We start from the raw sequence: 55,555 nt of genomic DNA on the forward strand, positions 1-55,555 counted from the left end.
CGGACTCGTCCAGCACATCGCTGTTGAGCGGTGCGGGATAACCAGCACCCGGCGCGCGCAGCTTGGCGGTCAGTGCATCCAGGCGCGCCTGGGCCTGCTCGAACGCACCCTCGACACGCGGGTCGGCATGCACGATCAGGTACAGCCGGCCCTTGAGGTTGTCGAACACCGCCAGCTCGTTGGAATCCAGCAGCAGGATGTCCGGCGTACCCAGCTCATCGCGGCCAGCCGGCGGGGCCAGGCGCGGCTCGATGTAGCCGATGCACTCGAAGCCGAACCAGCCAACCAGGCCACCGGTGAAGCCCGGCAGGCCTTCCAGCTTGGGCACCGAGTGGGCGCTGCGCAGCGCCTCGACTTCGGCGAACGGGTCGGCCACCTCGCGGGTGTCCACCACCTGGCCATCTTCGCGCACGGTCAGCGTGTGGCCATGGAAGGCATACACGCGGCGCGCCGGCAGGCCGATGATCGAGTAACGACCAAAGCGCTCGCCGCCTTCGACGGATTCAAACAAGTAGGTATTGGGGCCGTCGGCGAGCTTCAGATAGACCGAAAGCGGCGTGTCCAGGTCGGACAGCACTTCACGGACGACGGGAATATGGGTGTGGCCTTCAGCGGCCTGCTGCAGAAACTGAGCGTGCGAGTTCAAGACGACTTTCCTTCCGGGACACAGCGTTATGGGGGCGGACGACGGCAACGGGCCACCATCGCCACCAACGGCGTGCGGAAGAAAGGGTATGCGGGGTCGTCAGGCTGGACACCCCTTGACTGTATCGCAGCCGGGGCGGGAGGGGAACCCCGTCGCGGCGTCGCGGTTCATTCGGCCATTAGCCCATCCGCCGGGCGTTGTCCTGGGCCTCCAGCCCCTGTTGCTGTGCCAGTCCGGCTGCCGTCGCCTGTTCGCGACCGGTGTTCAGGGCGTCAACCTGCGCCGTGCTCACGGCCAGCGGCTGGGCCATGCCGGCCGCCACGTCCACATGCGCATGTCGGCGGTGGGCCGCCTGCAGATCCGGGGTGTCGATCGCGAATGCCCGCGTGCGGTCGTCACTGAGCAGCACATGGGAGATGGCCTGCAACCCTTCGCGCTTGGCCTGCGCAGCCAACGCCCCGGCCAGCTGATCGCTCTGCAGGTTCGGGATGCGGCCATGTGCCACATCGAGGCCGTGCACACCGGTCTGCGCGCCCTTGAACAGATGGAAATCGATGTGCCCCGGATCGTTCAGCGCGGGTATCTTCGCGCCCCCCTCTTGCAGCTGCGCATGCGGCCGTCCAAGCAGCTTGCGCGCGGCCGCCTCCTGGCTCGCGATTGCCGCGTCGAGACTGGGGTTCATCGTCTCGCTCATGCCATGCCGGTCCACCGACTCCCCCATGGTCGCACTGCCGCGCCCGATCACCCACGACGTCTTGGCCAGGTTGACCAGGTTCTGCGGCAGTGCCGGCGTGGGCAGGTGCGTGGCAATGCCCTTGTTGGCCATCGCGCCCAGCCCGACGGTGCCGGCCAGCACGGCCGGCGCCTGCGAGGTCAGCCCGGTGATCTGATGGCTGCTCCAGTTCATGCCCATGTGGAAAGTCGCGCCGTACACGGCATAGCCGTTGCGCAGCCCATTGGCCACGCCATGCACGCCCTGCTGCAGCTGGCCGCCCAGATGATGGCCGCCGGCACGGATGCGGCCGGCATCCGCCGCCGCTTCACGGGTGGCTTCACGGGCCTTGGTTTCGTGTTGATTGCGCGCCGCATCACCGTGCTCACGCATCTGTCTGGCCATGTCGTCGGCACCGAGCGCACCCAGCACGCTGGCCCCGATGTTCCAGCCGTAACTGCCCTTGGCCTGCACGCGGTGGCTGACCGATTCGACCAGACCCTGCAGCTCGCGCCCCTTGGCAATGACCGTCGCACCGCCTTCGATGCCCACCCGCATGCTCTTGCCACCGTAGTCGACCACGGTGCCGATCGCATTTCCCTGCAGGGTCGACGCACGCTCGACGGCCACGCCGGACAAGCTCATGCCCCGGCCCGCCAGCACGCCGACCTGCTCGACATGTTCACCGGCAACCCGTCCGGCACGCATGCCGCGCGCACCTGCGATCAGCACCTCGGCCAGCGGGCCACCGTATTCGGCAAGCTGGCTTGGCGCTTCTCGATGGCGGCGGTCCACCACCTTTCCGTTCACTTCGGTCTTGGCGTCCAGCAACAGTTCCATCCTGCCCGCGGCCACCGGAACATTGCGCAATGCCTCTGCCCCGGATTTCGACGCCAGCTGGTCAACCAGCTGGGCCGTGGCCGTCTGCGCACCCGCCGGCATCATCTCCTGCAGCTTGCGGGTAACCATCTGCTGCACGCCGGGCTGACGCAGCAGCTGGCTGGTCTCGCTGGCCAACAGGCCAAAGCCCTGCCGGTGATGCTCGTTGAGCCGCTTCAATCCATTCTGCACATCGTTGAGCACTTCACCCGACGTCTGGTAGGTGTGCACCGTGTCGCGCGTGTTGAACACCGGCAATCCGTTGGATTTCGCGTAGCGATCGGCGGTGGCCGGATGCAGCCCCGCCGAATTGAAGGTGGTCGCACGTACACCGGTAACCGCCGAAGCGGCAGAGGCCATGCCGCCACCAAGCGAATGACCGGCGAGTTCAAACTGGGTACCAGAGGTCTTCAAGCGACTCGCCAGTGCCATGGCCCGATCGTAGTAGTCGCTCTGCATGCCTACGCCCTGGCGTCCATTGTTGAGGAAATCCTCGCCTCCGGACTCACGCCGCCCGCCTTTCGCCCGGGGATCGATGATTTCGCCCGTTGATCCCTTGAACACCAGCACCGGCTTGGCGTCATCACCGAACACCCTTTTGTCCGGAATGTAGATCTCCGCGCGGAAACCCGAGTCGTTCGGCCGCATCAGCTTCTTCAGGTCGGCCGTACCCAGGCTGATGCCCGCCGCTTTGAGCGTGTCCGGGTCGGTCACAGCACTGGCTCGCGTCCACCCGACCGGCGGTTCACCTTTGCCCTTTGCCGAGGCATACACATCATCAGCAAGCGAACCCAGCTCGCGGGCGTGATAGGTCTCGCGCAAGCGCGCCGCCTCGGTGGCATGTCCACCTCCCTGCAGTTGCTCGACCAGGTGCTGCTGCGCCTGGACGCTCTTGGCGCGGGCCTGCAACAGGCGTTCCTGCTGCTCGGGATCGTGACCGCTCATGGCAGACTCCATTGCTCATCAGTGAAGACACGGTCATCCAGGACCTGCTGGAATGACCACGGCCAACGCTATCATCCCCCGAACGCGTCCATGTCAAGGGATCACATGCACCGTCACCCTCACAGTTCCTTTACGCCATTTTCCTGCCTGGCGCTGATGCTGCTGATGCTGCTGAGCGCCTGCGCGCGCACGTCTTCACATGGCGCGGAGCGCTATTTCGAGGGCAAGGCACTTGAACTGGCCATCGCCGCCGAACAGGGTGATGCAGCGACGATCACGCGTCTGATCAAGACCGAAGGCGTGAACCCCGACAAGGAGTTCTCGAAGCAGGATGGCATTCCGCTCATCGCGTGGCCGTTGCGCGCACGGAACCTGGAAGGCCTGCGCGCGATGCTCGACAACGGCGCCGACCCGAATGCACGGCGTATTGAAACGCTGGACGGCGAGACGTTCCGCCACAACAACGCCATGGTCTATGCCGCGAAGATGGACGATCCGCGCTACCTGGCCCTGCTGCTGGATCATGGCGGCGACCCGGACACGCGCACCTCCAATACCGAAACGCTGCTGTTCCAGGCTTTCATTTCCGGCAACCTGTGGAAGAACATCCAGCTGCTGGTGGAGCGAGGCGCGCACGTCAACGAATCCAACATCGGCCAGGCCGATACCGTTCTCAGCTGGTACACCGGCCGTGGCGGCTTCGAGCAGGCTTACTGGCTGCTTGAGCATGGTGCGGACCCCACGATTGCATCGCCGTCATCGGCGCAACCGGGCGCGCCCGATCGGATGGCCATGGTCGAAGCCATCTACTGGGAAATCACCACACCGGACCTGCTGCCCTGGCAGAAGAAGTGCCAGCAGTGGCTGATCGATCACGGCATTGCCCGGCCGCCGCTGCCGCAGTACATCCGCGAAAAGCGTGAAGCATTCGGGTTCCCGGCGAAGGAGCAGGACATCCCCCCGTTGTAGAACTTCCGGTCCGGCTCAGCGCGGCTCGGACAACAGGGCACAGCCCACGGGCAGGTGCATCCGCACCCTGCCCGGCACGCACGCGATGCGGAACTGGCGCGCCTGTACCGGTTCGCCGTCCAGGTTGAGCGTCAACGGACGCTCGGATTCCACCTGCAGCCACGGCAGGCGCGCGCGCGTTGCCAGCTGTTCCAGTGCGGCCTGGGTGCCCGACTTCAGCATCTGGCCGAGCGTGGCGGTGACTTCACCTTCCAGCTCCGGAAGCACCGTCACGTCCAGCTGCCCATCATCGATCAGCGCCTGCGGGCACAATTGCTGGCCACCACCGGCCTGGCGGCCATTGCCGATGCCGAGCGCGATGAAGTCGCCTTCCCACGCGAAATCCGGGCCCGACAGGCGCGCATGGATCGGCTCGATCCGCCCCAGCTTGGCAATGCCGGTGATCACGTAGGCCAGCCCGCCCAGCATCTTCTTCAGGCCGGCATCGGTCTCCACCGTCACCTGCGTGCCGAAGCCACCGCTGGCGAGGTTGGCGCACCACCATTGCGTGCCATCGGCGTCCACGCGCAGCAGATCGATGGCATGCGGCGTGGCCTGCCCGATCAAGGCCAAGGCCGCCTTCGGCTCGGTCGGGATGCCGGCCGCAGTCGCGAAGTCGTTGGCGGTCCCCATCGGGATCAGCGCCAGCGAGGGCAACGCATCTGCCGGCTCCTCACGATGCGCCAGTGTCTCGGCCACCGCGCTGAGCGTGCCGTCGCCACCGGCGGCCACGATCACGTCCACGCCATGATCGATCGCCTCGGCCACGTAGCGTTCGGCGTCACCGTCTTCCCAGGTCACCCGCACTTCCAGCTGCACGCCCTGCCCACGCCAATGACCGACCGCGTCGCGCAGCTCGTCATTGCCTGCGGATTTTCCGTTGAGGATCAGGCGCCAGCGCGGGGTGGTCATGCGGTGCTTCCAGGACGGGGGTGGCACAGGCTAGCAATGCGCCGTTTGTCCGCAGTGAATGTCACGCAGGTGTCATTCAGCTGCTGGAGAATGGAAGGCCATAGCAGGGACGACGGATGGAGGCAGGATCAGCCTCCCACGCATGCAGCGAGGCCACGCCAGTGATTGGCGTGGCTTTTTTTTGGAGTTCGCAGGGAGTGCGAACCAAGGTTCGCACCCACCGGGTTGCGGTTCGCACCCACCAGGCTGCGGTTCGCACCCACAGTGTTGCGGTTTGCACCCACCCGGTTGGTAGATCCACGCCATGCGTGGATGCACTTCGCTTCAACCGTTGGCGAAATCGTGCAATGCCTGGCCCTGCAGCCGGTACACGGTCCACTCGTCCTGCGGCGTGGCGCCAGCGGCGGTGTAGAACTCGATGGCCGGGGTGTTCCAGTCCAGCACCGACCATTCGAAACGACCGCAACCCTCGGCCACGGCCTGGCGTGCGATGTACTTCAGCAGCGCCTTGCCGGCGCCTGCGCCGCGCTTTTCCTGGCTGACATACAGGTCTTCCAGGTAGATGCCCTTGCGGCCCAGCCAAGTCGAGTAGTTGTAGAAATACACGGCGTAACCAATGGGCTCGCCGTCGGCTTCGCAGATCAACGCGCGCGCCGTGGCATCGGCACCGAACAGGCTTTCGGCGATGCCGATCTCGTCGGTCTGCACCGAATGCTCGGCCTTCTCGTAGATGGCCAGTTCGCGGATGAAATGCAGGATCAGGCCGGCATCGGCAACGGTGGCCGGACGGATGTTCAACAGAGCCATGGGCGGAAAAGGGAGACGGAGGGAATCAGGCGAGCTTAATCCCCTCCATCCCCTTTTTGTCAGCGCGCCGCAGCGACGTTCGCGCGCATCTGCGCGATCACGTCCTGGTAGCTGGTCTTGGCGTTGAAGATGGCCGAACCGGCAACGAAGGTGTCGGCGCCGGCGGCGGCGATCTCGCCGATGTTGTCGGCCTTCACGCCGCCGTCGATCTCCAGGCGGATGTCCTTGCCGCTGGCGTCGATCATCTTGCGCACCACGCGCAGTTTGTCCAGCGCCGAGGGAATGAAGGCCTGGCCGCCAAAGCCCGGGTTGACCGACATCAGCAGCACCAGATCCAGATCGTCCAGTACCCAGTCGAGGATGTCCACCGGGGTGGCCGGATTGAGCACGATGCCCGGCTTGCAGCCCAGCGAGCGGATCAGCTGGATGGTGCGGTGCACGTGGCGGCTCGCTTCCGGGTGGAAGCTGATGTAGGTGGCACCGGCTTCGGCGAAGTCCGGGATGATGCGGTCCACGGGCTCGACCATCAGGTGCACGTCGATCGGCGCGGTCACGCCGTGCTTGCGCAGCGCCTGGCAGACCATCGGGCCGATGGTCAGGTTCGGCACGTAGTGGTTGTCCATCACGTCGAAGTGGACCCAGTCCGCGCCGGCGGCGAGGACGTTGTCGACTTCCTCGCCGAGGCGGGCGAAGTTGGCGGACAGGATGGAGGGGGCGATGAGGCAGTTGGACATGGCCGGGCCTTGCAACGGTAGGAAAGAGGGTCAGCGCTTGCGCAGGGTCTTGATGCGGTCGTAGGCGGCATTGATCCGCCGCGACTTCTGCTCGGCCTGCTGCTGCAGCTCGGGGGCCGCGCCGCCGAGCTTGTCGGGGTGGTACTGCGAGATCAGCCTGCGGTAGGCGCGCTCGACCTCGGCATCGGTGGCCTCGGAGGTCAGCCCCAGCTCCCGGTACGGGTTCTCCTTGTTCAGGCGGAACCAGTCCGAATCGAAGGCATGGCCGATCAACAGGCCGACCACCGCGCCAAACAACGGATTGGGCCGGAACAGCAGGGCGCCGGCGATGAATCCGAGCAGTTTTCCGTACCAGCGCATGGCGCTCCGGGGTCGACCGACGAAATGGACGCTCATTTTACGTCACAGCGGGCCCGGACGGCTTTACACTAGGCCGCCCGCTGGTCAGCGGGCCCGCCGGGTCCGTTGGGCAGCAGCCGTATCGACAACGCCCCAGGAGTGCCCGTGCCAACCACGCTGTTGCAATCCGATCTCCCCGGCCTGCCCTTGCGCCATCGCGGCAAGGTGCGTGATGTGTTCGATATCCCGCGCGAGCGGCTGCCAGCAGGGACCCCGCCGGGCGACTACCTGCTGATGGTGGCCACCGATCGCCTGTCGGCGTTCGACGTGGTCCTGCCCGACCCGATTCCGGGCAAGGGCGAGATGCTCTGCCAGGTCTCCAACTTCTGGTTCGCCAGGACCGCGCACCTGATGCCCAACCACCTGACCGGCATCGACGTGGCCAGCGTGCTGCCCGAAGGCGTGGACCCGGCCCTGTACGCCAAGCGCGCGGTGGTCACCCGCAAGCTGAAGCCGGTGCCGGTGGAAGCGATCGCCCGCGGCTACCTGATCGGCAGCGGCTGGAAGGACTACCAGCGCACCGGCAAGGTCAGCGGCATCGACCTGCCCGACGGCCTGCGCCAGGCCGAGCAGCTGCCCGAGCCGATCTTCACCCCTTCGACCAAGGCCGCCGTGGGCGACCATGACGAGAACATCGATTTCGATGCGATGGTGAAGCAGGTCGGTGCCGAGATGGCCGAGCGCGTGCGCGATGCCACCCTGCGCATCTACAAGTTCGCCGCCGAGTACGCCCGCGAGCGCGGCATCATCCTGGCCGATACCAAGTTCGAGTTCGGTACCGACGCCGATGGTCGCCTGTACATCATGGACGAGATGCTGACGCCGGATTCCTCGCGTTACTGGCCGGCCGACGAGTACGAAGTGGGCACCAGCCCGCCGAGCTACGACAAGCAGTTCGTGCGCGATTACCTGGAGACGCTGGACTGGGGCAAGACCGCCCCGGGCCCGACCATCCCGGCCGAGATCATCGAGCGCACCCGCGCCAAGTACGCCGAGGCGCTGCAGCGCCTGGCCGGGATCAGCGTCGACTGATGACCTGCGCCCCCCGCCGGTCTGGCTGGGGGCGTTCTGAATGCGGTACTGCCGGCCGCTGGCCGGCAACCTCGCGAACCTGCAGCCAGGCATGGCCTGGCTCTACTGCCGGTTGCCTGGGGTACTGCCGGCCGCTGGCCGGCAACCTCGCGAACTCGGCTATGCTCTGGATTGCCGGCCAGCGGCCGGCACTACCGTTGTCCGAGGAAGCAACGCAGCATGCAGACATCCACCGAGCTTGCGCGGCCGATCGACCGCTATTTCGCCAGCTACTCCGACGACCACCGCAATCTGATCAACCAGCGCATCCACGTGGTGGCGGTGCCGGCGATCCTGTGGTCGGTGGTGGCCCTGCTGTGGTGCCTGCCGCCGCTGATCACCTGGTTCCAGTACGGCATCTGGTCGGCGTTCGCGATGTTCAGCGCCTGGTGCTTCTACAACAAGCTGTCGCGCCCGCTGGGCATCGGCATGCTCATCCAGTTCTTCGTATTCGGCTGCCTATGCCGCCTGCTGGAGGCCGAGATCGGCCTGCATAACCTGTTCTGGCTGGCGGTGGGTGTATTCGTTGTGGCCTGGATCGCGCAGTTCATCGGTCACAAGTTCGAGGGCCGCAAGCCCAGCTTCCTGACCGACCTGACCTACCTGCTGATCGGCCCGGCCTGGGTGATGGCCAAGTTCTACCGCAAGCTCGACTGGCGCTACTGACCTGCCCGTGGCCGACGGTGCCCCTCGTTTCCTGAACGGGCAGATTCCGTCACCCGCACTCCACGACGGCCCTGCCAGCCTGCACCGGTGATCCGTTCCCCACCTCCCGCCCGTCGACGGCAGCCCCTGTGCGACAGGGCCTGCGGTCTCCCTGCGTGGGCGTAGGGTGTCCCCCGAGGGCAACCGGGGAGGGACCGCAGCAACGCGATGCTGCGCTGCAGAAAAAATGAATCAGCGGACGTTACATGCAATTGATCGCTGTTCGATGGGTTTCGGCGACATTTCGCAGCCTGTTATCCTCCCTGACCTGCTCGTGAATCATGGATTCCCTGCATGCTCCCCAGCCTGCCCCTGCTGCTGGCCCTGCCGTTCCTGATGGCAGCGGCTGTTGCGGCCTTCCCCCGTAGTTCGCGCTCGACTGCTGCCTGGCTGGCGGCGCTGGCGCCGTTGGGCGGACTGGCCATCCTCGGCTGGCTGACCCCATCGGTGCTCGACGGCCAGGTCGTGCGGACGATGGTCCCTTGGCTGCCGCAGATCGGTCTGGACTTCACCCTGCGCCTGGACGGGCTGGCCTGGATGTTCGCCGGGCTGGTGCTCGGCATCGGCGCGCTGGTGGTGCTGTATGCGCGCTACTACCTGAGCCAGCAGGACAACGCCCACCGCTTCTACTGCTACCTGCTGCTGTTCATGGGCGCCATGCTGGGCATGGTGCTGTCGGGCAACCTGCTGTTGCTGATGATTTTCTGGGAAATGACCAGCATCAGCTCGTTCCTGCTGATCGGCTTCTGGTCGCACCGCCAGGACGCCCGCGAAGGCGCACGCATGGCGCTGGTGATCACCGGCGGCGGTGGCCTGGCCCTGCTCGGTGGCGTGCTGCTGATCGGCCGCATCGTCGGCAGCTTCGACCTGGACGTGGTGCTGGCCGCCGGCGAGCAGATCCGTGCCAGCGCGCTGTACCCGTACGCACTGTTCCTGGTGCTGGCCGGCATCTTCACCAAGAGCGCGCAGTTCCCGTTCCACTTCTGGCTGCCGCACGCGATGGCGGCGCCGACCCCGGTCTCGGCCTACCTGCACTCGGCCACCATGGTGAAGGCCGGTGTGTTCCTGCTGGCGCGGCTGCACCCGGCACTGGCCGGCAGCGACCTGTTCTTCTACACGGTCAGCGGCATCGGCGCGCTGACCCTGCTGATCGGCGCCTGGAATGCGATCTTCCAGCACGACCTGAAAGGCCTGCTGGCGTACTCGACCATTTCCCACCTGGGCCTGATCACCCTGCTGTTCGGCCTGTCCACGCCGATGGCGGTGGTGGCCGGCGTGTTCCACATCCTCAACCACGCCACCTTCAAGGCCTCGCTGTTCATGGCCGCCGGCATCATCGACCACGAAACCGGCACCCGTGACATGCGCAAGCTGGGTGGCCTGCGCAAACTGATGCCATTCACCAGCGCGCTGGCGATCATCGCCTCGCTGGCGATGGCCGGCATCCCGTTGCTCAACGGCTTCCTGTCCAAGGAAATGCTGTTCGCCGAAGCGCTGACCGCCGGTGGCGGCCCGGGCGCGATGCGCACGGCCGTATCGATCGCGGCGCTGCTGGCCGGTGTGTTCGGCGTGGCCTACAGCCTGCGCTTCGTGCACGACACCTTCTTCGGCCCCGGCCCGCACGACCTCGACCGCGTGCCGCATGAGCCGCCGCGCTGGATGAAGGTGCCGGTGGAACTGCTGGTGGTGATCTGCGTGGCGGTGGGCATCGCCCCGGCACTGACCGTGGCGCCAGTGCTGCATGCCGCTGCGGCCTCGATCCTCGGCAACGCCATGCCCGAGTACAGCCTGGCCGTATGGCACGGCTTCAACCTGCCGCTGGCGATGAGCGCGATCGCCGTGGTCGGTGGCGTGGCGCTGTACTTTGGCCTGCGCAAGCTGATCAACCTGCACGGGGTGGAAACCCGCACCACCGGCCGCAACGTGTTCCATGCGCAGCTGGATGCCCTTTCCGCGCTGGCCATGCGCCTGACCAACGGCATCGCCAATGGCAGCCTGCAGCGCATGCTGCTGGGCCTGGTGCTGGTGGCGATCGCGGTCGCCGCCGCGCCGTTCGTGGCCAACCCGGCCTCGCCGAACTGGACCGCGCCGCAGCCGATCCCGCTGCTGGGCTGGGTGCTGTGGCTGGTGATGATGGCCTGCGCCGTTGCCACCCTCCGTGTCTACAAGCAGCGCCTGCTGGCGGTGCTGCTGGTCGGCGGCGTCGGCCTGATGGTGGCGCTGACCTTTGTGTTCCTGTCCGCACCGGACCTGGCGCTGACCCAGCTGCTGGTGGAGATGGTGACCCTGGTGCTGATGCTGCTGGGCATGAACTACCTGCCCGCGCAGTCCGGGCCGGAGCGGCCGCGCTGGCGCAAGCGCCGCGATGCGGTGATCGCGATCATCGCCGGCGCCGGCCTGGGTGCGCTGGCCTATTCGGCGATGACGCTGCCGCCGAACACCATGGCCGGCGAGCTGCTCGCCCGTGCCCTGCCCGAGGCCTACGGCCAGAATGTGGTCAACGTGATCCTGGTCGACTTCCGCGGCTTCGATACCTTCGGCGAGATCACCGTGTTCGGCATCGCCGCACTGGTGGTGCATGCGCTGCTGCGTCGCACGCGGATGGCGCCGGAGCAGATCATGCCCGGCCCACCGATCAAGCTGCCGGTGCCGGCCGACCTGGCGCAGATCATGTTCCCGCTGACCCTGACCGTATCGATCTTCCTGTTCCTGCGCGGCCACAACGCGCCGGGCGGTGGCTTCATCGCCGGCCTGGTGCTGGCGGTGCCGCTGCTGATCCAGTACGTGATCCAGGGCACCGCGTCGGTGGAGTCGCGCTTCGGCTTCGACTACATCCGCTGCATCGGCATGGGCCTGTTGATCGCCCTGCTCAGCGGCAGCGCGTCGATGCTGTTCGGCGTGCCGTTCCTGACCAGCGGCCACCTCGACCTGCACCTGCCGCTGATCGGCGACGTGCCGCTGGCGAGTGCGATCGGCTTCGACATCGGCGTCTATCTGGTGGTGTTCGGTGGCGCCATGCTGATGCTGTCGATGATGGGCACGATCAAGCCGTCGCGTACCCGCACTGCCCGCAAGGGTGAGATCGACCTGCAACGCCGTTCGGCACGCACCGGGGAGATGCACTGATGGAACTGGCCCTGGCTACCGCGATCGGCGTACTGACCGCCATCGGCATCTACCTGCTGCTGCGTGCGCGCAGCTTCGATGTGATCCTCGGCATGACCTTCCTGTCCTACGCCACCAACCTGCTGATCTTCGCCGGTGGCCGCGTGGTGCTGGGCAAGGCACCGGTGCTGCAGGAAGGCGTGGACAGTCACCTGGGCAACTACACCGATCCGCTGCCACAGGCGCTGGTGCTGACCGCGATCGTGATCGCCTTCGCAATGACCGCGGTCAGCATCGTGCTGGCCATGCGCAGCCGCAGCGACAACCACAGCGATCATGTGGACGCCCACGAGCCGGATGACGACCTGCAGGATGAGCGCATGCTGCCGCGCCAGGGAGAGGACCGCGCATGAACCACCTGGTGATCCTGCCCATCCTGATTCCGCTGCTGGGTGCTGCACTGTCGCTGTTCGTCGAACACCGCCGGTATGGCCCCAAGGTGCAGCGCGCGGTGGCCTGGACTGCCCTGTCGGCGCTGGCGCTGGCGGTGGGCCTGCTGTTTGCCGCCACCGCCACTGGTGAGATCAACGTCTACCTGCTCGGCGACTGGCCGTCGCGTCTGGGCATCGCGCTGGTGGCCGACCGGCTGTCGGCGTGGATGCTGCTGACCACCCTGCTGCTGGCCATTCCCTGCCTGCTGCATGCCTGCTCGGGCTGGGACCGTCGCGCACCACACTTCCATGCACTGTTCCAGTTCCAGCTGGTCGGCCTGAATGGCGCATTCCTGACCGGCGACATCTTCAACCTGTTCGTGTTCTTCGAGGTGATGCTGATCGCCTCCTACGGCCTGCTGCTCAGTGGCGGCCGCGGCCTGCGCATGCGCATCGGCCTGCACTACGTGGTGTTCAACGTCACCGCCTCGACCCTGTTCCTGATCGCACTGGGCCTGCTGTACGCCTCGCTGGGCTCGCTGAACATGGCCGAGCTGTCGCAGCGCATTGCCGAGGTGCCGCCGGCGCAGCTGACCCTGGTAAAGGCCACGATGGGCCTGTTGCTGCTGGTGTTCTGCGCCAAGGCTGCACTGATGCCGCTGTACCTGTGGCTGCCGGAAGCCTATTCGCGCGCACCGGCCGCCGTGGCCGCCCTGTTCGCGATCATGACCAAGGTCGGCCTGTACTCGGTGCTGCGCATCCAGATGCTGTGGTTCGGCGACGATGCCGGTGCGATGGCCGGCTATGGCCGCGACTGGCTGCTGTGGGCCGGCGTGGCAACGCTGGTACTTGGCGGCCTCGGTGCGCTGGCCGCGACCCGCCTGCGCGTGCTGATCTCGTATCTGGTGATCGTCTCGGCGGCCACGCTGTTCATCGCCTTCTCGGTAGGCACGCCGCAGGTGCTGTCCGCCGGCCTGTACTACCTGCCGCACAGCAGCTTCGTCGCCGCCGCACTGTTCCTGATTGCCGACCTGATCCGCCGCCGCCGCGGTGGCGCCAGCGACCGCAAGGAAGTGGTCGCGCCGATGCCGGGCAAGGAAACGCCGGCGGTGCTGTTCCTGATCGGCGCGGTGTCCGTGGCCGGCCTGCCGCCGCTCTCCGGCTTCCTGGCCAAGGCCGCCCTGCTGGCCGGCATGCCGGCGCAGTACACCGCCCCGGTCTGGACCGCGGTGCTGGTCAGCAGCCTGCTGGTGATCATGGGCCTGACCCGTGGCGGCATCCGCCTGTTCTGGCGCGTGCCGCCGGTCGAGGCCGATGCACCGAAGCCGCGCAAGGCACGCCTGCGCCGGGTCGAGCTGTACGCGGCCTGCATCCTGCTGGCCTACGGCATCGGCATGACCCTGGCCGCTGCACCGCTGATGCGCTACACCGACGCCACCGCCGCACAGCTGCTGCACCCCAGCGAGTACGTGCAGCAGTTGCGCGCGACCACGCCGGAGATCCGCCAGCCATGACCGCCCAGCGCTCCCTGTTCCGTCGCGTCATTCCCTCGCCGATGCTCAGCATCATGGTGGTGGCGTTCTGGCTGCTGATGTCCGACAGCTTCACCCTCGGCCAGTTCGTGCTGGGGCTGGTGCTGGGCGTGGTGGTGCCGCTGTTCGCCGCGCGCCTGGACCGCGAGTTCGCCCGCATCGGTACCCTGCGCCCGCTGCCCAAGCTGCTGTGCGTGACCCTGTGGGACATCCTGATGTCCAACATCCGCGTTGCCGTGCAGGTGCTGGGCCCGGAGAAGAACATCCATCCGGGCTTCATCTGGCTGCCGCTGGACATCGCCAACATCCACGGCATCGCCGCGCTGACCAGCATGATCACGCTGACCCCGGGCACGGTCTCGGCCGCGCTCAGTGACGACCGCAAGTTCCTGCTGGTGCACGTGCTGCACCTGGAGGACCCACAGGACCTGATCGATACGATCAAGCGCCGTTACGAGGCGCCGTTGATGGAGATCTTCCCATGACCGGTTTTGAAGTCATCCAGACCACCCTGGTGGTGTGCATGCACGTGGTCGGCCTGGCCATGCTGCTGGCCACCTGGCGCCTGCTGCGCGGGCCGACCGTGCCCGACCGCATCCTCGCGCTGGACACGCTGTCGGTGACCGCGATTGCCGAGCTGATGCTGTTCGGCATGTACCTCAACTCGCCGATCTACTTCGAGGCGGCGCTGATCATCGCCATGCTCGGCTTCGGCAGCACCGTGGTGCTGAGCAAGTTCGTGCTGCGCCGGGACATCGTCGAATGATCACCGCGATCCAGATCGGCCTGTCGATCCTGCTGCTGTTCGGCTGCTTCTTCATCCTGGTCGGTGCATTGGGCCTGGTGAAGCTGTCCACGTTCTTCAAGCGGCTGCACGCACCGACCAAGGCCAGCACGCTGGGCGTGGGCTGCGTACTGGTGTGTTCGGTGTGCTACCACATCTTCCTCGGCCAGGACCCGCAGCCGCGCGAGCTGCTGATCACCGTGTTCCTGTTCATCACCGCACCGATCAGCGCGCACATGATGGCCAAGGCCGCGCTGTCGCTGCTGATGGAAACCCGCCCCAGCCTGCCCGGCAACGAACCGGCCGCCGAAGAGCAGCTGCCGCCGCCGGAACCGGTGCGGGAAGAAGAAACCACGCAGAACCGGTGAATCCGGTAGCGGCCGACCTTGGTCGGCGCTTTGTTTCCCTGAGTGCCAACCAAGGTTGGCAGCTACCGCATCATCGGTGGGTTGACCGGTGGGTGCCGACCTTGGTCGGCACGGAGCCAACCGCATCCACGCGTGGCGTGGATCTACCGACCACAATGCCGGGTAGAGGCCGACCTTGGTCGGCGCTCTGTTTCCCCGAGTGCCAACCGAGGTTGGCAGCTACCGCATCATCGGTGGGTGGACCGGTGGGTGCCGACCGTTGGTCGGCACGGAACCAACCGCATCCACGCATGGCGTGGATCTACCGACTGCAATGCCCGGTAGAGGCCGACCTTGGTCGGCGCTTTGTTTCCCTGAGTGCCAACCAAGGTTGGCAGCTACCGCATCATCGGTGGGTGGACCGGTGGGTGCCGACCGTTGGTCAGCACGGAGCCAACCGCATCCACGCATGGCCTGGATTTACAACGCCGGGGCACCCACCAGCAGCAGCTCCAGCACGAACCAGCCCGCGAACGCGACCAGCAGGATCGCGCCTTCGCCGCGGCTGATCTTCAGATCGCCGCGCAGCATGGGGTACAGCACCAGTGCGAAGGCCAGCAGCGCCGGCAGTTCCAGGCGCACGAACGAGGCCGGCAGCGCCAGCGGCTGCAGTACGGCCATCGCACCAATCACCAGCAACAGGTTGACCACGCTGGAACCCAGCACGTGGCCCAGCACCATGTCGCCATGACCACGGCGTGCGGCAGCAATCGCGGTTGCCACCTCCGGCAGCGCGGTACCGATCGCGACCGGCAGCAGACCGACCAGCAGCGGCGTCCAACCCAGTGCAGTACCGAAGTCCGCTGCGGCCCCCACCACCAGGCGTGCGCCCCAGTACAGGGCCAGCGCGGCGATCAGCACCCGCAGTACATTCAACGGCAGGCTGGTGCGGCTGAGTGCGGACTCGGCGATGGCTGCCTGCACCTCCGCACTCTCGCTGCGACCACGGCGCAGCAGCAGCACCTGCACCACGATGAAGCCGGCCAGCAGCACGCCGCCCTCCCAGCGCGCCAGGCCACCATCAAGACCGAACAGGATCAGCAGCACGCCGGCCGCCAGCAGCGACCACCACAGCACCGTCTGCAGGCGCGCGCGCAGCAGCAGTGGCACAGCCATGGCCGCCACGGCCAGGGTCAGGCCCAGGTTGACGATGCTGCTGCCCACCGCGTTGCCCAGCGCCAGCTCCGGCTGACCGACCGCCAGCGCGCGCGCGTTGACCGCCAGTTCCGGCAGCGAAGTGGTCACGCCGAGCAGCAACAGACCAGCCGTGAACGGACTGGCCCCGAAACGTTGCGCCAAGCCGGACACGGCCTTGACGATGGAGTCCCCGCCCAGCGCCAGCAACAGCAGGCCGAGCAGGAACCAGGCAATGGCAATGGCGATCATCGAGCACTCCCCCAGCGGTCGTGGCGCGATTCTACGCTGGCCCCGCGCGCATGGCTGGGCCGCGGATCAAGGATCAGCCACAGCCTTCCACATAATCGACCTGCGGGGTCTGCCCGACCCGCCACGCGCCGACCCGGCCGTCCGCACCGAGCGCGAAGTCGATCACCGCCCCACCCTCCTGCGCCGGACGCACGCGCAGGTGCTGGGCCTTCTCGTCGTACTTGTCGGGGCCGACGTCACCGCGCTCGGGATACAGCACCTGCAGCTCGCCCAGGGTCATGCCGACCTTGCCGCCGCCCGGTGCGATGATGGCGGCGCTGCGCACGTCGTAGCGCACCAGCTTGCGGCCCTCGATCATCAGGCGCGGGTCTTCGGCATTCTGCGGTCGCAGGAAATAGCAGCCATCGTTGCTGTCGTCGACCGGCAGCGGTTTGCCACTGGCATCGGTGCCCAGCCCCTGCAACGGCGCGCCGAAGCCACTGCGGACCTCAGCGATGCCGGCACCCAGCTTCGCGCCGGCGAAGCCCTCCAGGTGCGCGGGACTGTCCTCGCGGCGGTCATTGGCTGGACGGGCTGCCAGATCAGGATCCGTGGACTGCGCGGGCCCGGTAGCCGAGGCGGTTTCGGCCGGGGTATCGCTGCCGCTGCCGGCCGCCCCCTGTTTGTCCTGGCCGCCGCAGGCGGTGAGCGAAAGGAGCAACAGACCAGCAAGCGGAAGGTGCTTCATCGGTGCGGTTCCCTGGCACGAAGGTGGCTGCACGCTAGCCCATCCTGTGTGCAGGCGCTGCATTGTCATCGCGGTTTCATCGCCTTCGTTCAGGCTCGGCGAGCACCGATCTGGCCGTCCCTTCCATGCAACCGCGCAAGACCGATCTCGCCCGAACCGCGCTGCAGGCCCACCGCGCGCCGCTGGACATGCGCCAGCGACGGCTGCTGATCCTTTGCGACGGCCAGCGCACCATTGCCGACCTGACCGGCCTGCTCGGCCAGGACGCACCTGCGATGGTCATCCAGCTTGTACAGGCGGGGTACCTGAGCACCGGCACCCCAGCACCGTCGCCCGCAACCGCGGTAGCGCCGGTGCCCACGCCACCGGCAGGCGCACCTGCAGCGCTTGCTGCATCCGCGGTCGAACGCCGCCGCTCGCTGGTGGCCGCGCGCATCTATGTGCTGGGCATCCTGGAGATGCAGCGCCACCCGCAGGCGGCAGCACTGTTCCGCGACCTGCAGCAGGCGCGTGCGGAAGACGAGGTGCTGCAGCGGCTGCAGTCGGCGATGCAGATGCTGCCCGGGCTGACCTCGGACGGCTATTGCCAGCGCGTACGCCAGCGCCTGCTGGAAGCACTGCCGCTGGAGCATTGCGACGCGTTCGCGGAGGTGGCGTAAGCGCAGGTTCCGGCGGAGAACATCCACGCATGGCGTGGATGCGATCAGGATCCGTGCCGACCAAGGTCGGCACCCACCAAGCTAGCGGGACGACCGGAAGTTGTTGCGCAGGCCGTTCCAGCACTGCTGGTAATCGCCTTGGCGATGGCCGGCGGCCAGCGCCTGTGCGGTCGGGCGGATCACCGCGCGGGTCTCGAACATGAAAGCCATCGTGTCCTTGATCACATCGGCCTTGGACAGGTCCGCATTGGAGGCCTTGTCGAAGGTCGGCGCATCCGGACCGTGGCCGCTCATGCAGTTGTGCAGCGACGCGCCGCCGGGCACGAAGCCTTCGGCCTTGGCGTCGTAGGCGCCATGCACCAGGCCCATGAACTCGCTGGCGATGTTGCGGTGGAACCACGGCGGGCGGAACGTATTCTGCGCCACCAGCCAGCGTGGCGGGAAGATCGCGAAGTCCATGTTGCTGGTGCCGGGCGTGTCGCTGGGCGAATGCAGCACCAGGAAGATTGACGGATCCGGGTGGTCGTAGCTGATCGAACCGATGGTGTTGAAGCGGCGCAGGTCGTAGCGGTACGGCGCGTAATTGCCATGCCAGGCCACCACGTCCAGCGGCGAATGGTCGATCGGCGCACGCCACAGGCGGCCCTCGAACTTGGCGATCAGTTCGAAATCACCGTCGACATCCTCGAACGCCGCGTGCGGGGTTTCGAAGTCGCGCGGGTTGGCCAGGCCGTTGGACCCGATCGGACCGAGGTCCGGCAGTTTCAGCAGCGCGCCGTAGTTCTCGCAGATGTAGCCACGGCTCGGGCCATCGGGCAGTTCGACGCGGAAGCGCACGCCACGCGGAATCACCGCGATCTGCTGCGGCTCGATCTCGATCACGCCCAGCTCGGTCAGCAGGCGCAGCGCGCCCAGCTGCGGCACGATCAGCAGTTCACCATCGGCATCGTAGAAGTAGCGGCCGACCATGTCGCGGTTGGCGGCATAGAGGTGGATGCCCACGCCGGCATGCGCGTCGGGCGAGCCGTTGCCACCCATCGTGTACAGGCCTTCGACAAAGTCGGTCGGCAATTCCGGCAGCGGCAGCGGGCTCCAGCGCAGCTGGTTCGGCGAGGCCGGCTGTGCGCCGAAATCACACTGCAACCGCGACTGCGCGAACGGGGTGAACTCGCCATGGGTCACCGCCGGGCGGATCCGGTACAGCCAGCTGCGGCGGTTGCTGCCGCGCGGCGCGGTGAAGGCGGTGCCGGTCAGCTGTTCGGCGTACAGGCCGTGGGCCACCTTCTGTGGCGAGTTCTGCCCGACCGGCAGCGCGCCGGCGACGGCCTCGGTGGCGAATTCGTTGCCGAAACCGGACTGGTAGCCGCGGGCGGAGATGGCGGTGGACATGGAAACTCCAGAGATTGCCGGCCAGCGGCCGGCACTACCATTTGGACAGGCAATGTCGGCGGGAGGCCAACATTGCCTGCAGACCTTACAGCACGCCGCGGCGGATCTGGTCGCGCTCGATGCTTTCGAACAGTGCGGTGAAGTTGCCTTCGCCGAAGCCTTCGTTGCCCTTGCGCTGGATGATCTCGAAGAAGATCGGGCCGATGCAGTTCTGGGTGAAGATCTGCAGCAGCTTGCGCTGGTGGGTTTCCGGATCAGCGTCGATCAGGATCTTGTTCTTGGCCAGGCGCGCCACGTCTTCACCGTGGTTCGGCACGCGCTGGTCGATCACGTCGAAGTAGGTCTCCGGCGTGTCGAGGAAATCCACGCCCTGCGCGCGCATCGCTTCGACGGTCTCGTAGATGTTCTCGGTGAAGCAGGCGATGTGCTGGATGCCCTCGCCCTTGTACGCGTCCAGGTACTCGTTGATCTGGCTCTTCGGGTCGGACGATTCATTCAGCGGAATGCGCACGATGCCGTCCGGCGCGGTCATCGCCTTGGACACCAGGCCGGTCTTCAGGCCCTTGATGTCGAAGTAGCGGATCTCGCGGAAGTTGAACAGACGCTCGTAGTAATCCGACCACTGCTGCATGTTGCCGAAGTACAGGTTGTGGGTCAGGTGGTCGATGAAGGTCAGGCCGAAGCCCACCGGGTGCAGGTCGGCGCCGGCGATCGGCTCGTAGTCGCCGTCGAAGATGCTGCCGGCGCTGCCGTAGCGGTCGACCAGGTACAGCATGCAGTCGCCGATGCCCTTGATGACCGGCGCGCTGACCGCCTTGCTGTCCGGCTTGAAGGCGACGGCTTCGGCGCCGTTGCCCAGCGCGGTCTGGTAGACCTCCTGGCCCGGCTTCTTGAAGCGGATGGCGAAGCCGCAGGCGCACGGGCCGTGCTTTTCGGCGAAGTCCGAAGCGAACGAATCCGGGTCTTCATTGACCAGGAAGTTGACGTCGCCCTGGCGATAGACGGTAATCGGACGCTGCTTGTGCTTGAGCACCGCGCTGAAGCCCATCTTCCGGAAGTACTCGTGCAGCTCCTGGCCACGGCCGGCCGGGGCGGCGAATTCGACGAACTCGAAGCCGTCGATGCCCATCGGGTTCTCGAAGGTGGTGACCTGCATGCCGGGGTTGGGGTGCGAGGCGGTCGGGACTGCGGTATTCATGGCGTGGCTCCGAATCGGTACCGCATCGGTACAAACCAGGTGCGGGCAGGTAGGGACCCGGCGAGAATGCAGGGTCTGGACCTACCCCTTATAGTTACACTTGAAACCACCAGCAAGGTGCACCGCAACATGAGCCCCGCCGATCCCGTTTCGACCCGCCTGCGTTCCTCGCACGTCCTGCTCGACCTGGAACAGTTCCTGCCGTACCGGCTGAGCGTGCTGTCCAACCGGGTCAGCGGCAACATCGCCAAGCTATACGGCGATCGTTACGGTCTGGCGATTCCCGAGTGGCGGGTGATCACCATCCTGGCGCTGTACCCGGGCTCCTCGGCCAGCGAGGTCTCCGACCGCACGGCGATGGACAAGGTGGCGGTCAGCCGTGCCGTGGCCCGCCTGCTGGAGCGCGGCTTCATCAAGCGCGAGACCCACGGCGACGACCGCCGCCGCTCGGTGCTGGCGCTGTCGGCAGCCGGTTTCGAGGTGTACGAGACCATCGCGCCGATGGTGATCGAGATCACCCGCAAACTGATGTCGGTGCTGAGCGAAGAGGAAGAGCAGGTGCTGGAAAGACTGATCCTGCGCCTGGCCGGCGAAGGCCTGGAGCGGATGGGCGAAGGGGTCTGAAAGAAAAAAGGGGTCGGAGGGGATTAAGTCGTTTTGGCCCCCCAGATCGCGGGTTCCGACCCCGACCGGCAGCGGAACAGTGGCTGGGCGATTGTCGTCCGCCCCCTTTGATCTGACGGGACCCGCTCTTTGGCGGACTGCGGACCGACCGCAGACGATGCCATCGGACGCGTTCCCCCCCCCCGCAGATCCCGTCCTGAAGTGTCGCCCTCGCCCAGCGACATTTCCGCATTGGCCCGATACGGCCCGTTTCCGCCAGGCTGGTGTATCGAAACGGGCTGATCCAGTGAATTCTCCTATTGGACTGCTCACGTGTGCGGCCTAACGGTAAACGTTCAACGGGTATCAGCCCGGCCACGGATCCACATCGGACGGACCCCCTCATGGATGACTCGCATTCAACGCTGCCGCATGGCCAGGAATTGCTGGCCGATCTCAGAGAGCTGATCTGCGCGGCGCGCAACAGGATGCACAGAACCATCAACAGCGAGCTCACGCTGTTGTACTGGCGGATCGGGCGGCGCATCCACGCTGATCAGTTGAGGGGCCGACGGGCCCGCTACGGAGAGCTTGTCTTCACCCGGATAGCCAAGGCGCTGACGACCGAATTCGGTACCTCCTTCGGTGAAAAGAGCCTGCGCCGGATGGTGCAGTTCTCCACCGCATTTGCAGACGAGCAGATTGTCGTATCGCTGATACGACAATTGAGCTGGACCCACTTCATCGCACTGATCCCCCTGGCGGATCCGCTCAAGCGTGACTTCTATGCGCAGATGGCCGCCACCGAGGGCTGGAGTGTGCGCATGCTGCGCCAGCGCATCGATTCGATGTTGTACGAGCGCACGGCGCTTTCCAGTCAACCCGAGCAGACCATCGCCGATGAGTTGGCGGCACTGCGTGGCAACCAGCAGCTGTCTCCAGGGCTGGTACTGCGTGATCCCTACGTCCTGGATTTTCTTGGCCTGAAGGACAGCTGGGACGAGCAGGACCTTGAAAGCGCGATCCTTCGCGAGATGCAGGGCTTCCTGCTCGAACTTGGCACGGGCTTCAGTTTCGTCGCCCGCCAGAAGCGCATCCAGATCGACGGCGATGACTTCCACCTGGACCTGCTGTTCTACAACCGGCGTCTGCGCAGGCTGATCGCCATCGAGCTGAAGATCGGCGAGTTCAAGCCCGCCTATAAAGGGCAGATGGAACTCTACCTGCGCTGGCTGGACCGCTACGAACGTGAGGACGGCGAGCAGGCGCCGTTGGGCATCATCCTCTGCACGGGGAAAAAGGCGGGTCAGATCGAATTGCTGGAGCTGGATCGCTCAGGCATCCATGTTGCGGAATACCTGACCACGCTGCCCTCTCGTGAGGTCCTCAAGCAAAGACTGCAGACCGCCATGGGGCGGGCCCGGCAAAAGCTGCAGACCGCGGCACCCGGCCCCCTGTAGATCCACGCCGCGCGTGGATGGCGCTCATGCTTCAGCTCAGATGCTTGCGCCGCGCATGGATCCACGGCACCGCCAGCGCCGCGATGGCACCACCGGCGAAGCCGAGCGAGGCCGCAACCGTGGCTGCTTCGACCGCCCCCGGCAGCGCCAGCGCTGCCGCCACCAGCAGCAGCGACGGCAGGCCGACGAAGGTGCCCAGGAAGAAATGCCAACGCGGTGACCAGGTATTGAGCTGCAGCAGGCTGACCGGTTGCCAGGCTTCCGAGGCAGCGTCCTCGGCGATCTTCGCCACCGCCTTGGCCAGGTCCACTTCCGGCAGCGCGCGCCCCTGCCGTGCGGTCGCCAGCAGCTCGGCCACGGCCTCCACCGGTGGGAAACTGGACGGCCACGCGACCGGCGCCGGCACGCCATAGGCGGCCAGCAGCGGCACGCTCAGCCACGGCGCCACCAGCGGGCGCATGCGGCGGCGGCCATGCACGCACCAGATCTGCGGCTGGCCGTGCGCGGTGACGCTGTACAGCGCCAGTTCGTTGGCCGGCGGGTAGCCGAGCATGGTCACCCGCGCGGCCAGGCTCTCCTGGCCCATCGCGCGCAGGAAGCCGGGGCGGCTGCGCCCTTCCTGCATCCACGCCAGCCCCAATGCACCCACCAGATAGGCCTCCGCCACGTCCTTGCTGCCGGCGCTGGCGCGCTCGTCGCTGGCCAGGTACCAGGCCAGCGACTTTGGTTCAGAGACGTCCTCCAGGCCCCAGCGGCTGTCGTCACCGAGCACGTGGCGCACTGGGAGACGCGCCGGTGCGGTCTCACCGCGTTCGCCCGGCTGCAGGAACGGCAGCACGCCCTGGATGAACGTGGACAGTTCGATCGCACGCACGCCATGGCCCTGCCATTCCGGCGGCAGCAGCCCGGCCAGCTGGCCGTCGGCGGCCAATGCATCGAGCCGTGATTTCTGCTCGACCAGTTTCTGCACCGCCCCATTCAGCACCACGTTGTCGGGCAGCGCGATCTGCGGCAGGCGGTGACGCGGCGGTGCCAGTTCAACGGTGTCCTCGCCGGTACCGGCGTCATCCAGCAACGCCTCCTGCGGCGGTAGGGTCACGCCCTCGCCTGCCCCAGCCTCGGCCAGGTCGCTGGCAGGTTCGGGCAGTCGTTCGGCGTGGTCGCTGTGCATGGGCGTTCCGGAAGGTTGCATCGACGGGATGTCGACTGAGGTCCTTGCCGGTAACGGCGTACGTGCGGTGAAGTTGAGACGCCGATTCAGAGAGTGTGACCGCACCCACAGTAGAGCCGCGCCAGGCGTGGATGTGCCTCAGTGCCGACCAACGGTCGGCATCCACCGAAGCGGCCGGCCAGCGGCCGGCACTACCCTATTCCGGTTTGTCAGGTGCCCACTGCTTGAGGAACGCGGTCACCCGCGCGGGCTGGAAGGCTTCGCCCTTGCGCAGCTCGCCGGTGGCCTGCGACACCAGCAGTCCGCCATCGGCATCAAGTACCAGCAGGTACGGGTAGTCGCGTTCCATCATCGGGAACTGGGCGAAGAAAGCGGTGTTGGGCTGTTCGTCGCTGGTGTTGACCTTCACCCACACGTAGTGGGCATCGCGGAAGCGGCGCAGGTCGCCGTTGCCTTCCACCACCTCGTCCAGCGCCCGGCAGCGCTCACAGGCGGCGTTGCCGACCTCGAGCAGGATCCGCTTCTTGCCGCGCTGGGCTTCCACCTTGGCGGTGGCCAGGTCGTCGGCGGGATCGCGGGCCGGGTCGAACTGCGCGCCGAGCCCTGCGATGGCGGCGATGTCCGCCGCCACCGGGGTGTTGCCCGAGGCCACCGGTTCGCTGGGGTCAGCGACCGGTGGCTCGGTGGGCCGGGTATCCAGAGGCTGCGTAGGCTCGGCGGCGGCAGGCGGTTGCGGTTGGGAACAGGCGCCGATCAGCGCCGCACAGACCACCACCATTGCACCACCGAGCTTGCTGCGCATGCCTTCTACCCTCTCATCATCATTTGACGCCGTGCATCAGCTTGTTGATCAGCGGGGCGACCAGGAACAGCACCACGCCGGAGCCGATCAGGGCCCAGAACCCGAAGGTATACCCCTTCAGGGCCGACTCGACCGTCATGCCGCCTTCACCACTGACCACGCCAGCGAAGATGCCCGACAGGTTGTTGCCGATGCCGGTGGACAGGAACCAGCCACCCATGCCGAAGCCGACCAGGCGCACCGGGGCCAGCTTGGTCACCATCGACAGGCCGATCGGCGACAGGCACAGCTCACCCACCGACTGGATGACGTAGACCATGAACAGGGTCCAGAACGGGATCTTGCCGTCCACGACCATCTGCGACAGCGCGTACATCAGCAGGGCGAAGGCGGCGCCGTTGAACAGCAGGCCCAGGCCGAACTTGCGCGGGATGGACGGATTGGCGCGGCCCAGGGCCACCCAGATCCAGGCGATGATCGGCGCCAGGGTGATGATGGCCACCGAGTTGACCGACTGGAACCACGCGGTCGGGAAGGTCCAGTCACCCATCTGGCGGTTGACGATGTTCTCGGCCAGGAAGGTGAACGAGCTGCCGGCCTGCTCGAAGAACATCCAGAACATCACGTTGAAGGCGAAGATGATCAGCATCGCGATCACGCGGTCGCGCTGCACCTTGCCCTCGCGGATGCCCTCGACCAGCAGCAGGATGGCCAGCGCGGTGAACATCGCGCCCAGGATCCAGGCCAGCGCGGTGGCGCCAGTGGCCAGCAGGAAGTAGGCGACCGGGATGGCGACCACGGCACCGGCCAGCACCATGATGATGCGGCCGAAGCCTTCAGCGCCGGCCGGCGGTGCACCGATGCCCTTCAGGCCGGCACGACCGATGTAGAACCACACCAGCGAGATCAGCATGCCCACGCCCGAGGCGATGAACACGACCTTGTAGGACGGCATCGCGTCGGTACCGAAGACCTTGCGGGCCAGATACTCGGTCAGCACCGGGGCGATCATCGCGCCGATGTTGATGCCCATGTAGAAGATGGTGAAGCCCGAATCACGGCGCTCGTCCTTCAGGCCATACAGCTTGCCGACCATGGTCGAGATGTTGGGCTTGAACAGGCCGTTGCCGACGATGATCGTGGCCAGGCCGAGCTTGAAGATGTGCTCCTGCGGCAGCGAGATCATGAACAGGCCGGCGGCCATGATGATCGCGCCGGTCAGGATCGATCGCTGGTAACCCAGTACCCGGTCGGCCACGTAGCCACCGAAGATCGCTGCGGCATACACCAGGGCCAGGTAGGCGCCGTAGATGCGGCTGGCGTCGCCTTCACCGGCAGCGCTGCCGTTGTAGAACTGGGCGACGATGTACAGCACCAAGGCCCAGCGGATGCCGTAGAACGCAAAGCGCTCCCAGAACTCGGTCATGAACAGCATCCACAACGGGCGCGGGTGGCCCAGCGTGGTCTTGAAGTCCGGCAGCGCCGGCTCTGGGGTGTTCGCAGTGGCGTTTACGCTCATGCGGATTTCCTGGTTCGGTGGATGACGAGCACGTCCGATGTGCAGTTGGAGCAACGCGCGAGGATCACCGACTTCTGGCGTTCACGTCAAATACACGCCGTTTGAGGCAGGTGCCAGCCTGCTCCCTGAACTTGCATCTGAAACGATCCAGCCGCCGGCCGGGATCCAAGCTGAATACGGATCAACCCTCTTCTGCCGGGGGCCCGGCCTGCAGGCTGGTCCGCACCTGGAACAGTTCGGGGAAGAAGGTCAGTTCCAGCGCCTTGGCCAGGAAGCCCACGCCGGACGAGCCGCCCGTGCCGCGCTTGAAGCCGATCACCCGCATCACGGTGCGCATGTGTCGGAATCGCCACAGCTGGAAGGCGGTCTCCAGGTCCACCAGGTCCTCGCACAGCGAGTACTCGCGCCAGTAGCGGTCGGTGTCCTGGTAGATGCGTTCGAAGACCGGCTGCAGTGCGTCATCGGCCACATGCGGCTGGGTCCAGTCGTGGGCCTCGTACACCGCCGGGACGGCATGGCCGAAGCGGGCCAGGTATTTCAGGAATTCCTCGTACAGGCTGGGCGCCTCCAGCACGGTGCGCAGCTGCGCCTGCCCGGCCGCATCGTGCTCGAACACCTGCAGCATCTGTGCGTTCTTGTTGCCCAGCAGGAACTCGATGTAGCGGTACTGCAGCGACTGGAAGCCCGACGACGGGCCCAGCACGTCGCGGAAGCCCATGTACTCGGACGGGGTCAGCGTTTCCAGTACCGACCACTGCTCGGTCAGCTGGCGCAGCACCTGCTTGCTGCGCGCCAGCACCTTGCGGCACTGCCAGACTTCATCACGCTGCAGGAAGCCGATTGCGGCACGCAGTTCGTGGCCAAGCAGCTTCAGCCACAGCTCCGAGGTCTGGTGCTGGATGATGAAGAGCATCTCGTCATGGTGCGGCGGGTTGGACAACGGCTGCTGCGCGCTGAGCAGCTGGTCCAGCCGCAGGTAGCCGCCATAGGTCAGCCGCCCCTGCAGGTCGGTGTGGATGCCGGCTTCGAGATCGCGTTGGTTGTTGTCGACGGACATGGGCGGGACCAGATCGGGGGCGGCAAGGGTAGCGCGTTGCCGCCGCGCTGGCAGCCGCCGGGTCCATACCCGGGCGTGCGGAAGGCCGTGGAGCATCGCCCGATGCCGGGCCTGCGCGTGGAACCGATCAGGCCGTTGCGCGGGCAGTCAGCCAGAGGCATATTCTGATGCTTTGCAGCAACGACTGAATACGTTGTTGTTATTGGCCCCCCACCCGCCGGCAGGGGTAAAACGGGGTGTCGCCGTGTTGCGCCGCAGGAAGGCTATTCCGTACGCGTTCCTTAACATGGCGATTCATATCATTTGTAACTTCTCTGTCGAAGGTGCAGTACGCAATGACGGTTGCCGCTGAATTCAAGATCGAATACCTGCAGTACCTGGATACGGACGGCAAACTCGTCCGCGATGACCTGCCCGCGTCGCTGCGCGACCCCAAGGTCCTGGTACCGCTGTTCAAGCAGATGCTGTTCGTACGTACGTTCGACAGCAAATCCATCGCACTGCAGCGCACCGGCAAGCTCGGCACCTATGCCGCCTGCCTGGGCCACGAAGCCGCACACGTGGGTATCGGCGCGGCGATGCAGAAGGACGACGTGTTCGCGCCTTCGTACCGCGAGTATGGCGCGATGTTCATGCGTGGCGTGCGCCCGCACGACGTGCTGATGTACTGGGGCGGCGACGAACGCGGCAACGATTACGGCGGCAACGCGGCCAAGGACTTCCCGTTCTGCGTGCCGATCTCCACCCAGTGCCTGCATGCCGCAGGCGCCGCGCTGAAGTTCAAGCTCAACAAGGAAGCGCAGATCGCGGTGGCGGTGTGCGGCGACGGCGGCAGCTCCAAGACCGACTTCTACGCAGCACTGAATTCGGCCGGCGCCTACAAGCTCCCGCTGATCCTGTGCATCGTCAACAACGGTTGGGCCATCTCGGTTCCGCGTTCGGCCCAGACCGGTGCCGAAACACTGGCGCAGAAGGGCCTGGCCGGTGGCCTGCACTGCCTGCAGGTGGACGGCAACGACCTGATCGCGGTGCTGGCGGCCATGGAGCAGGCGCGCGAACGTGCGCTGGCCGGCGACGGCGGCACCGTGCTGGAACTGATGACCTACCGCCTGTCCGACCACACCACCGCCGATGACGCGCGCCGCTACCGCGACGACGCCGAAGTGAAGGATGCCTGGCAGCGCGAGCCGATGCTGCGCCTGCGCAAGTACCTGATCAACGCCGGTGTGTGGAGCGAAGAAGAGGAAACCGCCTGGGTCGCCGAGTGCGGCACGCGCGTGGACGAGGAAGTGAACCTGTACCTCAACACGCCGGTGCAGCCGGTCGAGGCGATGTTCGACTTCCTGTATGCCGATCCGCCGCCGGACCTGCTGGCCCAGCGTGCCCAGGCGATCGCCCTGGAGAAGCGCCATGGATGAGATCAAGAACGGCGCGCCCGGCGCGCACACCAACGCCGCCGACAGCGCTGCGGTCGCGCGCGGAGAAGAGAGCATGACCACCACCCCGATCACCCTGATCGAAGCCATCACCCAGGCGCTGGCCTGGGAGCTGGAACACGACCCGTCGGTGCTGGTGCTGGGCGAAGACGTGGGCGTCAACGGCGGCGTGTTCCGCGCCACTGCCGGTCTGCAGCAGCGCTTCGGCTCGGACCGCATCCTCGACACCCCGCTGGATGAAACCACCATCGCCGGCCTGACGATTGGTCTTGCCGCGCAGGGCATGAAGCCGGTGGCCGAAGCCCAGTTCGATGGCTTCATGTACCCGATGGTCGACCATATCGTCTGCCACGCCGCACGCCTGCGTTACCGCACGCGTGGCCGCCTGCACTGCCCGATGGTGCTGCGCGTGCCGTGGGGCGGTGGCATCCGCGCGCCGGAACACCACAGCGAAGCCAACGAGGCGATCTTCACCAACGTGCCGGGGCTGCGCGTGGTGCTGCCGTCGTCGCCGCAGCGTGCCTATGGCCTGCTGCTGGCCGCGATCCGTGAACCGGATCCGGTGATCTACATGGAGCCCAAGCGCATCTACCGCCAGTACAAGGAAGTGGTCGTCAACGACGGCGAAGCCTTGCCGCTGGACGTCTGCTTCGTGCTGCGCGACGGCACCGACGTGACCCTGGTGACCTGGGGCGCGCAGGTGAAGGAAGCGCTGGAAGCGGCCGACAAGCTGGCCGGTGAAGGCATCAGTGCCGAAGTCATCGACGTGGCCACGCTGCGTCCGCTGGACTTTGCCACCATCGCCGAATCGGTGGCCAAGACCGGCCGCTGCGTGATCGTGCAGGAGGCCCCGAAGACCGCGGGCTTCGGCGCCGAGATCGCCGCGCGCCTGGCCGAGGAATCGATCTACGACCTGCTGGCCCCGGTCGAGCGCGTCACTGGCTACGACACCCACATTCCGCTGTTCCGCCTGGAAATGAAGTACCTGCCGAGCGTTGAGCGGATCGTGGCTGCGGCCAAGCGCGCGGTGGCGGCCGGCTGACATGCGGGCCCGCCTTCTGGGGGCTTACCGCAGCCAGTATCCCAACCCGCTCCGGTTCAACACCGGCCAGATCGTCGAAGTAGGTGTCCGTGACGAGGAATGGCCGGCGTTTGCCTGGGTACGCACCAACGATGGGCGCGCTGGATGGGCGCCCATCGCCTGGTTGCAGCTGCTGGACGAGGGTCGCGCCGAAGCGCTGTGCGACTACGACGCCCGCGAGCTGGATGTGGAAAGCGGCGAGATGGTGAAGCTTCATCACGAACACGGCGGGTGGTGGTGGTCCGAGCGCGCCAATGGCGCGACGGGTTGGCTGCCGGCCCGCGAACTGGAACTGCTGGAAGAGAACTGCAAATGAGCCAGACCAAGAACTTCAACCTGCCCGACCTGGGCGAAGGCCTGCCGGACGCGACCATCGTCGAGTGGTTCGTCAAGGAAGGCGATGTGATCAAGCTGGACGAGCCGCTGGTCTCGATGGAGACCGCCAAGGCCGTCGTCGAAGTGCCGTCGCCGTTCTCCGGCAAGGTGCTGAAGCTGTCAGGCGCTGCTGGCGACATCATCCCGACCGGCTCGGTGCTGGCCAGCTTCGAACTGGACCCGAACCTGCCGCAGCGCGCCGATGGCCAGGACACCGGCCACAGCCACGGCCATGCCGCACCTGCCGCAGCACCGACCCCGCCGCCGCTGCCGGCCGCTGCCGCACCGGTGGCCGCCGAAGCCGCCAAGCCCGCCGCCGCCGAGCGTGATGACGCCGGTACCGTGGTCGGCGCGATGCAGAGCTCCAACGCCGTGCACGCCGAACAGGCGCTGGCCGTCGGTGGCGTCAAGGCCGTGCCGGCCGTGCGTGCCACCGCGCGCAAGCTGGGCGTGGACCTGTCCCGCGTGCGCGCCACCGGCGCCGATGGCGCGGTGACCATGGCCGACGTCAAGCAGGCGGCTGCGGATGGCAGCGCCAAGATCGGTGCCGCTCCGGCTCCGGCCGCTGCTGCCTATGCCGCGCCGGCCCCGGCGCAGGTGTCTGCCCCGGTGCAGAGCGAAGCGCGCACCCCGCTGTCCGCCGCCGGCAAGCCGATGCGCACCCAGCCGCCGGGCGTGGTCGCCAAGGGCCAGCCGGAACCGCTGAAGGGCGTGCGCCGCAACATGGCGCGCGTGATGGCCGACGCACACAGCAAGGTCGTGCCGACCACGCTGAACGACGACGCCGACATCCACGCCTGGCTGCCGGGCAATGACGTCACCGCGCGCCTGGTGCGTTCGATCGTGGTCGCCGCGCAGAAGGTGCCGGCGATGAACGCCTGGTTCGACGGTGAAGCGCTGACCCGCACCCTGCACGCGCAGGTGGACATCGGCATCGCCGTGGACACCGACGACGGCCTGTTCGTACCGGCCCTGCGCAACGCCGACATGCTCGATGCACGCGGCATCCGCGAAGGCGTCAACCGCCTGCGCGAGCAGGTGGAATCGCGTTCGATCGCCGCCTCGGAACTGAGCGGCTACACCATCTCGCTGTCCAATTTCGGCATGTTCGCCGGCCGCTACGCGACCCCGGTCGTGGTGCCGCCGTGTGTGGCCATCGTTGGTGCCGGCCGTGCCCGCCACCAGATGACCCCGGTGATGGGCGGCGTGGAAGCCCACAAGGTGATCCCGCTGTCGGTCACCTTCGACCACCGCGCGGCCACCGGTGGTGAAGCGGCCCGCTTCCTGCGCGCGATGATGGACGATTTGGCGCTGGCCAGCTGATCGGCCACATTATCGGTGGGTGCCGACCTTGGTTGGCACATGAAACTGATTGGTGGGTGCCAACCTTGGTTGGCACATGAAGTGGAGAAACGCCGGGCAATGCCCGGCGTTTTTTTGTGCCTGCTCCGTCGCACCCCATCTACGCATGGACGTGGATCTACTGGGCTCTCCGACGGTCGGGCGAGAGCGCAAGGGGGCATTTTGAGAATAGTTGCATGGATTCCCAAGAGTAGCTCGATAGCATTGAGCCTCTCTGCAGACGTCGAATTTCCATGTTCGAGACACCACCCAAACTCGAAGAATTCCTGAAGGCGGGCGATGATTTTTTCCGCGCCTCTCCATTTTTCTTACGGTTGACGAGGGATGAGGATCCGTCTGACGCGAACTGGGTCCTCAGCATCATCTTCCTGCGCTGGCTCGCTCGAAATCGCGCGTTTCTCGACGCATCGGTCGGCTCTACGGTGGTCGCCGCACCCTCGCCAGCAAATACCTTGGCATGCATCGAAGCTGCCTTCCAGGACGAAATCCCCGGCGCTGCGTTCGACCCGGAATTGTTGGAGTTCACCGTTCGCTACTTCTGCATGGCTGCCCCCTACTTGTCGGACTTCTTCTCGTTGTTCCCTCAAGACGCCATACCTTCGCCGGACGCCATGTGGGACAAACAGGAGCAGGTGTACGCAGTTATCGACTCCCGTCTGCAGTCATGGCGCAATGGCGAGCCCATCGTCCGGGCGGTCATCCCCAATGCTGATCAACAAGGAGACGCTGAACCGGCTACGCCGCTGGACGCTGATGTCTGGATCTCAACGCTGGCAACGCTATCGGATGCTGCGGTCACCCGAGAAAGCTGCTGGGCATATGCCAACCACTTCTACCGGCCTCTGACGAAACCACCGTCATTGGAAGTCGTCCTGGCAGTCATGAGGGAATTTCTTCGCGACCCACCACATGATGCGTCGATCATGACTGCAACTGACAACTTCCTGTCGGATATTCCGTTCTCCCGCTACATCAAAGCCTACTCCATCCTCGCACCTGAACTGCTGGACCGTGCTTCAGATGCCGCGCTCAATCTGTTTGACTATCCAGGTTGTGAACTGACACCCCGTCAGATACGGCAGTTCATCAAGGAACTCAGGCGGTGCAATCCCGGCCGCGATGTGGTCGGAGAGCTGGCCCAGCTGGCCATTGAATGGGATTCGGAAGACGACGAGACATTTTCAATCGTCATCGAAGCAGCGCAGAAGCAAGGGCAGGTCTAGGAGCCGGCCAGCACCGGCTCCCTCCCTGAATCAATCGCGCGCGACCAACCCCTCGGCGCGGCTGTAGACACGCAGGCGGTGACCATCAGGATCGGCGCCGACGAAGGTATGGCCGAATTCCAAGGTCACCGGTGCCTGCAGGATCTGCACGCCGAGTGCGTGCCACGCATCGTGCATCTGCTGCACGGCCTCCGGGTTGCCGACCACCATCGCCAGTTCGGCGGCACCGGCCTGTGCGGACACCGGCGGTTGCACGTCGTCGCGTTGCCACAGGCCCAGTGCGACGCCATCGCCGAGCAGAAACAGGGCGAAACCGGGCGACTGCTCGACCGGTGGCTTGCCGAGAATGCCGCTGTAAAACGTGGCGCTGGTGGCGACGTCGCGCACGTACTGCAGCAGGGTGCTGGGCGTGAACATGGGGAACCTCCGTTGTTGGGAGCAATCATGGTGGTACGGCCCTGCTGACAGATTCTGTCAGTAGCGTCGAGCTTGCTCGACTGCTGTTGCCGTTGCTCTGGTAGATGTCGAGCTTGCTCGACTGCTGTTGCCGTTGCCCTGGTAGATGTCGAGCTTGCTCGACTGCTATTCGCGAAGATCAAAGGCGGTCGAGCAAGCTCGACCACTACCAGGAGCAAAGAGCGAAGCCCACCTCTCCCCGAAGCAGGAAGCGAAGCACAGAGGCAGGCGAGCAAGCCCGACGCTACGAACGATCCAGCCAGTCCGGTGCGATGCCCTGCGCCTTCTGCCAGCGCCGCAGCAGGGTGGCGCGCGGCACGGGGTAGTGATCTTCCAGTGCACGCACCTGGCGGATGCGGTCCAGCCGGAAATGGCGGAAATCCTCGCGGCTCTCACACCACGCCGCCAGCATCGGCACTTCATCGAAGTAGCCCAGCGCGAACGGCCAGACAGTGCGCTCGCTGCGCTGGCCGTGCGCATCCTCGTAACCGAACTTCAGGCGCTGCTGTGAACCCACTGCTTCGCGCACGGCCTGCAGGCGCGCAGGCGGCACCTTGGCTGCAGCGCGCAAAGGGCCAACGCGCAGGCCGCTGTCACGCAAGGCTTCCCGACGCGCTGCTGGCAGCACATGCGCGATACGCGCTAGGGCATCGCGTGCGGCTTCGGCCAACGCGGGTTCGGTACGGGCCGCAACCCAGCGCAGGCCCAGCACCAGCGCGTCGATCTCGGCCGGTGGCAGGGTCATCGGTGGCAGGGTGTCGCTCGGCGCCAGCTGGTAGCCAACGCCGGCCTCGCCACGCAGGTCAGCGCCCTGCTCACGCAGGGTCTCGATATCGCGGTACAGCGTGCGCAGGCTGATGCCCAGCGCTTCGGCCAGCGTCTGCCCGGCCACCGGCCGCCGATGGCGGCGCAGCAGCTGCAGCAACTGGGTCAGGCGCAGCGCACGCGACATCAGCCGGCCAGTGCGCTCGATGCCACCACGTGCTCACCCGGTTGCGGGGCCAGCGCGGCCTCGACCAGAGCCTTGGCGATTTCGCTGGCCGGGTTGATCCGCCACGCCCGTGGCAACACCGGCCCCAATGCACCCAACACCGTCAGGGCCAGGCGCTCGCCACGACGCACCTCGTTGCGCTCGCCCCCGATCAGCCCTGGGCGAACCAGGGTCAACGCGTTGAAGTCCAGCGCGCGCAGGTCACGCTCCAGCTCGCCCTTCACCCGGCTGTAGAAGATCGACGACTGTGGATTGGCGCCGGCTGCGGAATTCAGCACATAAGTCTGTGCACCCTGTGCCTGTGCGAGCCGCGCGAACGCCAGCGGGTAGTCATGATCGATGCGGTGGAAAGCCTCGCGGCTGCCGGCCTGGGCAATGGTGCTGCCGAGCGCGCAGATGACCGCGTCCACGCGCGCCCATGCTGGCGAAGTGGGCAACGCGTCGAAGGCCAGCACCGGGTTCTCCAGCTTCCCGTGGGTCATGCCCAACGGGCGGCGGGTGGGCGCCACCACGCCACTGCAGCGCGGGTCGTCCAGCAGGCGGGGCAGGGCCAGCCCGCCGACCAGGCCGGTCGCCCCCAGCAACATCACGCGCATCACCACCTCCACTGCGGCATCCTGTCGCCCATCCTAGCCGTTCAAGCCGTCGGCGGCCGCGCCGATATGCTGGAACCAGTCCCTGCCAGCCCCAGGATTTGCTCCATGACGGACCAGCCCGACCACCGCCCTGCCCCCGGTACCGCCCTTGGGCCGCCGGCACGCGTGCGCGCGGTGGTGGACGATGGGCTGGGCGACCGCGTGGTGCTGCAGGGTGGCGGTGGGGTGGCCCTGCAGCAGCTGTTCGCCGGGGCCGACGCACCGGAGCCGCTGCTGGCCGCGTTCGCCAATGGCATGGCCACCCTGCCCGGCGAACTGGGCGACATGGGCGACCGCCTGCAGTCGGCGCAGGCCAGCGCCGATTGGCCGCGCTATGGGCGCGCGATGCGGCAGCTGATCGACAAGTACATCCGCACCATCGAACAGCATTCGCCGGATGGGCAGCCGGAAAGCCTGCGCCTGTCCGAGCAGCTGCGCCTACTGTTGGGCGGCGCGGTGGTGGCCCTGCTGCAGCACGATCCGGACCTGCGCGAGCAGGCGCAGACGCTGGCCATGCAGCTGCGCCAGTGGCAACCGGGCACGGCGCTGGAACCGATCGAACAGGGCGTGCGCGAGCTCGGCCACCAGGTCGGCGTGCGTGCCGAGAGCTGGCAGGAGCAGCAGGCGCTGCTGCTTGAGCTGTTCGCGCTGCTGCTGGAGAACGTGAGCGAGCTGCTGGATGACCGCAGCTGGCTGCAGGGCCAGATCGCGGCAGTGCGCCACCTGCTGGACGGACCGCTGGAAGCCGAAGCGGTGGAGCGCACCCGCGCCGAGCTGCGCGAAGTGATCTACAAGCAGGGCCTGCTGCGCCAGGGCATCGACGATTCGAAGGCGGCGATGCGCGGGCTGATGGGTGAGTTCATCGAACGCATGGATGGCATGGCCACCAGCACCGGTGAGTACCACGACCGCATCGGCAGCTATGCACTGCAGCTGCGCGAGGCACGCAGCATCGCCGACCTCAACCAGCTGCTGCAGGAAGTGATGCGCGATACCGGCAAGGTGCAGCAGCAGGCCGCGCAGGCGCGCGATCATCTGGCCAGCGCGCGCCAGGAAGTGGAACGTGCCGAGCAGCGCATCGCCGAGCTTGAGCAGGAACTGCGCGCGGCCGGCGATCTGGCCCGCATCGATCCCCTGACCCAGGCACTGAACCGCCGCGGCCTGGACGAACTGCTGCAGCGTGAGCTGGCCCGCGCCGCGCGCAACAACTCACCGCTGGGCGTGGCGATGATCGACCTGGACGATTTCCACCAGACCAACGATGCACATGGCCATGCCGGTGGCGATGCACTGCTGCAGCACTTGGTGACCGTGTGCAAGCTGCTGCTGCGGGCAACCGACGGCATCGCGCGGCTGGGTGGCGACGAGTTCGTGCTGGTACTGCCTGAAACCCAGGGTGCCGACAGCATGGCCACCGTGCAACGCCTGCAGCGCTCGCTGGCGCACCGCGTGTTGACCGTGCAGGACCAGCGCGTGCCGGTGCATTTCAGTGCCGGGTTGGCGCAATGGCAGCCCGGCGATGACACCGAAGCGCTGCTGCGGCGCGCGGATGACGCGCTGTATGCGGCCAAGCGGCAGGGCAAGAACCGGGTGCAGGCGGGTTGATCGCCCGGCCCACCGCGAACCGCTTCGGTAGGTGCCAACCTTGGTTGGCTCACGCCGGAACAAAGCGCCGACCAAGGTCGGCCTCTACCAACGCAAAGGACAGCGCTTTGGTAGGTGGCAACCTTGGTTGGCACACGCCGGGGCAAAGCGCCGACCAAGGTCGGCCTCTACCAACGCCAAGGACAGCGCTTTGGTAGGTGCCAACCTTGGTTGGCTCACGCCGGAACGAAGCGCCGACCAAGGTCGGCCTCTACCAACGCAAAGGACAGCGCTTCGGTAGGTGCCAACCTTGGTTGGCTCACGCCGGAACGAAGCGCCGACCAAGGTCGGCCTCTACCAACGCAAAGGACAGCGCTTCGGTAGGTGGCAACCTTGGTTGGCTCACGCCGGAACAAAGCGCCGACCAAGGTCGGCCTCTACCAACGCCAAGGACAGCGCTTCGGTAGGTGCCAACCTTGGTTGGCTCACGCCGGAACAAAGCGCCGACCAAGGTCGGCCTCTACCAACGCAAAGGACAGCGCCTCGGTAGGTGCCAACCTTGGTTGGCACGCGCGTAAACAAAGCGCCGACCAAGGTCGGCCTCCACCGGGCAATGGGCCGCCGCTTACTTACCGCGCAGCTTCTGGAACCCGGTCACCGCCGCCAGCACGATGGCACCGGCGATGATGCCCACCACCATGTTGGCCGCAGCACTGATCAGCCAGCCCCACTGCCCTTCGCCACCCAGCGCCTGCACCGCGTGGTGCAGCGCCGGCACGTTGTGCACCAGGATGCCGCCGCCGACCAGGAACATCGCGATGGTCCCGGCCACCGACAGGAACTTCATCAGCCACGGCGCCGAGGCCACCAGGCCACGACCGAAGGCAGCAATGGCACCGCCCTTGCGCGACAGGTACAGGCCGACGTCATCAAGCTTCACGATGCCCGCGACCAGCCCGTAGACGAAGACCGTCATCGCCAGTGCGACCACGGCCAGGGTGACCACCTGGTTGGTGAACGGCGCGGTGGCGACCACGCCCAGGGTCAACACGATGATCTCGGCCGAGAGGATGAAGTCGGTGCGGATCGCGCCCTTCACCTTGTCCTTCTCCCACGCGACCATGTCCACCTGGGTATCGGCCAGCGCCTTGCGCCGCTCGGCCTGATGCTCGGCATCGTCGTCAGCCGAATGCAGGAAGCGGTGCGCCAGCTTCTCCACGCCCTCGAAGCACAAGAAGGCACCACCGATCATCATCAATGGCACGATCAGCGGCACGTTCCAGCCACGGCTGTGCAGCCAGGCCTCCAGCGCACTGATCGCCAGCGCCGCCGGTACCAGGATCACCTTGTTCACCAGCGAGCCCTTGGCCACCGCCCACACCACCGGCAGTTCGCGGTTGGCGTTGACCCCGGTCACCTGCTGCGCGTTCAGCGCCAGGTCGTCGCCCAGCACGCCGGCGGTCTTCTTTGCCGCGACCTTGGTCAGGACCGAGACATCGTCGAGCAGGGTGGCGATATCGTCGAGCAGGGCGAACAGGCTGGCACCGGCCATGGGGCGTCCAAGAAAGGGAATGAGCGGATTCTGACCGATACCGGGGCAGCTGCGGAAGCGGTCGGATTCACCGCGTGCCTACCGCCCCCCGGCGACACTGCGTAATCCGGACATTGCCGGCCAGCGGCCGGCACTACCTGTATCCGTCGCATGGGAGTGTCGCTTGAGCAATCCGCCCACCGCCAATGGCAATCCCCCGCTGGTCAAAGGCATGAACCGGCGCAGCCAGATCCTGCGCCTGCTGATGCGCTACCGCCATTCGGGCGTGTTCTCGGGCATGAACCTGGACGCCGCCAGCAACCAGGCCGACGTCCCCGCCGATGGCAACCCGGAACAGTTCGTCAGCGACCTGGAAGCGCTGGGACCGACCTTCGTCAAACTAGGCCAGATGCTGTCCACCCGCCCGGACATGGTGCCGGTCGAGTTCGCCACCGCGCTGGAGCGCATGCAGGAAAAGGTGGCCGAGATCCCGGTCGAGCGCATCCATGCCATCGTCGAGCAGGAGCTGGGCGCGCCGGTGAACAAGCTGTTTGCCGCGTTCGATCCCGAGCCACTGGGCTGTGCCTCGATCGCGCAGGTGCATCGCGCGGTGCTGCACGATGGCCGCCAGGTGGCGGTGAAGGTGCAGAAACCCGAGGTCGCCGCGCAGCTGCGCTCGGACCTGGAGGCACTGCGCAGCTTCGCGCTGGCCGCCGACCACCTGACCCAGGTGGGCCGTCGCGTGCGCCTGCGCGACTGGCTCAACGAGTTCGCCAAGACCCTGATGCAGGAGCTGGACTACCACGCCGAGGCCGAGAACCTGGCCCGTTTCGGCCGGCACCTGAAGCCGTTCCGCCGCCTGTGGATTCCGCAGCCGCTGTGGGATTACAGCAGCCAGCGTGTGCTGACCATGGAACTGGCCACCGGCGTGCGCGTAGATGCGATTCCCGATGTGCGCCGCACCGAGCAGTCGATGGACCCGCTGGCGGCGGCGCTGATCCGCGGCTACCTGGACCAGATCTTCGTGCATGGCGAGATCCATGCCGACCCGCACCCGGGCAACCTGCGGGTGATGCCAGATGGACGGCTGGCGATCTTCGACCTGGGCATGGTCGCGCACATGCCGCCGCGTCTGCGCGAGCGCCTGCTGAAGATCCTGTTCGCCGCGGTCGATGGTCGTGGCGAAGAAGTGGCCGACGACCTGATCAGCATCAGCACGCGGCTGGAGGCGTTCGACGAAGAACGCTATCTGCGCGAGACGGGCCAGCTGATCGCGCGCTACGCCGCCAGCGGCAGCTTCTCCGAAGGCCGCGTGGTGCTGGACATGGTGCGCATCGCCACCGCCTGCGGCCTGCGCACGCCGCCGGAACTGAGCCTGCTGGGCAAGGCGCTGCTCAATCTGGAAACCGTGTGCCGGCTGCTGGCACCGGACCTGGATACCCGCCGCATCGTCGAGCGCCAGCTGCAGCACGTAATGCGTGCGCGCCTGAAGAAATCGCTGTCTGCCGCCAACCTCGCCAGCGAGGCGATGGAGCTGCAGCAGCTGCTGCGCGATGGGCCGCGCAAGCTGTCGGACATCATGGCGCTGCTGGCCGAGAACCGCCTGCAGATGAAGGTGACCGGCCTGGAAGAATCGCGGTTGATGGAAAACCTGCAGAAGATCGCCAACCGCGTGGCGGCCGGCATCATCAGCGCCGCATTGATCATGGCCGCCGCGATGATGATGAAGATCGACACCGGCTGGCACCTGTTCGGCTACCCGCTCATTGCGCTGATTCTGCTGTTCATCGGCGTGGTGCTCGGCCTTGGCATCGTGACCAGTGCATTGCTGTTCGACCGTCGTGCGCGGGCACGCGAAGAACGTGGTCATCGCTAGCGCATCAGCGAAAACCGCCGTATTCATGCGGTTTTTAATGTAATCCAACGAAGCCCTTCACGCTCGTTTTACCTTCTGAGCGCGATTGCGCGCGTGTTATTTCAACAAACATTTCAGTCAGGTTCGTGCATGCACTATCGGGTCATCGGCCTGTCATGTGCATGTGCTTGTGGCAGCGTCGGTCGGATGGACACGCGTCGGTACGACGTCCATCACCACCACCCCGTCACTGCCGAAGCTGCCTATGCTCTGGATACTGCTGCTGTCGTTGTTGCTGCTGTGCTGGTTGTTCCTCGCGTCCGACAAGTGGGTGTGGTGGAAGGCTGGTGCATTCTCGCTGCTGCTGCTCATGCTCAGCGCGTGGTGGCTGATCGACAAGCTGTCCGGTGATGGGCTCAATGCCGCCACCCTGTACCACCTGGGCGCCGACATGGAAGGCGCCGGTGTCTCCGACTTCAAGGGCTATATCGCCGGTTTCATCGTGCTGGCCCTGGTCTCGCTGCTACCGCTGTTCGCTACGCGGGTGAAGCGCTGGCGCCGGCCCGGCCATGGTGGCGCATTGTTCGCCAGTTTCGCGGCCGTATGGGTGGCCACGATCATGATCAGCCCTCTGGCCCGCGACGGCCAGCGCCTGTACCAGCAGCTGCGCCCGGTCGACTTCGCCCGCATCGCCCCCGAGTACCAAGTGCCGACGCAGCCGCTGCAGCGCCCGCGCAACATCGTCTGGATCTACGGCGAAAGCCTGGAACGCACCTACCTGGACGAGGCCGTGTTTCCCGGCCTGATGCCCAACCTCAACCGCCTGGCGTCCGAGTCGCTGGACGTACGCGGCCTGGCTTCGGCCGAGGGCAGCGGCTGGACCATCGCCGGCCTGGTGTCGTCGATGTGCGGCGTGCCGCTGACCACCTCGCAGGGTGATGAGAACAGCATGGACCGCATGGGCAGCTTCCTGCCCAAGGCCGTGTGCCTGGGCGATTACCTGAAGCAGCAGGGCTATACCAACCACTATCTGGGCGGTGCCAACGGCCAGTTCGCCGGCAAGGGCCAGTTCCTGGCCAGCCATGGTTTCGATGAAGTGCATGACCTGGCGTGGTTCAAGCAGCAGAAGAAGATCGGCCGCATCCACTACTCGGCCTGGGGCGTGCACGATGACGTGCTGCTGGATACCGCCTACCAGCGCTTCGAGCAGCTCTCGCGCGCCGGTTCGCCGTTCATGCTGACCACGCTGACCATGGACACCCACCACCCGGCCGGTCATCTGCCGGTGTCGTGCAAGGGCGAGCGCTACCAGAGCCAGTACGGCAACATCAACATGCTCAACGCGCTCAAGTGCAGCGACCGGCTGATCTCGCAGCTGGTGCAACGCATCCAGGCCAGCCCGTACGGCAAGGACACGCTGATCGTGATCGCCTCCGACCACCTGGCGATGCCCAACGATCTGACCCACATCCTGACCCGGCAGAAGCGTGAGAACCTGCTGCTGTTCCTGGGTGATGGCATTGCCCCGCAGCAGCTCAGCGCCGATGCCGGCACCACCCTGGATTCGGGTGCGACCCTGCTCAGCCTACTGGACCCGAACCTGAAGACGATGGGCTTCGGCCGTTCGCTGATCGACAGCCAGCGCGCGCCCAGCGCCAGCGTGGCCACCCAGCGCGATGGTGGCCGTGACTATCCGCAGTATCTGGCCTTCGCGCGTTCACTGTGGCTGGGCGAACCGACCCGCGAGCTGAAGATCGATGGCGATGACCAGGTGGTGGTCGGCCTGCAGCACGTACAGCCACCGGTGTTGCTGGAGTACGACAAGGACTGGAGTCTGAAGTCCGTGTACCTGGAAAACACCTCACGCCAGTTCGACGATGCCAACCCGGACAACACCCTGGCCTACGTCGACCGCTGCACCGCGTTCGAGGACGGCTCGGCCGACGGTGACTGGTGCGCCCTGCTGGTCAACCGCGACAACGGCATCAAGCTGTACCGCGACAACGACCTGCGTGGCGGCATCGCGGTGGATGCACCGCTGGATGCGTTCCAGGGCCCGCGCCCGAGCGTGCGCCAGGCGCACATGATCACCCAGAAGGGTCGTCGTACCCGTGCCGGCCAGTACATGCTGCAGCTGGTGGCGAGCACGCGCCCGGATCGCGGCTTCTGGATCGAGGCGGTGTCCTCGCAGCGCAAGGTGGTACTGGCGCAGCAGTGGGTGCAGCCCGATGCCAACGGCAAGATCAACGTGTCGTTCGGGCTGGACCACGAAGTGGATGATCTGGAGATCCGCGCGTGGTTGAACCATGCCGAGAAGCTGGCAGTGGATACGTTCGCACTGGTGCCCTCGCGCAGCCGACCACGAGGATAGGGGTTTCTTTGCAGGGCTGCGCCCTGCACCCGTGGTAGTGCTGGCCGCTGGCCGGCAACCTCAGAAGCAACAGCAACAGCGTGCATTCCGTGGTTTGGCGGGGTGGGTCCGGTTGCGGGGGACGCTGCAAGTACGTCCATGTAAGCTCGGTCGCCGCATCCATGCGGCTCACGCCCCCGCAACCGGACCCACCCCGCCTTCGACAGTTTGCTGCGGTCTGTTGGACATGCCGATGGGGTCAGATCCGTTTTCCGGAGGAAAACGGATCTGACCCCAGATTGATTTCGATATCTGACAGAAGTGTCGACCAAGGTCGACACCTACCGACAGCCGCAGGAATCTGTCAGAGGTGGGGCGGTGTCGGAGTGCGGGGTGTCAGCCGCATGGATGCGGCTGCCAAGCCTCCATGGACGGATTTACGGCGTCCCCGCACTCCGACACCGCCCCGCCAAACCACGGAATGCATGCTGTTGCTGTTGCTCTTGCGGTTGACGTTGATTCAGCGGGTGCAGGGCGCAGCCCTGCAGACCCTCTACTCCTGTGGATCGCGGGTGATGTGGATGTCGGTCGGGGTCGACAGCGGGATGTTCCGCTCCGCCAGGATCTGCAGCAGGCTGAAGTACAGATCGCTGCGGGTCGCATACACCTGCCGCGGGCTGGCCACGTACGCGAAGCTGTTGATGGTGATCTGGCCACCGGCAATGCTGTCGATGTAGACCGTCGGGGCCGGCTGCTTCAGCACGTTGGTGTGCGCGGTATACGCATCCAGCAGCGCCTGACGCAGGCTGCCGACATCGGTGCTGGGCGGCACCGCGAACTGGATCTGGATGCGCCCCTGGTTGTTGCCCATCGTCATGTTGCGCACGGTCTTGGTGACCAACTCGGAGTTGGGCACGATCAACGTCGACTTGTCGCCTACCTGGATCTCGGTCGAACGCAGGCTGATGCGGCGGATGTCGCCCTCCTGGTCGCCCAGCTTCACCCAGTCGCCGATCTTCACCGGGCGCTCGGCCAGCAGAATCAGACCGGAGACGAAGTTCTGTGTGATCACCTGCAGGCCGAAACCAATACCCACTGACAACGCACTGACGAGCAGCGCCAGCTTGGTCAGCTCCAGCCCCATCGCCGTCAACGCCCAGATCACGGCGAGGATGATGCCGACGTAGCGGGCGACGGTACTGACCGAGTTGCGCGCCCCCAGGTCCAGTTCGGTCTTGGGCAGGTAGGTATCGGTCAGCCAGCGCTGCACCAGCTGGGTGATCGCCAGGCCGGCCAGCAGCACCACAACCGCCAGCACAATCTGCATCGGCTTCAGGGTGGTTCCACCCAACGGAATGCCCGTGGTGAGCAGCGAAGAGAAGCGTTCCACCACCGCGCCGATGTTGCCAAACGGTGCCACCAGCGCCAGCAATGTGATCAGCACGACCACGGTACGCAGAACCGCCGACAGCAGCACGCCGGCCTGCTCCAGCCGCGACACGCTCAGGCCGGTACTGAGCAGGATGGTCTGACCCACCTTGCTGTCGGCGTTGAGCATCCACGTGCTCAAGTCATCGACGAACTTGAACAGCAGCGTCGCCGCCAGCACCACGATGCTGCCGCCGATCAGCTGCTGGTTCACGAATTTGGCGAAGTTCAGGTAGCCCATCAACGTCGCGACGATGGCGGCCACCACCGCGACATTGCCCGCCACGCGCGCCAGCACCAGCCAGCTGCTGCGGCGCACCGGAGTGGCAGCGCCCACGCCATCGGCCTGCGCCTCCAGCTTGGCCTCGGCCTCGGCGGTCTGCCGGCGATGCAGGCGCGCCAGGGTCACCAGCATGGCCATGATCAGGCCCAGGTAAGTCAGCGCAATCAGGCCATCCAGCGCCACCGTGGTGACATCGCTGGTACGCGTGGCCTGATCGAGGGCCACCAGCACCGTGCTCAGCCAGGCAAGCGCCGCCGCGCCCCACGCGTACTTGCGCAGCTTGAGCGCGGCGGTGTCATCCAGATTCAGCAACCGCCACGACGGCCGCTTGGGAACCAGCATGCAGGCGCTGAGTGCCGCAATGAACGCAGCGCGGAACGTTGCGGTCTCCAGCCCGTCGGCCACCACCTGCAGGCGCGGCGCAATCGCATTGATGGCATCCAGCGCCGCCATCAGCACCACCACGGCATAGCCGGGCAGCAGCGTGCCCACCAGCAGCAGCCACATGGCCAGGCCGGAGCGCCGCAGGCGGCCATCGGGCGCACGCTCGGACGCGGCAAAGCGGCGACCCAGCCGGCGCAGCCACAACCGCAGCGGGAACATCATCACCAGTGCAGCCAGCAGGCCCAGCAGCGGCGTGCCCCAGCCATTGGCCCGGACGCCAGCGACGAACGTATCGCGCCCCTGCTCGGCCAACGGCGCGACGCGTGCGATATCGATCGGCAGGCGCTCGGCAACTTTGCTCCACAGCGCGGGCGACAACGGCGAGGCAACCTTCTGCCCCAGTTCTTCGGTACGTTGCGCGGCGCGCTGCTGGTCGATGTCGGTCGCCAGCTGCTGGGCGCGCACGGCACTGGTCTTGGCCTGCGCTACCGACGCGGCCAGTCCGTCGCGTTGTTTGTTGATGCTGCGCCGTTGCGCCGCCAGTTCGGGCGGCTCGGTGGTGCCCTCGGCAGGCGTGCCCAGCTGCGCCAGTTGTTCGTCGAGGCGGACGAGCTGTGGCTGCAGCTCCTTTTCCAGCGCCTCGGCGTCACGCCGTACCTGCGAGGCATTCTCGGACAGCATCGCCAGCGTCTCGATGGCAGCCGCATCACCACGCTTGCGGTCGACCTCCTTCAGCTTCGCATCGATATCTGCCAGCTGCTGCTTCGGCGTGGGCGCATCATCCTGTGCCAGCACCGGCGCGGACAGCAGGAGGGCAGTGCACAGCGGCAGGGCCAGCCAAGGGCCCCGTGCACGGATCGATCGCAGGAAAGAAGACAAGCCAGCCACACCGGTTCGCGCGGACCACCGCGCCTGCGCGCGACTATACGGCAGAGCCGGTCAAGGGCGGATGGGTGGCCCCGGCAGCGTCGAGCATCAGTACTTCAGGCGCAGCTCTTCCACCGTGGGCTGCTGCAGCGCGTACCAGTCCTGGAACTCTTCCTCGGTGATTTCATCGGGCGCATACACCGCCACCGGGTGCCAGTCGTGGTCGGTCGGCAGCGGTTGGCGCGGGCCGGCACGCAGGCTGTAGGCCACGCCTTCGTAGTCGACCAGGTCATCGACCTGCGGCCACTGTTCGCGTGCGAACGCGGATTCACTCTTCAACAGGATCACCTGGTACATCGGCACCTCCACCTCGGTTGGATCAGGAAAACACGGCGCTGGCAGCAGGATACCGCCACGCCGGTGACAACGGGCGCTCCGCCGGGGCGACGGAACGTTCTGGACACGGCCATCGCCCCGGCTTCACCCGCCCATGGCAAGGCCATCGGCATCGTGGAGGCCCACCCCTGCCACGACCGCCGATGACCGAGTACCCGCCGCTGAAGACCGTTGCCGACCTCAAGCTGCCCCGCTACCTGGGCACCTGGTACGAGATCGCACGCCTGCCGATGCGCCATGAACCGGAAGGCTGCACCGACGTGTCGGCGCACTACACCCTGCTCGACAACGGCAACGTCGGCGTCACCAACCGCTGCCGTATGGACGGCGAGGTCGAGGAAGCCACCGGCGAGGCCTGCGCCGTCGACAACGACAGCGCGCGCCTGGAGGTGAGCTTCCTGCCCAAGGGCCTGCGCTGGCTGCCGTTCGCCAAGGGCGACTACTGGGTGATCCAGGTCGCGCCGGACTACAGCGTGGCACTGGTCGGCAGCCCGGACCGCAAGTACCTGTGGCTGCTGGCCCGCGAACCGCAGCTGGACGCTACCGTGCAGGACCATTATCTGGCGGCCGCCCGCCTGCAGGGCTTCGATCTGTCCGAACTGATCCAGACCCCGCATACCGGCCAGCCCACGGCCTGAGTGACGCCACGCATGGACCTGAAGAGTGGCTACCCGTGGTGGGCGGTACGCAACGGCCTGATCCACGCCTTTCCTGCGCTGCAGCAGGACCTGCGCTGTGACGTGCTGGTGGTCGGCGGCGGCATCACCGGTGCGCTGATCGCAGACGAGCTGTCCCATCACGGCCACGAGGTTGCAGTGATCGAACAGCGCGACATCGGCTGGGGCAGCACCGCTGCCAGCACTGCGCTGCTGCAGTACGAGATCGATACGCATCTGCTGGAGCTGACCGAACGCTATGGCCAGGACGCCGCTGCACTGGCGTACCGGGCCTGTGCGGAGGCAATCCCGGCACTGGCCGAGGTGGCGCGCGGGGTGAAGGACGTTGATTTCCAGCGCATGGACAGCCTGTACCTGGCCAGCCGCCATCGCGACGTGCCGCGCCTGATGGCCGAAGGTGAGGCACGGCGCGGAATCGGCCTGGATGCCCGCTGGCTGGGCCCGGAGGCACTGCGGGAGCGCTTCGACGTGGACGCCGGCGGTGCCCTGCTCACGCGCCAGGCGGCGCGGGTCGATCCCTATCGCCTGACCTATGCGCTGCTGCAGCGCGTGCGCCGGCGCGGCGGCAATGTGCATGACCGTACGGTACTGCACACGCTCACGCCCAGCGCGCGCGGGGTAACCGCCCTCACCGAGGGCGGCGCCACGATCCACGCCCGCCACGTGGTGCTGGCAATGGGCTATGCCAACCAACGCTGGCTGCATCAGCGCGTCGCACGCAACCGCAGCAGCTATGCCTTCATCACCGACCCGATCGATGCGGACGTGCTGGGCCGGCTGCGCAACACGATGGTGTGGGAGAGCGCACGCCCGTACCTCTACCTGCGCGCCACCGGCGACCGCCGCCTGCTGGTGGGCGGGCTGGACGACGCCATCGACATCCCCGCCCGCCGCGATAGGCGCGTAGAGCGCAAGGCCGACAAGCTGATGAAACAGCTCCAGCACTGGTTCCCGCGGCTGGATCCGGTGCCCGCCTTCTCCTGGGCCGGCACCTTCGCCGAAACCGCCGACGGCCTGCCTTTCTTCGGCCCGCACGATCAGTGGGGGCCACGGGTGCATTTCGCCATGGCCTACGGCGGCAACGGCATCACTTATTCGATGATCGGCGCCCAGCTGCTGCGGGCCCGGATCGAGCGGCGCAGGCATGCGCTGGAAGGGCTGTTCGGGTTCGGGCGGCTGTGACCTGCAGCCAGGCATGGCCTGGCTCTACCCCAATCCGGCGCCGACAGGCATCATTCAAGCAACCCCTGCTAGCGTCGGCCTGTACCGCCGCGTGTTGCGTGGCCACCTGTCCGCTGGAGCGCCGTCATGATCCGCCCCCTGACCCTGCTGCTGTGCCTGGCCCTGCCGGGAACCGTGCTGGCCCAGTCCGCCGCTGGCGCCACCGCGCCGCAGGCCGCCGGCCTGGACCTGACGCTGCCGCAGGCGCCGATGCGCTACCTCAACGACCCGGCCCTGCAGCAGGACCCGCCGGGCACGTACTACGGTGACAAGAGCGGCCCGCGCGTGCACGACGACGCGAAGATAGCCGACGTCACCGACGACAAGGTCAAAGTGTCCGGCAGCTTCACCACCGGCATCGGCTATTCCAAGAACGGTGGCAACAGCCACTACAACGCCGCCACGCTGAACCTGAGCAAGAACTACACCACCGATGAGGGCAAGACCCACGGGGTCAACGTCAACATCCACGTGAGCGAAGGCAAGGGCCCGGGCTTCTACGGCCCGTACGGCGGCTACTACGGCCGCGGCCCGGGCTACTGGGATTACCCGCCGCCGTTTGGCTGGTAAGCGCCGCGTCGGGCCTGGGCCGACCAAGGTCGGCCGCTACCGCTGCACGTGTCCGGTAGGTGTCGACCTTGGTCGACACGCTTTCTCCCCGTGTGCCGGCCAGCGGCCGGCACCTACCGGCACGCGAATCAATCCAGCCAGCCATCGCGCTCGCTGTGCAGGATGCGGCCGTCATAGCCGCTCAGGCGCACCTCCACTTTCTGGTTGCGGGCATTGCGGGCTTCCAGCGACCAGGTCGCACCATCGCGTTCCAGCGAATGGATCTCGCGCAGGCCATGCGCCTGTGCCCGTGCCAGCACCTGCTCGGTGGTCAACAGCGCGCGGCCGCTGTGCTCGTCGAAGATCTCGCCGGTCTTGGGGTCAACGTAGACCTCGCTGAAGCGGCCATCGGCGCGGCTCACGTCAGCCTCCCACAGACCATCATCGCGTTCGATCTCGTGGATCTGGGTGTAGCCGGCCTTGCGCAGGGTCTGTTCGACCTGGGCCATGCCCAGCGGTGCAGCCTGTGCGGCCGGTGCGATGGCCAGCAGAGCAACAGTGGCGAGGGTGAGCGACTTCAACATGGGGGTTCTCCTGTTCGTGTTCGTGGCCGGACCATCCCGGCAGCGCCACAATGCCCCCGTCGTGGTTAACAGCTCCTTAGCCGGCACTGTTAGCCAGCTGTTAGTCACCCCCTCCACACTCGCGCCTGTTCCTACAGCCCTCCCTGCGCCCCGATGCTCTCCACCCTGCCCCTGCTGCTGGCCCTGGCCAGCGCCCCGACCGCCGCCGCACCGGCACAGGACCCGGCGCAGCAGGTCGCGCGCCGCGCCGTGCAGCAGGGCCGCTACGTGCCGCTGGAAAGCGTGGTGCGCGATGCGCTCAAGCGCTTTCCGGGCCAGCTGCTGGAAGTGGAGCTGGACGATGGCGTCTACGAAGTGGAGATCCTGCGCGGCGACGGCGTGGTAGTGGAGCTGGACTATGATGCGCGCAGCGGAAAGCTGCTGAAGACGGAGCTCGACGACTGATGCGCATCCTGTTGGCCGAAGACGATGCCGCGCTGGCACAGCGCCTGGTGCCCCTGCTGGAGCAGGCCGGCTACGTGGTGCACGTGGTCGCCGACGGCCGCCAGGCCGAGGAGATCGGCCAGATCGAAGATCTGCAGGCCGCCATCGTCGACCTGGGCCTGCCCGGGCTGGACGGACTGAGCGTGATCGAGCGCTGGCGCGGCAACGGCCGCAGCTTTCCGGTGCTGGTGCTGACCGCACGCGGGCGCTGGCACGACAAGCTGGCTGGGTTCGATGCCGGTGCCGATGACTATCTCACCAAGCCATTCCAGGCCGACGAACTGGTGCTGCGCCTGCGCGCACTGATCCGTCGCAGCCACGGCCACGCCAGCCCGCGCCTGCACTGCGGCCCGCTGCAGCTGGACGTCAACGCCGGCCGCTTTGAACTGGATGGGCAGGCGCTGTCGCTGAGCCCGCAGGAGTTCCGCCTGCTCAGTTACTTCATCCACCACAGCGGCCAGGTGATCGGCCGCGACCGCCTGGGCGAACAGGTGTTCGACTGCGGCCATGACCCGGACTCCAACGCACTGGACGTGCTGCTCGGGCGGGTGCGCCGCAAGCTCGGCATCGACCTGATCCAGACCGTGCGCGGCCAGGGCTGGCGGCTGGCCGCGCCATGAACCGGCAACCCTCGCTGCGACGGCGCCTGCTGCTGGCTGGCGGTGTCGGCCTGCTGCTGGTCTCGCTGCTGGCCAGTGCACTGCTGGGCGAGCTGTTCAAGCGCAGCGCGCGCGATCGCTTCGACCATGAACTGCAGCAGGACATGCTGACCCTGCTGGCGCAGGCCGAAGTGGATGCGGACGGACAGCTGCGCCTGCGCCAGGAACCGAATGACGCACGCTTCCAGCGCGTGTTCTCAGGTGCTTACTGGCAGATCGCCGGTGCCGATGGCCGTGTGCTGCTGCAGTCGCGCTCGCTGTGGGATGAAACCCTGCCCGTCACAGCCAGCGGGCCGGCCACGCGCAATCTGAGTGGGCCGCTGCAGCAATCCCTGCGCGCACGCGTGCAGCAGGTGCGCCTGCCACGCGCCAACGAACCGTTCGTGGCCGTGGTTGCCACCGATCGCAGCGCGCTGGATGCAGACGTTGCCGCGTTCCGCCAGCGTACTGCCATCGCGCTGGGTGTGTTGGTCGCGGCGTGGCTGGCGGTGCTGGCCAGCCAGGTGCACTTCGGATTGCGTCCATTGCATCGCCTCGGTGCACAGCTGGAACGGGTGCGGCGCGGCGACGCGCAGCGCATCGATACACAGGGGCTGGGTGCGGAGGTCGCACCGCTGGGCGAGGAGCTCAACGCGCTGCTGGAGCATCAGCAACGCATGGTCGCGCGCGCGCGCACCAGTGCACAGGATCTGGCGCATGCGCTGAAAACCCCGCTGAGCGTGCTGGCCACTGAGGCCGACGGCGACGGCGCGGACTGGCGCGCCACCGTACGCGAGCAGAGTGCGCGTATGCAGGCCAGCGTCGACCGTTACCTGGCCGCAGGGTTGGCCGCCGACCATCGCCAGCGCACCGACGTGGCGGCAGTCGCACAGGCGATGTGCCGGCTGATGGCACGCGTGCATGGCGAACGTGGCATCACGTTCACGGCGGCTGGTATCGATCCGGCACTGCAGTTCGCCGGTGCCAGTGCGGACCTGGAGGAGATGCTGGGCAATCTGCTGGACAACGCCGGCAAGTGGGCGAAGCAACAGGTGGACGTCACTGCAGACACCATCGAAGGGCAGTTGCGCATTGAGGTACGCGACGACGGCCCCGGGCTGGCCGCAGACGCGCTGGAACAGGTCACCCAGCGTGGCGTGCGCCTGGATGAGCGCGAGGGCAGCAGTGGGCTGGGCCTGGCGATTGTGGGTGATATCGCTGCCAGTTATGGCGGGCGGTTGGCACTGGAGAATGCGCAGCCGGGATTGCGGGCCACGTTGTGGTTGCCGGTGGCGTGAGGCGGCCAACCTGACGGCGGGTAGTGCCGGCCGCTGGCCGGCAACCACGTGATCACCGGGAACGCCCTGCGGAAGCCGGCCAGCGGCCGGCTCTACCAAGCGCCAATCCGACCGATCGCCGTGCACCGGGCAGGCGCCGACCAAGGTCGGCATCCACCCAGCATCAACGGTGATGCATCCACCAGCAATCAATCGCGTCCAGCACGATGTGGATGATCAAACCGATACCGAACAACCGCGTTCTCTTCGGCACGCACAGGCCTGCATACACGGCAATCGCGGGTGCGGTGTGCAAAGGATGGAAACCGATGCTGCAGCGGTTCGGTGCATAGATCGGATCGGCCAGCAGGTGGTCCAGATCGATGATCCAGCCCAGCAGCATCAGCAGCCACGCCGAGGCGAAGCGCTTGCGCCAGAACAGCCATGCCAGCAGGGCTGGCACGGCGGCATGCAGGAACAGGTGGAAGATCGCGCGCGCGCTCATCGGGGCCGGTAGCGCCGGGCCATGCCCGGCGTTCCCGTTGACCTCAGACCAGCGGTTCGTCGGACAGGTAGGTGTAACCGGTCAGGCCGGCTTCCAGCGCCTCCGACAGCTCCTGCGCACGTTCCGGCGACAGCTGCGCCTCGGCCACGCGCTGCGCATAGGTCGCACGCAGCTCGTCCAGGCGGTAACCCACGTAATCCAGCATCACGTCGGTAGTATCACCACGGCGCTGCTGGGTGATGGCGTAGCCATCGGCATCGGCCAGCACTTCCACCGCGTCGGTATCGCCGAACAGGTTGTGGATGTCGCCCAGGATTTCCTGGTAGGCGCCGACCATGAAGAAGCCGATGCGGTAGCTCTCGCCCGGCTTCATCTTGTGCAGCGGCAGCGAGCTGTCCAGGCTCTCGTTCTCGACATAGGTTTCCACCATGCCGTCCGAGTCGCAGGTCATGTCGGCGATGATGCCGCGACGGTCCGGGGTTTCGTCCAGGCGCTCGATCGGCACGATCGGGAACACCTGGTCGATCGCCCACACGTCCGGGATCGATTCGAACACGCTGAAGTTGACGAAGTACTTGTCGACCAGGCGCTCGTTCAGTTCATCCAGCACCGGGCGATGGCTCTTCTCGTCGTAGCTCAGGCGCGCACGCACGCCATGGGCGATGGCGTAGAACAGATCGTCGATGCGCGCACGCTGCGGCAGGTCGATCTGGCCCAGCGCATAGCTGGCCAGGCCTTCGGCGTGGAAGTGCTGTGCTTCCTGGAACAGTTCCACCGCCGGGCGCACGTCCAGCTCGTCGTGGATCTCGCGCAGGTGGCGGATCGCGGCCGGCTCGTCGTCGTGCTGGTCCGGCACGCGGCCTTCCTGCGCCTCTTCCACTTCCGAGACATTGGCGATCAGCACCGCGTGGTGCGCGGTCATCGCGCGGCCGCACTCGGTGACGATGCGCGGCGGAGTCAGGCCGAACTCTTCGCAGGCATTGGCCAGCGGCTGCACGATGTTGCTGGCATAGGAATGCAGGCCGTAGTTGATCGAGCAGAAGCTGCGCGAACGGGTGCCTTCATAGTCCACGCCCAGGCCACCGCCCACATCGACGTGAGTGATCTTCGCGCCCAGGCGCGACAGCTCCACGAAGTAGCGGGTGGCTTCGCGCATGCCGTTGGCGATGTCGCGCACGTTGGAGATCTGCGAGCCCATGTGGAAGTGCAGCAGGTTCAGGCAGTCGGCGTACTCGGTGTCACGCAGCGACTTCCACAGGTCCAGCAGCTGGCGCGGCGACAGGCCGAACTTGGCCTTGTCGCCACCGCTGTTCTGCCACTTGCCGGCGCCCAGCGAGGCCAGGCGCATGCGCACGCCCAGGCCCGGCTTCACGTCCAGCGCCTTGGACTCTTCCAGCACCAGCTTCAGTTCGGAAGGCTTTTCGATGACGATGAAGGTCTGCAGGCCCAGCTTGCGGCCGATCAGGGCCAGGCGGATGTACTCGCGGTCCTTGTAACCGTTGCAGACGATCAGGCCACCCGGGCGCGACAGCGCCAGCACGGCCATCAGCTCGGGCTTGCTGCCCGCTTCCAGGCCGAAGCCTTCGCCGTGGTGGCTGGCCAGGGTGCCGGCCACGCCGCGGGTCTGGTTGACCTTGATCGGGTACACGGCGGTGTAGCCGCCGCTGTATTCCCAGTCCTGCTGGGCCTGGCCGAAGGCCGCCTGCAGCTTGCCCAGGCGCTGGCCGAGGATGTCCGGGAAGCGGACCAGCAGCGGCAGCTTGGCGCCGGCCGCACGGGCCGCATCGACCACCTTGGGCAGCGACACCACCGGGCCGTCCGCCCCGGTCGGTCTCACCACCATGTGCCCGGCCTGATCCACGTCGAAGTAACCGTCCGCCCAATGCGGGATCGAGTAGGTCTTGCGGGCTTGGTCGAGGGACCAATCGGTCATTTCAGTCGGCCTTGTTGGCAATAAAAGGGGGGGGCATGATAACGCCTATATGCCCACAGGTTCGTTATCATGCGCGCCCGCGCCCGTGACAGGTTCCAACCTGAACGGGCCGATCCGTCCGGATGTGGCATCTGTGCCACGCGGCCCTGCCCGCCAGCCCGGCTTCACCTCTCCGAACAGGACTGTTTTCAAATGACTGACAGCAACAACTGGTACATCGAGCACTTCGAGCGCACCGGCTCGGCCATCGGCTACCGCATCACCGGCAAGCTGGACGAGGTGCAGTCGCCGTTCCAGAAGATCGAGATCTTCCAGACCACCGACTGGGGCAACCTGATGACCATCGACGGGGCCATCATGCTGACCAGCAAGGACAACTTCTTCTACCACGAGATGATCAGCCACCCGGTGCTGTTCACCCACGCCGCGCCCAAGCGCGTGGTGATCATCGGTGGCGGCGACTGCGGCACCCTGCGCGAAGTGCTCAAGCACACCGGCGTGGAGAGCGTGACCCAGTGCGATATCGACGAGCAGGTCACCGTGATGGCGCGCAAGCACTTCCCGGAACTGTGCGATTCCAACGACGACGCCCGCGCCGAGCTGCTGTTCGACGACGGCGTGGCCTACATGGCCAACTGCCCGGCCGGCAGCGTGGACGTGGTGATCGTCGATTCGACCGACCCGGTCGGCCCGGGCGAAGGCCTGTTCAACAAGGCCTTCTACGAGAGCTGCTTCAAGGCCCTGAAGGACGACGGCATCCTGGTGCAGCAGTCCGAGTCGCCGCTGATGCAGCTGGACCTGATCAACGAAATGCGCACCGAGATGGGCAAGGCCGGCTTCGGCTCGTTCAAGACCCTGCCGTTCCCGCAGCCGTGCTACCCCACCGGCTGGTGGAGCGTGACCATGGCGCGCAAGGGCGACAGCAGCTTCGACTTCCGCCAGGCCGACTCAGCCGCCAAGACCTTCAACACCCTGTACTACACCGCCGCGCTGCACACCGGCGTGCTGGTGACCCCGCCCTTCGTGCAGGCGGCGCTGAAGTAAGGCGTGCCGACCAACGGTCGGCACCCACCCAAAAGAAAACCCGCGCTGGCAACAGCGCGGGTTTTTTCATGGTCCGGTAGTGCCGGCCGCTGGCCGGCAACCGCATGTAACGATCAGAGCGCCCAGATACCGGCGATCACCGCCACCACCAGGCCCCACTTGATCAGCTGGTAGGCCACCACGCTGCGCTCGCGCAGCGCCTTGGCCTTCAGGCGCACCTTGTAAACGCTGCCGAACGCCTTGTTGACGCCACCAGTCGGGTCACCCGGCAGGTTCGGCGAGGCACCACCGGCCAGCAGCGTGGCCGCCACCGCGCGGTTGAACAGGCCCGGCAGGCCGAAGCGCAGCGGACGGGCGATGTCGCAGAACAGGATCACGCGGTCATCCGGCGTCTCGTTGTGCGCGTGGTGGATGTAGGTCTCGTCGAACATCATCCACTCGCCGTCGCGCCAGCTCTTCTTGATGCCGTCCACTTCGATGTAGCAGCCGTCGTTGTTGGGCGTGGCCAGGCCCAGGTGCAGGCGCAGCGAACCGGCGAAGGGGTCGCGGTGCGGGCGCAGTTCGCTGCCCGACGGCAGCTGCGCGAACATCGCCGCGCGCACGTCCGGCAGCGACTCGAGCAACGCCGTGGTCTTGGGGCACATCGCCTTCGCCGACGGGTGCGACGGGCCGTACCACTTCAGGTAGAAGCGCTTCCAGCCACGGCGGAAGAACGAGTTGAAGCCGGCGTCGTTGAACGTGCTGGACGCAGCGATCTTCTGTGCATCGCGCAGCGCCAGCGCCTCGTCGCGGATCATCTGCCAGTTCTGGCGCAGCGGCTCCAGCTGCGGAAACTCCTTGGCCGGGTCCAGGAACGGCGTGGTCGGCACCTTCGAGAACATGTACATGACCACGTTGATCGGGGCCATGAAACTGGAGTGGTCCAGCAGCTGGCGCGACCAGCGCGCGCGGACCTTGCCACGGAAGTGGATGTACAGCACGCAGGCGACGAACAGCGCTGCAATGACGATTTTGATGATCAAAACACTTTCCTCCAGCCGCAGCCGGAACGGGAATCAGGGCGATGCACGGCCGGACGGCCAGCACCGGTGGGGACCGCGGCAGGGGACGGGGACGTGCCAGGAAGGGGCGGCCGCCGATGTCGCGAATTAACAGCTTATGGTCGGCAGGCCGTGCGTCGGGGTCAAGCTGGACGTGCGTGACGTTCAGCGGGCCGCGGATGAACGAAATAGAGCGAAACGCAACCTATTGATTTTGAAAGAATCATCGGCCAAGTGAGACATAATTGTCCGATTGGGCGCGACGAACTGTTCCAGCCACGACCCCGACATTTCTCCGACAAATCGTGGAATAGCGAAC

General features: G+C 66.4%; 50 protein-coding genes and 1 pseudogene (1 of these 51 cut by a window edge). 27 read left to right on the forward strand and 24 right to left on the reverse strand.

The features are described 5' to 3' along the window. Both trpE and ACZK2R_RS21610 read right to left on the reverse strand, forming a co-directional pair. Window positions 1-646 carry the start of an anthranilate synthase component I gene (gene trpE / locus ACZK2R_RS21605; protein ID WP_049401669.1) on the reverse strand. Its footprint begins 830 nt before the window's first position, so only the first 646 of its 1,476 coding nucleotides appear in the window; the start codon lies at window positions 644-646; its stop codon lies beyond the left edge, outside the window. 178 nt (window positions 647-824) lie between these two features. After that, window positions 825-3,182: a Tle-like phospholipase domain-containing protein gene (locus ACZK2R_RS21610; RefSeq protein WP_180838412.1), complete on the reverse strand. Its 2,358-nt coding sequence runs from the start codon at window positions 3,180-3,182 to the stop codon at window positions 825-827. On the opposite strand from ACZK2R_RS21610, the gene ACZK2R_RS21615 reads away from it, so the two are divergent. Then, window positions 3,108-4,151 carry an ankyrin repeat domain-containing protein gene (locus ACZK2R_RS21615; RefSeq protein ID WP_239669723.1) on the forward strand — a complete coding sequence of 348 codons (1,044 nt, stop codon included), beginning with the start codon at window positions 3,108-3,110 and terminating at the stop codon, window positions 4,149-4,151. The genes ACZK2R_RS21610 and ACZK2R_RS21615 overlap by 75 nt on opposite strands. Window positions 4,152-4,166: 15 nt before the next feature. On the opposite strand, the gene yegS is transcribed toward ACZK2R_RS21615, so the two are convergent. The 4 genes from yegS to ACZK2R_RS21635 form a co-directional block, all read right to left on the reverse strand. After that, window positions 4,167-5,102: a lipid kinase YegS gene (yegS, locus tag ACZK2R_RS21620; RefSeq protein ID WP_032127162.1), complete on the reverse strand. Its 936-nt coding sequence runs from the start codon at window positions 5,100-5,102 to the stop codon at window positions 4,167-4,169. A gap of 324 nt (window positions 5,103-5,426) precedes the next feature. Then, window positions 5,427-5,909, reverse strand: a complete 483-nt coding sequence (locus ACZK2R_RS21625) for a GNAT family N-acetyltransferase (protein WP_032127161.1) — start codon at window positions 5,907-5,909, stop codon at window positions 5,427-5,429. A 59-nt stretch (window positions 5,910-5,968) separates the two neighbouring features. Then, complete coding sequence (rpe, locus tag ACZK2R_RS21630) at window positions 5,969-6,643, reverse strand: ribulose-phosphate 3-epimerase (RefSeq protein ID WP_032127160.1); 675 nt, start codon at window positions 6,641-6,643, stop codon at window positions 5,969-5,971. Window positions 6,644-6,673: 30 nt separating this feature from the next. Continuing rightward, complete coding sequence (locus tag ACZK2R_RS21635; protein WP_014038745.1) at window positions 6,674-7,003, reverse strand: J domain-containing protein; 330 nt, start codon at window positions 7,001-7,003, stop codon at window positions 6,674-6,676. A gap of 144 nt (window positions 7,004-7,147) precedes the next feature. Between ACZK2R_RS21635 and ACZK2R_RS21640 the strand changes: the two genes are divergently transcribed. From ACZK2R_RS21640 to ACZK2R_RS21675, 8 genes are all read left to right on the forward strand, one after another. Beyond that, complete coding sequence (locus ACZK2R_RS21640; RefSeq protein ID WP_180838411.1) at window positions 7,148-8,074, forward strand: phosphoribosylaminoimidazolesuccinocarboxamide synthase; 927 nt, start codon at window positions 7,148-7,150, stop codon at window positions 8,072-8,074. A 219-nt stretch (window positions 8,075-8,293) separates the two neighbouring features. Continuing rightward, window positions 8,294-8,779 (forward strand): Mpo1 family 2-hydroxy fatty acid dioxygenase, encoded by a 486-nt coding sequence (locus ACZK2R_RS21645; protein WP_032127158.1) that lies wholly within the window; start codon window positions 8,294-8,296, stop codon window positions 8,777-8,779. A 333-nt stretch (window positions 8,780-9,112) separates the two neighbouring features. Continuing rightward, window positions 9,113-11,944 carry a monovalent cation/H+ antiporter subunit A gene (locus ACZK2R_RS21650; RefSeq protein WP_180838410.1) on the forward strand — a complete coding sequence of 944 codons (2,832 nt, stop codon included), beginning with the start codon at window positions 9,113-9,115 and terminating at the stop codon, window positions 11,942-11,944. Next, on the forward strand, window positions 11,944-12,336 hold the full coding sequence (locus ACZK2R_RS21655) for a Na+/H+ antiporter subunit C (RefSeq protein ID WP_032127156.1): 393 nt from the start codon (window positions 11,944-11,946) through the stop codon (window positions 12,334-12,336). Before ACZK2R_RS21650 ends, ACZK2R_RS21655 begins: the two co-directional genes overlap by 1 nt. Then, window positions 12,333-13,868: a monovalent cation/H+ antiporter subunit D gene (locus tag ACZK2R_RS21660; RefSeq protein ID WP_049401675.1), complete on the forward strand. Its 1,536-nt coding sequence runs from the start codon at window positions 12,333-12,335 to the stop codon at window positions 13,866-13,868. Before ACZK2R_RS21655 ends, ACZK2R_RS21660 begins: the two co-directional genes overlap by 4 nt. Beyond that, window positions 13,865-14,371, forward strand: coding sequence for a Na+/H+ antiporter subunit E (locus tag ACZK2R_RS21665; protein WP_049401676.1), 507 nt, complete (start codon window positions 13,865-13,867; stop codon window positions 14,369-14,371). The genes ACZK2R_RS21660 and ACZK2R_RS21665 overlap by 4 nt, the downstream gene beginning before the upstream one ends. Next, complete coding sequence (locus ACZK2R_RS21670) at window positions 14,368-14,652, forward strand: K+/H+ antiporter subunit F (RefSeq protein ID WP_005411334.1); 285 nt, start codon at window positions 14,368-14,370, stop codon at window positions 14,650-14,652. The genes ACZK2R_RS21665 and ACZK2R_RS21670 overlap by 4 nt, the downstream gene beginning before the upstream one ends. Next, window positions 14,649-15,038 (forward strand): Na+/H+ antiporter subunit G, encoded by a 390-nt coding sequence (locus ACZK2R_RS21675; RefSeq protein ID WP_049401677.1) that lies wholly within the window; start codon window positions 14,649-14,651, stop codon window positions 15,036-15,038. Before ACZK2R_RS21670 ends, ACZK2R_RS21675 begins: the two co-directional genes overlap by 4 nt. Window positions 15,039-15,497: 459 nt before the next feature. Here the strand turns inward: ACZK2R_RS21675 and ACZK2R_RS21680 are convergent, their stop codons facing one another. Then, window positions 15,498-16,463 (reverse strand): sodium:calcium antiporter, encoded by a 966-nt coding sequence (locus tag ACZK2R_RS21680; protein ID WP_180838409.1) that lies wholly within the window; start codon window positions 16,461-16,463, stop codon window positions 15,498-15,500. Between the two features lie 73 nt (window positions 16,464-16,536). After that, on the reverse strand, window positions 16,537-17,190 hold the full coding sequence (locus tag ACZK2R_RS21685) for a hypothetical protein (RefSeq protein WP_049401679.1): 654 nt from the start codon (window positions 17,188-17,190) through the stop codon (window positions 16,537-16,539). A gap of 125 nt (window positions 17,191-17,315) precedes the next feature. On the opposite strand from ACZK2R_RS21685, the gene ACZK2R_RS21690 reads away from it, so the two are divergent. After that, on the forward strand, window positions 17,316-17,849 hold the full coding sequence (locus ACZK2R_RS21690; RefSeq protein WP_180838408.1) for a hypothetical protein: 534 nt from the start codon (window positions 17,316-17,318) through the stop codon (window positions 17,847-17,849). An 81-nt stretch (window positions 17,850-17,930) separates the two neighbouring features. Here ACZK2R_RS21690 and hmgA read toward each other — a convergent pair whose 3' ends face one another. Both hmgA and hppD read right to left on the reverse strand, forming a co-directional pair. Beyond that, window positions 17,931-19,238, reverse strand: a complete 1,308-nt coding sequence (hmgA, locus tag ACZK2R_RS21695; protein WP_180838407.1) for a homogentisate 1,2-dioxygenase — start codon at window positions 19,236-19,238, stop codon at window positions 17,931-17,933. An 85-nt stretch (window positions 19,239-19,323) separates the two neighbouring features. Then, entirely contained in the window at window positions 19,324-20,436 is a 1,113-nt protein-coding gene (hppD, locus tag ACZK2R_RS21700; RefSeq protein WP_180838406.1) for a 4-hydroxyphenylpyruvate dioxygenase, read from the reverse strand. 129 nt (window positions 20,437-20,565) lie between these two features. Between hppD and ACZK2R_RS21705 the strand changes: the two genes are divergently transcribed. Beyond that, window positions 20,566-21,060 (forward strand): MarR family winged helix-turn-helix transcriptional regulator, encoded by a 495-nt coding sequence (locus ACZK2R_RS21705; protein ID WP_125894227.1) that lies wholly within the window; start codon window positions 20,566-20,568, stop codon window positions 21,058-21,060. Window positions 21,061-21,443: 383 nt separating this feature from the next. After that, window positions 21,444-22,499, forward strand: coding sequence for a PDDEXK nuclease domain-containing protein (locus ACZK2R_RS21710; RefSeq protein ID WP_180838405.1), 1,056 nt, complete (start codon window positions 21,444-21,446; stop codon window positions 22,497-22,499). A gap of 31 nt (window positions 22,500-22,530) precedes the next feature. On the opposite strand, the gene ACZK2R_RS21715 is transcribed toward ACZK2R_RS21710, so the two are convergent. The 4 genes from ACZK2R_RS21715 to ACZK2R_RS21730 form a co-directional block, all read right to left on the reverse strand. After that, window positions 22,531-23,670 carry a hypothetical protein gene (locus ACZK2R_RS21715; protein ID WP_478487654.1) on the reverse strand — a complete coding sequence of 380 codons (1,140 nt, stop codon included), beginning with the start codon at window positions 23,668-23,670 and terminating at the stop codon, window positions 22,531-22,533. Window positions 23,671-23,866: 196 nt separating this feature from the next. Continuing rightward, a complete protein-coding gene (locus tag ACZK2R_RS21720; protein WP_180838403.1) occupies window positions 23,867-24,472 on the reverse strand; it encodes a thioredoxin family protein in 606 nt (201 codons plus the stop codon). 19 nt (window positions 24,473-24,491) lie between these two features. After that, window positions 24,492-25,991: a peptide MFS transporter gene (locus ACZK2R_RS21725; protein ID WP_032127146.1), complete on the reverse strand. Its 1,500-nt coding sequence runs from the start codon at window positions 25,989-25,991 to the stop codon at window positions 24,492-24,494. 181 nt (window positions 25,992-26,172) lie between these two features. Beyond that, window positions 26,173-27,048 carry a tryptophan 2,3-dioxygenase gene (locus tag ACZK2R_RS21730; RefSeq protein ID WP_180838402.1) on the reverse strand — a complete coding sequence of 292 codons (876 nt, stop codon included), beginning with the start codon at window positions 27,046-27,048 and terminating at the stop codon, window positions 26,173-26,175. A 335-nt stretch (window positions 27,049-27,383) separates the two neighbouring features. On the opposite strand from ACZK2R_RS21730, the gene pdhA reads away from it, so the two are divergent. The 5 genes from pdhA to ACZK2R_RS21755 all read left to right on the forward strand — a co-directional run bounded on the left by pdhA (window position 27,384) and on the right by ACZK2R_RS21755 (window position 32,525). Beyond that, window positions 27,384-28,466, forward strand: coding sequence for a pyruvate dehydrogenase (acetyl-transferring) E1 component subunit alpha (gene pdhA / locus ACZK2R_RS21735; RefSeq protein ID WP_180838401.1), 1,083 nt, complete (start codon window positions 27,384-27,386; stop codon window positions 28,464-28,466). Then, window positions 28,459-29,526: an alpha-ketoacid dehydrogenase subunit beta gene (locus tag ACZK2R_RS21740; RefSeq protein WP_005414714.1), complete on the forward strand. Its 1,068-nt coding sequence runs from the start codon at window positions 28,459-28,461 to the stop codon at window positions 29,524-29,526. Before pdhA ends, ACZK2R_RS21740 begins: the two co-directional genes overlap by 8 nt. A 1-nt stretch (window position 29,527) precedes the next feature. Continuing rightward, the gene (locus ACZK2R_RS21745) at window positions 29,528-29,881 is read left to right on the forward strand and encodes an SH3 domain-containing protein (protein ID WP_180838400.1); all 354 of its coding nucleotides are present in this window, start codon (window positions 29,528-29,530) and stop codon (window positions 29,879-29,881) included. Next, window positions 29,878-31,263, forward strand: coding sequence for a dihydrolipoamide acetyltransferase family protein (locus ACZK2R_RS21750; protein ID WP_032127143.1), 1,386 nt, complete (start codon window positions 29,878-29,880; stop codon window positions 31,261-31,263). Before ACZK2R_RS21745 ends, ACZK2R_RS21750 begins: the two co-directional genes overlap by 4 nt. Before the next feature lie 272 nt (window positions 31,264-31,535). Then, a complete protein-coding gene (locus ACZK2R_RS21755; RefSeq protein WP_258015812.1) occupies window positions 31,536-32,525 on the forward strand; it encodes a hypothetical protein in 990 nt (329 codons plus the stop codon). A gap of 30 nt (window positions 32,526-32,555) precedes the next feature. Here the strand turns inward: ACZK2R_RS21755 and ACZK2R_RS21760 are convergent, their stop codons facing one another. From ACZK2R_RS21760 to ACZK2R_RS21770, 3 genes are all read right to left on the reverse strand, one after another. Continuing rightward, window positions 32,556-32,942 carry a VOC family protein gene (locus ACZK2R_RS21760; RefSeq protein WP_180838399.1) on the reverse strand — a complete coding sequence of 129 codons (387 nt, stop codon included), beginning with the start codon at window positions 32,940-32,942 and terminating at the stop codon, window positions 32,556-32,558. Window positions 32,943-33,225: 283 nt separating this feature from the next. Beyond that, on the reverse strand, window positions 33,226-33,933 hold the full coding sequence (locus ACZK2R_RS21765) for a helix-turn-helix transcriptional regulator (protein ID WP_180838398.1): 708 nt from the start codon (window positions 33,931-33,933) through the stop codon (window positions 33,226-33,228). Beyond that, the gene (locus ACZK2R_RS21770; RefSeq protein ID WP_180838397.1) at window positions 33,933-34,568 is read right to left on the reverse strand and encodes a Rossmann-fold NAD(P)-binding domain-containing protein; all 636 of its coding nucleotides are present in this window, start codon (window positions 34,566-34,568) and stop codon (window positions 33,933-33,935) included. The genes ACZK2R_RS21765 and ACZK2R_RS21770 overlap by 1 nt, the downstream gene beginning before the upstream one ends. A gap of 105 nt (window positions 34,569-34,673) precedes the next feature. Here ACZK2R_RS21770 and ACZK2R_RS21775 point away from each other — a divergent pair, with 105 nt between their 5' ends. Then, a complete protein-coding gene (locus tag ACZK2R_RS21775; RefSeq protein WP_006360671.1) occupies window positions 34,674-36,212 on the forward strand; it encodes a GGDEF domain-containing protein in 1,539 nt (512 codons plus the stop codon). A gap of 604 nt (window positions 36,213-36,816) precedes the next feature. Here ACZK2R_RS21775 and ACZK2R_RS21780 read toward each other — a convergent pair. Continuing rightward, window positions 36,817-37,743, reverse strand: coding sequence for a DUF808 domain-containing protein (locus tag ACZK2R_RS21780; protein WP_180838785.1), 927 nt, complete (start codon window positions 37,741-37,743; stop codon window positions 36,817-36,819). Window positions 37,744-37,951: 208 nt separating this feature from the next. Here ACZK2R_RS21780 and ACZK2R_RS21785 point away from each other — a divergent pair. Both ACZK2R_RS21785 and ACZK2R_RS21790 read left to right on the forward strand, forming a co-directional pair. Continuing rightward, a pseudogene (locus tag ACZK2R_RS21785) lies at window positions 37,952-39,598 on the forward strand (ABC1 kinase family protein); the annotation flags it as partial. Window positions 39,599-39,842: 244 nt separating this feature from the next. Continuing rightward, a complete protein-coding gene (locus ACZK2R_RS21790; protein WP_180838784.1) occupies window positions 39,843-41,948 on the forward strand; it encodes a phosphoglycerol transferase I in 2,106 nt (701 codons plus the stop codon). Between the two features lie 532 nt (window positions 41,949-42,480). Here ACZK2R_RS21790 and ACZK2R_RS21795 read toward each other — a convergent pair. Next, window positions 42,481-44,901, reverse strand: coding sequence for a DUF3772 domain-containing protein (locus ACZK2R_RS21795; protein WP_180837715.1), 2,421 nt, complete (start codon window positions 44,899-44,901; stop codon window positions 42,481-42,483). Between the two features lie 96 nt (window positions 44,902-44,997). Continuing rightward, window positions 44,998-45,246 carry a hypothetical protein gene (locus ACZK2R_RS21800; protein WP_006399378.1) on the reverse strand — a complete coding sequence of 83 codons (249 nt, stop codon included), beginning with the start codon at window positions 45,244-45,246 and terminating at the stop codon, window positions 44,998-45,000. 182 nt (window positions 45,247-45,428) lie between these two features. On the opposite strand from ACZK2R_RS21800, the gene ACZK2R_RS21805 reads away from it, so the two are divergent. The 3 genes from ACZK2R_RS21805 (at window position 45,429) to ACZK2R_RS21815 (ending at window position 47,753) form a co-directional block, all read left to right on the forward strand. Then, on the forward strand, window positions 45,429-45,923 hold the full coding sequence (locus ACZK2R_RS21805; RefSeq protein WP_125894251.1) for a lipocalin family protein: 495 nt from the start codon (window positions 45,429-45,431) through the stop codon (window positions 45,921-45,923). Between the two features lie 12 nt (window positions 45,924-45,935). Next, a complete protein-coding gene (locus tag ACZK2R_RS21810; RefSeq protein ID WP_180837714.1) occupies window positions 45,936-47,144 on the forward strand; it encodes an NAD(P)/FAD-dependent oxidoreductase in 1,209 nt (402 codons plus the stop codon). A 126-nt stretch (window positions 47,145-47,270) separates the two neighbouring features. After that, window positions 47,271-47,753, forward strand: a complete 483-nt coding sequence (locus ACZK2R_RS21815; RefSeq protein ID WP_049400799.1) for a hypothetical protein — start codon at window positions 47,271-47,273, stop codon at window positions 47,751-47,753. A gap of 128 nt (window positions 47,754-47,881) precedes the next feature. Here the strand turns inward: ACZK2R_RS21815 and ACZK2R_RS21820 are convergent, their stop codons facing one another. Next, entirely contained in the window at window positions 47,882-48,316 is a 435-nt protein-coding gene (locus tag ACZK2R_RS21820; RefSeq protein ID WP_125894255.1) for a PepSY domain-containing protein, read from the reverse strand. A 153-nt stretch (window positions 48,317-48,469) separates the two neighbouring features. On the opposite strand from ACZK2R_RS21820, the gene ACZK2R_RS21825 reads away from it, so the two are divergent. The 3 genes from ACZK2R_RS21825 to ACZK2R_RS21835 are packed head-to-tail and all read left to right on the forward strand — an operon-like array spanning window position 48,470 to window position 50,735. Beyond that, complete coding sequence (locus ACZK2R_RS21825; protein WP_005411366.1) at window positions 48,470-48,760, forward strand: PepSY domain-containing protein; 291 nt, start codon at window positions 48,470-48,472, stop codon at window positions 48,758-48,760. Then, window positions 48,760-49,419 carry a response regulator transcription factor gene (locus ACZK2R_RS21830; protein ID WP_125894258.1) on the forward strand — a complete coding sequence of 220 codons (660 nt, stop codon included), beginning with the start codon at window positions 48,760-48,762 and terminating at the stop codon, window positions 49,417-49,419. Before ACZK2R_RS21825 ends, ACZK2R_RS21830 begins: the two co-directional genes overlap by 1 nt. Beyond that, on the forward strand, window positions 49,416-50,735 hold the full coding sequence (locus ACZK2R_RS21835) for a sensor histidine kinase (RefSeq protein ID WP_125894260.1): 1,320 nt from the start codon (window positions 49,416-49,418) through the stop codon (window positions 50,733-50,735). The genes ACZK2R_RS21830 and ACZK2R_RS21835 overlap by 4 nt, the downstream gene beginning before the upstream one ends. Window positions 50,736-50,898: 163 nt before the next feature. On the opposite strand, the gene ACZK2R_RS21840 is transcribed toward ACZK2R_RS21835, so the two are convergent. Both ACZK2R_RS21840 and speA read right to left on the reverse strand, forming a co-directional pair. Continuing rightward, window positions 50,899-51,219, reverse strand: coding sequence for a DUF6122 family protein (locus tag ACZK2R_RS21840; RefSeq protein ID WP_019661547.1), 321 nt, complete (start codon window positions 51,217-51,219; stop codon window positions 50,899-50,901). A gap of 43 nt (window positions 51,220-51,262) precedes the next feature. Continuing rightward, window positions 51,263-53,152 carry an arginine decarboxylase gene (gene speA / locus ACZK2R_RS21845; protein ID WP_012512349.1) on the reverse strand — a complete coding sequence of 630 codons (1,890 nt, stop codon included), beginning with the start codon at window positions 53,150-53,152 and terminating at the stop codon, window positions 51,263-51,265. A 192-nt stretch (window positions 53,153-53,344) separates the two neighbouring features. Here speA and speE point away from each other — a divergent pair, with 192 nt between their 5' ends. Beyond that, complete coding sequence (gene speE, locus ACZK2R_RS21850) at window positions 53,345-54,196, forward strand: polyamine aminopropyltransferase (RefSeq protein ID WP_032127130.1); 852 nt, start codon at window positions 53,345-53,347, stop codon at window positions 54,194-54,196. 113 nt (window positions 54,197-54,309) lie between these two features. Here the strand turns inward: speE and ACZK2R_RS21855 are convergent, their stop codons facing one another. Then, the gene (locus tag ACZK2R_RS21855; RefSeq protein WP_024957655.1) at window positions 54,310-55,215 is read right to left on the reverse strand and encodes an aspartyl/asparaginyl beta-hydroxylase domain-containing protein; all 906 of its coding nucleotides are present in this window, start codon (window positions 55,213-55,215) and stop codon (window positions 54,310-54,312) included. Between the last annotated feature and the right edge of the window lie 340 nt (window positions 55,216-55,555).

Source organism: Stenotrophomonas sp. 96582_Sma (genome assembly GCF_056480905.1).

Excerpts from the sequence above, each read along its gene's own strand:
- ACZK2R_RS21705 (WP_125894227.1), top strand. The coding sequence starts at position 20,566 with ATGAGCCCCGCCGATCCCGTTTCGACCCGCCTGCGTTCCTCGCACGTC.
- ACZK2R_RS21635 (WP_014038745.1), bottom strand. The coding sequence starts at position 7,003 with ATGCGCTGGTACGGAAAACTGCTCGGATTCATCGCCGGCGCCCTGCTG.
- ACZK2R_RS21690 (WP_180838408.1), top strand. The coding sequence starts at position 17,316 with ATGCAACCGCGCAAGACCGATCTCGCCCGAACCGCGCTGCAGGCCCAC.
- ACZK2R_RS21840 (WP_019661547.1), bottom strand. The coding sequence starts at position 51,219 with ATGAGCGCGCGCGCGATCTTCCACCTGTTCCTGCATGCCGCCGTGCCA.
- ACZK2R_RS21655 (WP_032127156.1), top strand. The coding sequence starts at position 11,944 with ATGGAACTGGCCCTGGCTACCGCGATCGGCGTACTGACCGCCATCGGC.
- ACZK2R_RS21805 (WP_125894251.1), top strand. The coding sequence starts at position 45,429 with ATGACCGAGTACCCGCCGCTGAAGACCGTTGCCGACCTCAAGCTGCCC.
- ACZK2R_RS21780 (WP_180838785.1), bottom strand. The coding sequence starts at position 37,743 with ATGGCCGGTGCCAGCCTGTTCGCCCTGCTCGACGATATCGCCACCCTG.
- ACZK2R_RS21625 (WP_032127161.1), bottom strand. The coding sequence starts at position 5,909 with ATGGCTCTGTTGAACATCCGTCCGGCCACCGTTGCCGATGCCGGCCTG.
- ACZK2R_RS21815 (WP_049400799.1), top strand. The coding sequence starts at position 47,271 with ATGATCCGCCCCCTGACCCTGCTGCTGTGCCTGGCCCTGCCGGGAACC.
- ACZK2R_RS21760 (WP_180838399.1), bottom strand. The coding sequence starts at position 32,942 with ATGTTCACGCCCAGCACCCTGCTGCAGTACGTGCGCGACGTCGCCACC.
- ACZK2R_RS21835 (WP_125894260.1), top strand. The coding sequence starts at position 49,416 with ATGAACCGGCAACCCTCGCTGCGACGGCGCCTGCTGCTGGCTGGCGGT.
- ACZK2R_RS21825 (WP_005411366.1), top strand. The coding sequence starts at position 48,470 with ATGCTCTCCACCCTGCCCCTGCTGCTGGCCCTGGCCAGCGCCCCGACC.
- ACZK2R_RS21670 (WP_005411334.1), top strand. The coding sequence starts at position 14,368 with ATGACCGGTTTTGAAGTCATCCAGACCACCCTGGTGGTGTGCATGCAC.
- ACZK2R_RS21720 (WP_180838403.1), bottom strand. The coding sequence starts at position 24,472 with ATGCGCAGCAAGCTCGGTGGTGCAATGGTGGTGGTCTGTGCGGCGCTG.
- ACZK2R_RS21665 (WP_049401676.1), top strand. The coding sequence starts at position 13,865 with ATGACCGCCCAGCGCTCCCTGTTCCGTCGCGTCATTCCCTCGCCGATG.
- ACZK2R_RS21810 (WP_180837714.1), top strand. The coding sequence starts at position 45,936 with ATGGACCTGAAGAGTGGCTACCCGTGGTGGGCGGTACGCAACGGCCTG.
- ACZK2R_RS21715 (WP_478487654.1), bottom strand. The coding sequence starts at position 23,670 with ATGCACAGCGACCACGCCGAACGACTGCCCGAACCTGCCAGCGACCTG.
- ACZK2R_RS21725 (WP_032127146.1), bottom strand. The coding sequence starts at position 25,991 with ATGAGCGTAAACGCCACTGCGAACACCCCAGAGCCGGCGCTGCCGGAC.
- ACZK2R_RS21730 (WP_180838402.1), bottom strand. The coding sequence starts at position 27,048 with ATGTCCGTCGACAACAACCAACGCGATCTCGAAGCCGGCATCCACACC.
- ACZK2R_RS21660 (WP_049401675.1), top strand. The coding sequence starts at position 12,333 with ATGAACCACCTGGTGATCCTGCCCATCCTGATTCCGCTGCTGGGTGCT.
- ACZK2R_RS21680 (WP_180838409.1), bottom strand. The coding sequence starts at position 16,463 with ATGATCGCCATTGCCATTGCCTGGTTCCTGCTCGGCCTGCTGTTGCTG.
- ACZK2R_RS21710 (WP_180838405.1), top strand. The coding sequence starts at position 21,444 with ATGGATGACTCGCATTCAACGCTGCCGCATGGCCAGGAATTGCTGGCC.
- hppD (WP_180838406.1), bottom strand. The coding sequence starts at position 20,436 with ATGAATACCGCAGTCCCGACCGCCTCGCACCCCAACCCCGGCATGCAG.
- ACZK2R_RS21755 (WP_258015812.1), top strand. The coding sequence starts at position 31,536 with ATGTTCGAGACACCACCCAAACTCGAAGAATTCCTGAAGGCGGGCGAT.
- hmgA (WP_180838407.1), bottom strand. The coding sequence starts at position 19,238 with ATGTCCACCGCCATCTCCGCCCGCGGCTACCAGTCCGGTTTCGGCAAC.
- ACZK2R_RS21685 (WP_049401679.1), bottom strand. The coding sequence starts at position 17,190 with ATGAAGCACCTTCCGCTTGCTGGTCTGTTGCTCCTTTCGCTCACCGCC.
- ACZK2R_RS21750 (WP_032127143.1), top strand. The coding sequence starts at position 29,878 with ATGAGCCAGACCAAGAACTTCAACCTGCCCGACCTGGGCGAAGGCCTG.
- ACZK2R_RS21650 (WP_180838410.1), top strand. The coding sequence starts at position 9,113 with ATGCTCCCCAGCCTGCCCCTGCTGCTGGCCCTGCCGTTCCTGATGGCA.
- ACZK2R_RS21675 (WP_049401677.1), top strand. The coding sequence starts at position 14,649 with ATGATCACCGCGATCCAGATCGGCCTGTCGATCCTGCTGCTGTTCGGC.
- ACZK2R_RS21770 (WP_180838397.1), bottom strand. The coding sequence starts at position 34,568 with ATGCGCGTGATGTTGCTGGGGGCGACCGGCCTGGTCGGCGGGCTGGCC.
- ACZK2R_RS21610 (WP_180838412.1), bottom strand. The coding sequence starts at position 3,182 with ATGAGCGGTCACGATCCCGAGCAGCAGGAACGCCTGTTGCAGGCCCGC.
- ACZK2R_RS21775 (WP_006360671.1), top strand. The coding sequence starts at position 34,674 with ATGACGGACCAGCCCGACCACCGCCCTGCCCCCGGTACCGCCCTTGGG.
- ACZK2R_RS21820 (WP_125894255.1), bottom strand. The coding sequence starts at position 48,316 with ATGTTGAAGTCGCTCACCCTCGCCACTGTTGCTCTGCTGGCCATCGCA.
- yegS (WP_032127162.1), bottom strand. The coding sequence starts at position 5,102 with ATGACCACCCCGCGCTGGCGCCTGATCCTCAACGGAAAATCCGCAGGC.
- ACZK2R_RS21745 (WP_180838400.1), top strand. The coding sequence starts at position 29,528 with ATGCGGGCCCGCCTTCTGGGGGCTTACCGCAGCCAGTATCCCAACCCG.
- ACZK2R_RS21800 (WP_006399378.1), bottom strand. The coding sequence starts at position 45,246 with ATGTACCAGGTGATCCTGTTGAAGAGTGAATCCGCGTTCGCACGCGAA.
- rpe (WP_032127160.1), bottom strand. The coding sequence starts at position 6,643 with ATGTCCAACTGCCTCATCGCCCCCTCCATCCTGTCCGCCAACTTCGCC.
- pdhA (WP_180838401.1), top strand. The coding sequence starts at position 27,384 with ATGACGGTTGCCGCTGAATTCAAGATCGAATACCTGCAGTACCTGGAT.
- ACZK2R_RS21790 (WP_180838784.1), top strand. The coding sequence starts at position 39,843 with ATGCTCTGGATACTGCTGCTGTCGTTGTTGCTGCTGTGCTGGTTGTTC.
- speA (WP_012512349.1), bottom strand. The coding sequence starts at position 53,152 with ATGACCGATTGGTCCCTCGACCAAGCCCGCAAGACCTACTCGATCCCG.
- ACZK2R_RS21765 (WP_180838398.1), bottom strand. The coding sequence starts at position 33,933 with ATGTCGCGTGCGCTGCGCCTGACCCAGTTGCTGCAGCTGCTGCGCCGC.
- ACZK2R_RS21645 (WP_032127158.1), top strand. The coding sequence starts at position 8,294 with ATGCAGACATCCACCGAGCTTGCGCGGCCGATCGACCGCTATTTCGCC.
- ACZK2R_RS21740 (WP_005414714.1), top strand. The coding sequence starts at position 28,459 with ATGGATGAGATCAAGAACGGCGCGCCCGGCGCGCACACCAACGCCGCC.
- speE (WP_032127130.1), top strand. The coding sequence starts at position 53,345 with ATGACTGACAGCAACAACTGGTACATCGAGCACTTCGAGCGCACCGGC.
- ACZK2R_RS21830 (WP_125894258.1), top strand. The coding sequence starts at position 48,760 with ATGCGCATCCTGTTGGCCGAAGACGATGCCGCGCTGGCACAGCGCCTG.